The 57671-nt window shown below is 56.6% G+C and carries 50 protein-coding genes and 1 tRNA gene (1 of these 51 only partly in view); 34 read left to right on the top strand and 17 right to left on the bottom strand.

The window, feature by feature from the left end; translation table 11 throughout:
- Window positions 1-65 precede the first annotated feature (65 nt).
- The 8 genes from metK to ruvX all read left to right on the top strand — a co-directional run bounded on the left by metK (window position 66) and on the right by ruvX (window position 7305).
- Window positions 66-1220 carry a methionine adenosyltransferase gene (gene metK, locus MKZ79_RS10330; protein ID WP_336141782.1) on the top strand — a complete coding sequence of 385 codons (1155 nt, stop codon included), beginning with the start codon at window positions 66-68 and terminating at the stop codon, window positions 1218-1220.
- A 415-nt stretch (window positions 1221-1635) separates the two neighbouring features.
- Window positions 1636-3033, top strand: coding sequence for a sugar porter family MFS transporter (locus MKZ79_RS10325; protein ID WP_336141780.1), 1398 nt, complete (start codon window positions 1636-1638; stop codon window positions 3031-3033).
- Window positions 3034-3103: 70 nt separating this feature from the next.
- The gene (locus tag MKZ79_RS10320) at window positions 3104-3628 is read left to right on the top strand and encodes a SprT family zinc-dependent metalloprotease (protein ID WP_336141779.1); all 525 of its coding nucleotides are present in this window, start codon (window positions 3104-3106) and stop codon (window positions 3626-3628) included.
- 95 nt (window positions 3629-3723) lie between these two features.
- The gene (gene endA / locus MKZ79_RS10315) at window positions 3724-4431 is read left to right on the top strand and encodes a deoxyribonuclease I (protein ID WP_336141777.1); all 708 of its coding nucleotides are present in this window, start codon (window positions 3724-3726) and stop codon (window positions 4429-4431) included.
- Window positions 4432-4503: 72 nt separating this feature from the next.
- On the top strand, window positions 4504-5235 hold the full coding sequence (gene rsmE, locus MKZ79_RS10310; RefSeq protein WP_336141776.1) for a 16S rRNA (uracil(1498)-N(3))-methyltransferase: 732 nt from the start codon (window positions 4504-4506) through the stop codon (window positions 5233-5235).
- 52 nt (window positions 5236-5287) lie between these two features.
- A complete protein-coding gene (gene gshB / locus MKZ79_RS10305; RefSeq protein WP_336141773.1) occupies window positions 5288-6232 on the top strand; it encodes a glutathione synthase in 945 nt (314 codons plus the stop codon).
- A gap of 87 nt (window positions 6233-6319) precedes the next feature.
- Window positions 6320-6883, top strand: a complete 564-nt coding sequence (locus MKZ79_RS10300) for a YqgE/AlgH family protein (protein ID WP_336141771.1) — start codon at window positions 6320-6322, stop codon at window positions 6881-6883.
- The gene (gene ruvX, locus MKZ79_RS10295) at window positions 6883-7305 is read left to right on the top strand and encodes a Holliday junction resolvase RuvX (protein ID WP_336141769.1); all 423 of its coding nucleotides are present in this window, start codon (window positions 6883-6885) and stop codon (window positions 7303-7305) included. Before MKZ79_RS10300 ends, ruvX begins: the two co-directional genes overlap by 1 nt.
- Window positions 7306-7429: 124 nt before the next feature.
- On the opposite strand, the gene MKZ79_RS10290 is transcribed toward ruvX, so the two are convergent.
- Window positions 7430-8425: a type IV pilus twitching motility protein PilT gene (locus MKZ79_RS10290; protein ID WP_336141768.1), complete on the bottom strand. Its 996-nt coding sequence runs from the start codon at window positions 8423-8425 to the stop codon at window positions 7430-7432.
- A 15-nt stretch (window positions 8426-8440) separates the two neighbouring features.
- Here MKZ79_RS10290 and MKZ79_RS10285 point away from each other — a divergent pair, with 15 nt between their 5' ends.
- From MKZ79_RS10285 to hemW, 4 genes are read left to right on the top strand one after another with little or no spacing between them, the layout of a single operon-like run.
- Window positions 8441-9139: a YggS family pyridoxal phosphate-dependent enzyme gene (locus MKZ79_RS10285; RefSeq protein ID WP_336141764.1), complete on the top strand. Its 699-nt coding sequence runs from the start codon at window positions 8441-8443 to the stop codon at window positions 9137-9139.
- Window positions 9140-9154: 15 nt separating this feature from the next.
- A complete protein-coding gene (locus MKZ79_RS10280) occupies window positions 9155-9706 on the top strand; it encodes a YggT family protein (protein ID WP_336141756.1) in 552 nt (183 codons plus the stop codon).
- 30 nt (window positions 9707-9736) lie between these two features.
- Entirely contained in the window at window positions 9737-10330 is a 594-nt protein-coding gene (locus MKZ79_RS10275; protein WP_336141754.1) for an XTP/dITP diphosphatase, read from the top strand.
- Window positions 10323-11462 (top strand): radical SAM family heme chaperone HemW, encoded by a 1140-nt coding sequence (gene hemW, locus MKZ79_RS10270; RefSeq protein WP_336141752.1) that lies wholly within the window; start codon window positions 10323-10325, stop codon window positions 11460-11462. Before MKZ79_RS10275 ends, hemW begins: the two co-directional genes overlap by 8 nt.
- A gap of 39 nt (window positions 11463-11501) precedes the next feature.
- Here the strand turns inward: hemW and MKZ79_RS10265 are convergent, their stop codons facing one another.
- The 3 genes from MKZ79_RS10265 to trmB all read right to left on the bottom strand — a co-directional run bounded on the left by MKZ79_RS10265 (window position 11502) and on the right by trmB (window position 13332).
- The gene (locus tag MKZ79_RS10265) at window positions 11502-12209 is read right to left on the bottom strand and encodes a DUF2884 domain-containing protein (protein ID WP_336141750.1); all 708 of its coding nucleotides are present in this window, start codon (window positions 12207-12209) and stop codon (window positions 11502-11504) included.
- A 77-nt stretch (window positions 12210-12286) separates the two neighbouring features.
- Window positions 12287-12613: a YggL family protein gene (locus MKZ79_RS10260; protein ID WP_336141748.1), complete on the bottom strand. Its 327-nt coding sequence runs from the start codon at window positions 12611-12613 to the stop codon at window positions 12287-12289.
- Complete coding sequence (trmB, locus tag MKZ79_RS10255; RefSeq protein WP_336141746.1) at window positions 12613-13332, bottom strand: tRNA (guanosine(46)-N7)-methyltransferase TrmB; 720 nt, start codon at window positions 13330-13332, stop codon at window positions 12613-12615. Before trmB ends, MKZ79_RS10260 begins: the two co-directional genes overlap by 1 nt.
- Before the next feature lie 152 nt (window positions 13333-13484).
- Here trmB and mutY point away from each other — a divergent pair, with 152 nt between their 5' ends.
- The 3 genes from mutY to mltC are packed head-to-tail and all read left to right on the top strand — an operon-like array spanning window position 13485 to window position 15962.
- Entirely contained in the window at window positions 13485-14561 is a 1077-nt protein-coding gene (mutY, locus tag MKZ79_RS10250; RefSeq protein ID WP_336141745.1) for an A/G-specific adenine glycosylase, read from the top strand.
- Window positions 14561-14833 carry an oxidative damage protection protein gene (locus MKZ79_RS10245; protein WP_336141743.1) on the top strand — a complete coding sequence of 91 codons (273 nt, stop codon included), beginning with the start codon at window positions 14561-14563 and terminating at the stop codon, window positions 14831-14833. Before mutY ends, MKZ79_RS10245 begins: the two co-directional genes overlap by 1 nt.
- A gap of 52 nt (window positions 14834-14885) precedes the next feature.
- Window positions 14886-15962, top strand: coding sequence for a membrane-bound lytic murein transglycosylase MltC (gene mltC / locus MKZ79_RS10240; protein WP_336141741.1), 1077 nt, complete (start codon window positions 14886-14888; stop codon window positions 15960-15962).
- 50 nt (window positions 15963-16012) lie between these two features.
- Here mltC and MKZ79_RS10235 read toward each other — a convergent pair whose 3' ends face one another.
- Together MKZ79_RS10235 and MKZ79_RS10230 are read right to left on the bottom strand one after the other, a co-directional pair.
- Window positions 16013-16840, bottom strand: a complete 828-nt coding sequence (locus MKZ79_RS10235) for a phosphoenolpyruvate hydrolase family protein (RefSeq protein WP_336141740.1) — start codon at window positions 16838-16840, stop codon at window positions 16013-16015.
- A 1-nt stretch (window position 16841) separates the two neighbouring features.
- On the bottom strand, window positions 16842-18062 hold the full coding sequence (locus MKZ79_RS10230; protein ID WP_336141737.1) for a Tm-1-like ATP-binding domain-containing protein: 1221 nt from the start codon (window positions 18060-18062) through the stop codon (window positions 16842-16844).
- Between the two features lie 269 nt (window positions 18063-18331).
- Between MKZ79_RS10230 and MKZ79_RS10225 the strand changes: the two genes are divergently transcribed.
- A complete protein-coding gene (locus MKZ79_RS10225) occupies window positions 18332-18967 on the top strand; it encodes a TetR/AcrR family transcriptional regulator (protein ID WP_336141736.1) in 636 nt (211 codons plus the stop codon).
- 121 nt (window positions 18968-19088) lie between these two features.
- Here MKZ79_RS10225 and MKZ79_RS10220 read toward each other — a convergent pair whose 3' ends face one another.
- Window positions 19089-21242 (bottom strand): ornithine decarboxylase, encoded by a 2154-nt coding sequence (locus tag MKZ79_RS10220; protein ID WP_336141735.1) that lies wholly within the window; start codon window positions 21240-21242, stop codon window positions 19089-19091.
- 801 nt (window positions 21243-22043) lie between these two features.
- On the opposite strand from MKZ79_RS10220, the gene MKZ79_RS10215 reads away from it, so the two are divergent.
- Window positions 22044-22119 (top strand) — tRNA-Phe (locus MKZ79_RS10215).
- A gap of 376 nt (window positions 22120-22495) precedes the next feature.
- Here the strand turns inward: MKZ79_RS10215 and MKZ79_RS10210 are convergent.
- A complete protein-coding gene (locus MKZ79_RS10210; RefSeq protein ID WP_336141733.1) occupies window positions 22496-23734 on the bottom strand; it encodes an alpha/beta hydrolase-fold protein in 1239 nt (412 codons plus the stop codon).
- Between the two features lie 791 nt (window positions 23735-24525).
- On the opposite strand from MKZ79_RS10210, the gene MKZ79_RS10205 reads away from it, so the two are divergent.
- Both MKZ79_RS10205 and iroC read left to right on the top strand, forming a co-directional pair.
- Window positions 24526-25653 (top strand): glycosyltransferase, encoded by a 1128-nt coding sequence (locus MKZ79_RS10205; protein WP_336141731.1) that lies wholly within the window; start codon window positions 24526-24528, stop codon window positions 25651-25653.
- An 86-nt stretch (window positions 25654-25739) separates the two neighbouring features.
- Window positions 25740-29399 (top strand): salmochelin/enterobactin export ABC transporter IroC, encoded by a 3660-nt coding sequence (iroC, locus tag MKZ79_RS10200; RefSeq protein ID WP_336141729.1) that lies wholly within the window; start codon window positions 25740-25742, stop codon window positions 29397-29399.
- 60 nt (window positions 29400-29459) lie between these two features.
- On the opposite strand, the gene MKZ79_RS10195 is transcribed toward iroC, so the two are convergent.
- Entirely contained in the window at window positions 29460-30350 is an 891-nt protein-coding gene (locus MKZ79_RS10195) for an alpha/beta hydrolase (RefSeq protein ID WP_336141723.1), read from the bottom strand.
- A 143-nt stretch (window positions 30351-30493) separates the two neighbouring features.
- Window positions 30494-32779, bottom strand: a complete 2286-nt coding sequence (locus tag MKZ79_RS10190) for a TonB-dependent siderophore receptor (RefSeq protein WP_336141722.1) — start codon at window positions 32777-32779, stop codon at window positions 30494-30496.
- Window positions 32780-33526: 747 nt separating this feature from the next.
- Between MKZ79_RS10190 and MKZ79_RS10185 the strand changes: the two genes are divergently transcribed.
- From MKZ79_RS10185 to queF, 3 genes are read left to right on the top strand one after another with little or no spacing between them, the layout of a single operon-like run.
- Window positions 33527-34138 carry a helix-turn-helix domain-containing protein gene (locus MKZ79_RS10185; RefSeq protein WP_336141721.1) on the top strand — a complete coding sequence of 204 codons (612 nt, stop codon included), beginning with the start codon at window positions 33527-33529 and terminating at the stop codon, window positions 34136-34138.
- 19 nt (window positions 34139-34157) lie between these two features.
- The gene (locus MKZ79_RS10180) at window positions 34158-35045 is read left to right on the top strand and encodes a queuosine precursor transporter (protein ID WP_336141719.1); all 888 of its coding nucleotides are present in this window, start codon (window positions 34158-34160) and stop codon (window positions 35043-35045) included.
- Window positions 35042-35866, top strand: coding sequence for an NADPH-dependent 7-cyano-7-deazaguanine reductase QueF (gene queF / locus MKZ79_RS10175; RefSeq protein ID WP_336141717.1), 825 nt, complete (start codon window positions 35042-35044; stop codon window positions 35864-35866). Before MKZ79_RS10180 ends, queF begins: the two co-directional genes overlap by 4 nt.
- Before the next feature lie 48 nt (window positions 35867-35914).
- Here queF and MKZ79_RS10170 read toward each other — a convergent pair whose 3' ends face one another.
- The 4 genes from MKZ79_RS10170 to puuD all read right to left on the bottom strand — a co-directional run bounded on the left by MKZ79_RS10170 (window position 35915) and on the right by puuD (window position 40153).
- A complete protein-coding gene (locus MKZ79_RS10170) occupies window positions 35915-37195 on the bottom strand; it encodes an NAD(P)/FAD-dependent oxidoreductase (RefSeq protein ID WP_336141716.1) in 1281 nt (426 codons plus the stop codon).
- A gap of 2 nt (window positions 37196-37197) precedes the next feature.
- Window positions 37198-38688, bottom strand: a complete 1491-nt coding sequence (gene puuC, locus MKZ79_RS10165; RefSeq protein WP_336141715.1) for an aldehyde dehydrogenase PuuC — start codon at window positions 38686-38688, stop codon at window positions 37198-37200.
- Window positions 38689-38807: 119 nt separating this feature from the next.
- Entirely contained in the window at window positions 38808-39365 is a 558-nt protein-coding gene (gene puuR, locus MKZ79_RS10160) for an HTH-type transcriptional regulator PuuR (protein ID WP_336141713.1), read from the bottom strand.
- A 23-nt stretch (window positions 39366-39388) separates the two neighbouring features.
- Window positions 39389-40153 (bottom strand): gamma-glutamyl-gamma-aminobutyrate hydrolase, encoded by a 765-nt coding sequence (puuD, locus tag MKZ79_RS10155; protein WP_336141711.1) that lies wholly within the window; start codon window positions 40151-40153, stop codon window positions 39389-39391.
- Window positions 40154-40371: 218 nt separating this feature from the next.
- Here puuD and MKZ79_RS10150 point away from each other — a divergent pair, with 218 nt between their 5' ends.
- Together MKZ79_RS10150 and MKZ79_RS10145 are read left to right on the top strand one after the other, a co-directional pair.
- Window positions 40372-41790, top strand: a complete 1419-nt coding sequence (locus MKZ79_RS10150; RefSeq protein WP_336141709.1) for a glutamine synthetase family protein — start codon at window positions 40372-40374, stop codon at window positions 41788-41790.
- 223 nt (window positions 41791-42013) lie between these two features.
- Complete coding sequence (locus MKZ79_RS10145; RefSeq protein ID WP_336141706.1) at window positions 42014-43390, top strand: APC family permease; 1377 nt, start codon at window positions 42014-42016, stop codon at window positions 43388-43390.
- Window positions 43391-43435: 45 nt separating this feature from the next.
- Here the strand turns inward: MKZ79_RS10145 and MKZ79_RS10140 are convergent, their stop codons facing one another.
- Entirely contained in the window at window positions 43436-44695 is a 1260-nt protein-coding gene (locus MKZ79_RS10140; RefSeq protein ID WP_336141705.1) for a 4-aminobutyrate--2-oxoglutarate transaminase, read from the bottom strand.
- A gap of 107 nt (window positions 44696-44802) precedes the next feature.
- On the opposite strand from MKZ79_RS10140, the gene pdxR reads away from it, so the two are divergent.
- Window positions 44803-46284, top strand: coding sequence for a MocR-like pyridoxine biosynthesis transcription factor PdxR (pdxR, locus tag MKZ79_RS10135; RefSeq protein ID WP_336141702.1), 1482 nt, complete (start codon window positions 44803-44805; stop codon window positions 46282-46284).
- A gap of 253 nt (window positions 46285-46537) precedes the next feature.
- The gene (locus MKZ79_RS10130) at window positions 46538-46819 is read left to right on the top strand and encodes a hypothetical protein (RefSeq protein WP_336141700.1); all 282 of its coding nucleotides are present in this window, start codon (window positions 46538-46540) and stop codon (window positions 46817-46819) included.
- Window positions 46820-46922: 103 nt separating this feature from the next.
- Here MKZ79_RS10130 and MKZ79_RS10125 read toward each other — a convergent pair whose 3' ends face one another.
- Complete coding sequence (locus MKZ79_RS10125; protein ID WP_336141698.1) at window positions 46923-47981, bottom strand: Gfo/Idh/MocA family protein; 1059 nt, start codon at window positions 47979-47981, stop codon at window positions 46923-46925.
- A 245-nt stretch (window positions 47982-48226) separates the two neighbouring features.
- Here MKZ79_RS10125 and MKZ79_RS10120 point away from each other — a divergent pair, with 245 nt between their 5' ends.
- Complete coding sequence (locus MKZ79_RS10120; RefSeq protein ID WP_336141696.1) at window positions 48227-48559, top strand: hypothetical protein; 333 nt, start codon at window positions 48227-48229, stop codon at window positions 48557-48559.
- A gap of 487 nt (window positions 48560-49046) precedes the next feature.
- Window positions 49047-49298, top strand: coding sequence for a hypothetical protein (locus MKZ79_RS10115; protein ID WP_336141692.1), 252 nt, complete (start codon window positions 49047-49049; stop codon window positions 49296-49298).
- On the opposite strand, the gene MKZ79_RS10110 is transcribed toward MKZ79_RS10115, so the two are convergent.
- Window positions 49259-50224 (bottom strand): LysR family transcriptional regulator, encoded by a 966-nt coding sequence (locus tag MKZ79_RS10110; RefSeq protein ID WP_336141690.1) that lies wholly within the window; start codon window positions 50222-50224, stop codon window positions 49259-49261. The genes MKZ79_RS10115 and MKZ79_RS10110 overlap by 40 nt on opposite strands.
- An 83-nt stretch (window positions 50225-50307) precedes the next feature.
- Between MKZ79_RS10110 and MKZ79_RS10105 the strand changes: the two genes are divergently transcribed.
- The 6 genes from MKZ79_RS10105 to MKZ79_RS10080 all read left to right on the top strand — a co-directional run.
- Complete coding sequence (locus tag MKZ79_RS10105; protein ID WP_336141687.1) at window positions 50308-51384, top strand: tartrate dehydrogenase; 1077 nt, start codon at window positions 50308-50310, stop codon at window positions 51382-51384.
- Window positions 51385-52112: 728 nt separating this feature from the next.
- Window positions 52113-52565 (top strand): winged helix-turn-helix domain-containing protein, encoded by a 453-nt coding sequence (locus tag MKZ79_RS10100; RefSeq protein WP_336141685.1) that lies wholly within the window; start codon window positions 52113-52115, stop codon window positions 52563-52565.
- 94 nt (window positions 52566-52659) lie between these two features.
- Window positions 52660-53208, top strand: a complete 549-nt coding sequence (locus MKZ79_RS10095) for a fimbrial protein (RefSeq protein ID WP_336141683.1) — start codon at window positions 52660-52662, stop codon at window positions 53206-53208.
- Window positions 53209-53261: 53 nt separating this feature from the next.
- The gene (locus MKZ79_RS10090; protein WP_336141681.1) at window positions 53262-53963 is read left to right on the top strand and encodes a fimbrial biogenesis chaperone; all 702 of its coding nucleotides are present in this window, start codon (window positions 53262-53264) and stop codon (window positions 53961-53963) included.
- 64 nt (window positions 53964-54027) lie between these two features.
- On the top strand, window positions 54028-56661 hold the full coding sequence (locus MKZ79_RS10085; RefSeq protein ID WP_336141679.1) for a fimbria/pilus outer membrane usher protein: 2634 nt from the start codon (window positions 54028-54030) through the stop codon (window positions 56659-56661).
- A 14-nt stretch (window positions 56662-56675) separates the two neighbouring features.
- Window positions 56676-57671: the 5' portion of a fimbrial protein gene (locus tag MKZ79_RS10080; RefSeq protein ID WP_336141677.1), read on the top strand. It continues 156 nt past the right edge of the window; 996 of the gene's 1152 nt are visible here — the first part of the coding sequence; the start codon lies at window positions 56676-56678; the stop codon falls past the right edge of the window.

Raw genomic sequence — 57671 nt, 5'->3', positions numbered from 1 at the left:
GAAAAACCGTTTCTTTTTAGCGCTATGCAGTCGGTCCCAACCCGTTTCAGTAAGGTAAAGAATAAATGGCTAAACACCTTTTCACCTCCGAGTCCGTTTCAGAAGGACATCCCGATAAAATCGCCGATCAGATCTCTGATGCCGTGCTGGACGCCATCCTTGAGCAGGATCCCAAAGCTCGCGTCGCTTGTGAAACCTATGTGAAAACCGGCATGGTGCTGGTTGGTGGCGAAATTACCACCAGCGCCTGGGTGGATATCGAAGAGATTACTCGTAACACCGTGCGTGAAATCGGCTATGTTCATTCCGATATGGGCTTTGACGCCAATTCGTGCGCCGTGCTGAACGCCATCGGCAAGCAGTCGCCGGATATCAATCAGGGTGTGGATCGCGCCGATCCGCTGGAACAGGGCGCGGGCGACCAGGGCCTGATGTTCGGCTACGCCACCAACGAAACCGACGTGCTGATGCCTGCGCCGGTGACCTACGCGCACCGTCTGGTGCAGCGCCAGTCTGAAGTACGTAAAAACGGCACGCTGCCGTGGCTGCGTCCGGACGCGAAAAGCCAGATTACCTTCCAGTACGACGCGGGCAAAATCGTCGGCATCGATGCGGTAGTCCTTTCTACCCAGCACTCGGAAGAGATCGGCCAGAAAGATCTGCAGGAAGCGGTGATGGAAGAGATCATTAAGCCGGTTCTGCCAGCCGAGTGGATCAACGCCGGCACCAAATATCATATCAACCCGACCGGCCGTTTCGTTATCGGCGGCCCGATGGGCGACTGTGGCCTGACCGGCCGTAAGATTATCGTCGATACCTACGGCGGCATGGCTCGTCACGGCGGCGGCGCATTCTCCGGCAAAGACCCATCTAAGGTTGACCGTTCCGCGGCCTACGCAGCGCGTTATGTTGCGAAAAACATCGTGGCCGCAGGCCTGGCTGACCGCTGTGAAATCCAGGTTTCCTACGCTATCGGCGTGGCGGAGCCAACGTCAATCATGGTGGAAACCTTCGGTACAGAGAAAATCTCTACCGAGCAGCTGACCCTGCTGGTGCGCGAGTTCTTCGATCTGCGCCCTTACGGCCTGATCCAGATGCTGGATCTGCTGCACCCTATCTACCGCGAAACCGCGGCTTACGGTCACTTTGGCCGCGAGCATTTCCCGTGGGAAAAAACCGACAAGGCCGCACAGCTGCGCGAAGCGGCTGGCCTGAAGTAAGGTTTCACCTATTGCAGCAAGGGCACCCAACGGGTGCCCTTTTTGCTGTCCGCTGACTGGCGGATTGGTAAACTCCGTGTAAACTTTTCCTGGCTCCGGCAGCAATGGGTGTTAACGGTTACATCCGGAAACATCGCGCAGCAGCTGATATTTAAGAATTTCCAGCCTTAACAAAGCTGGCGGAAATGCGCTATTTTCAGCGCTGTCCGATAGTGGGCCAGCAGGGAACCAGGAGAAGCTATTTAGTGCTATGCCTGAACGGTTATAAAGCGTAAGCGCGTGTGAAAACCTCTGTTTTCAGAAAGATCTGGTGTGTAACCGATTACACCACTGTGATCTGTCGCACAGTCTTTCGCGCCTGGTTTTTTTAACATTTATAAAAACAATATGCAGTACCACCAATATGGAGGCTTAAATGCCTGATAATAAGAAACAGAGCAGAACATCCAACAAGGCGATGACCTTGTTCGTTTGTTTACTCGCCGCGCTCGCCGGCCTGCTTTTCGGGCTGGATATCGGCGTAATCGCCGGCGCTTTACCTTTTATTGCTAAAGACTTTAACGTCACCGCTCATCAGCAGGAGTGGATCGTCAGCTCCATGATGTTCGGCGCGGCGGTCGGCGCGGTCGGCAGCGGCTGGATGTCTTCTCATCTGGGTCGTAAAAAGAGCCTGATGATCGGCGCCGTCCTGTTTGTGATCGGCTCGCTGTGGTCGGCGATGTCCGGAAGCGCGGATATGCTGATTGTTGCTCGCGTACTGCTGGGCCTGGCCGTTGGCGTCGCTTCCTATACCGCTCCGCTCTATCTTTCCGAAATTGCACCGGAAAAAATTCGCGGCAGCATGATCTCCCTGTACCAGCTGATGATTACTATCGGTATCCTGGGCGCCTATCTTTCCGATACCGCTTTCAGCTATACCGGCGAATGGCGCTGGATGCTGGGCATTATCACTATTCCGGCCGCGCTGCTGCTGGTTGGTGTCTGTTTCCTGCCGAACAGCCCGCGCTGGCTGGCCGCTAAAGGTAACTTCCGCGACGCCCAGCGCGTGCTGGATCGCCTGCGCGACACCAGCGAACAGGCGAAACGCGAGCTGGATGAAATCCGCGAAAGCCTGAAGATCAAGCAGTCGGGCTGGAACCTGTTCCAGAACAACAGCAACTTCCGTCGCGCGGTCTGGCTGGGTATTCTGCTGCAGGTGATGCAGCAGTTCACCGGCATGAACGTCATCATGTACTACGCGCCGAAAATCTTTGAAATCGCGGGCTTTACTAACACCACCGAGCAGATGTGGGGCACCGTTATCGTTGGCTTAATCAACGTGCTGGCGACCTTTATCGCTATCGGTCTGGTGGACCGCTGGGGCCGCAAGCCGACGCTGAAACTGGGCTTTATGGTGATGGCGGTAGGCATGGGCGTACTGGGTACGATGCTGCATATGGGCATTCACTCTTCCGGCGCGCAGTACTTCGCTATCGCCATGCTGCTGATGTTTATCATCGGTTTCGCCATGAGCGCCGGCCCGCTGATTTGGGTACTCTGCTCTGAAATTCAGCCGCTGAAAGGCCGCGATTTCGGCATCACCGTCTCGACCGCGACCAACTGGATTGCCAACATGATTGTTGGGGCGACCTTCCTGACCATGCTGAACACGCTGGGCAACGCCAATACTTTCTGGGTCTACGCCGGTCTGAACGTGGTCTTTATCATTCTGACCATTATGCTGATTCCGGAAACCAAAAACGTTTCTCTGGAACATATCGAACGCAACCTGTTGAGCGGCAAAAAGCTGCGCGATATCGGTCAGCGCGATTGATCCTTGCTGGCCGGGGCAACCCGGCCAGCTTCATTGAATTCCCCCGCCGCACATCGTATTCTTTTGCTCCATGAAATCCCTTCGACTCCCTATTGCTCTCCAGCAGGCCGTTATGCGCTCGCTACGCGAGAAATTGCAGCAGGCTAACCAGCGCCTGGCGCGCAGCTATCCGGAACCCAAACTGGTTTATCAACAGCGCGGCACGGCGGCAGGCACGGCGTGGCTGGAAAGCTGGGAAATCCGCCTCAATCCTGTGCTGCTGCTGGAGAATCAACAGGCTTTTATCAACGAGGTCGTGCCGCACGAGCTGGCTCACTTGCTGGTGTGGAAGCACTTTGGCCGCGTCGCGCCGCACGGTAAAGAGTGGAAATGGATGATGGAAAGCGTGCTGGAGGTGCCGGCTCGACGCACCCATCAGTTTGCCGTGGAATCAGTGCGCAGTCGCTCTTTCCCCTATCGCTGCGCCTGTCAGCAGCATCAGTTGACCGTGCGTCGCCATAATCGGGTGACGCGTGGCGAAAGCGAATATCGCTGCGTCCATTGCGGCGAACGGCTGCTGCCGGGCCTGTTTTTATCCGCTGAAAAATCTGCCTGACGTCAAAAAAAGCGCCAATAAGGCACGCGACGGTTTCCGGTTATCCGGCGCTTCTGCTACTCTCGCCGCTCCTTTGATTGACAGAAAACCGGAATATGTTACGCAAAATTATCGGCTGCTTTTCGCTGCTTCTCCCAGCCTTTTTCGCTCATGGGCTAAGCCCGGATAATTATCATCAAAACAATTTCAGCCAGGCGAAGGCCTACGCCGCGCAGATCAACGCCGATGCGCCAGGCTCTTTCTACTGCGGCTGCAAGATTAACTGGCAGGGCAAAAAGGGCGTGCCGGATCTTGCTTCCTGCGGCTACCAGGTGCGTAAAAACGCCAATCGCGCCAACCGCATTGAGTGGGAACACGTAGTGCCCGCCTGGACTTTTGGCCATCAGCGCCAGTGCTGGCAGGAAGGCGGCAGAAAGCAGTGCGCGAAGGACGCAGGCTATCGCCGCATTGAGTCCGACCTGCACAATCTGCAGCCCGCCATCGGCGAAGTGAACGGCGACCGCGGCAACTTTATGTACAGCCAGTGGAACGGCAGCGAGCGGCAGTATGGCCAGTGCGAAATGAAAATCGACTTTAAAAACAAACAGGCCGAACCGCCAGCCCGCGCGCGCGGCGCCATCGCCCGTACCTGGTTCTATATGCGCGACCAGTATCAGATCGCGATGTCGAAACAGCAGACGCAGCTGATGACGGTCTGGGACAAGCAGTATCCGGTTACCGCCTGGGAGTGTGAACGCGATAATCGCATCGCCAGGGTTCAGGGCAACCACAATCCTTATGTACAGCGCGCTTGCCAGCGGTAAAACCCCTGGCCTAAACTGGACGGCATGTTTTGGCCGCGCCCGCCGCGGCCCGTTACTTTTATCAGGATCCCCATGCGTATACCCCGCATTTATCATGCCGAGCCTCTGGTCGTCGGCAGCGAAATTCTCCTCGACGAAGAAGCGGCAAATCACGTAGGACGCGTGCTGCGCATGAGCGCCGGTCAGCGCCTGGAATTGTTCGATGGTACTAATCTGACATTTAGCGCCGAAATCGTGCAGGCGGATAAGAAAAATGTGCGCGTCGCGGTGCAGGAAAGTCGCGAAGATTGCCGTGAATCCCCGCTTTACCTGCATTTAGGCCAGGTAATGTCGCGCGGCGAGAAGATGGAGTTCACCATCCAGAAAGCGGTGGAACTGGGCGTAAACAGCATTACCCCCTTGTTTTCTGAGCGCTGTGGCGTAAAGCTTGATGCGCAGAGGCTGGCGAAAAAAATTCAGCAGTGGCAGAAAATCGCCATTGCCGCCTGCAAACAGTGCGGTCGTAATCGCGTGCCGGAAGTGCGCGAGGCGATGACGCTGGAGGCCTGGTGCGCCGAAGAAGATAACGCTCTGAAGCTTAACCTGCACCCCAGAGCCAGCCAGAGCATCAATACGCTGCCGCAGCCCGTCGAGCGGGTGCGCCTGCTGATCGGGCCGGAAGGCGGCCTGAGCGCGGATGAGATCGCCATGACGGCGCGCCACGACTTTACGGATATTCTTTTAGGGCCTCGCGTGCTGCGCACCGAGACCACAGCGCTGACCGCGATTACCGCCCTTCAGGTGCGGTTCGGCGATTTAGGCTGACAACAAGCGCTGACGAAAAACGGCAGGCAAGAAAGCTCAACTGGAGAGACTAATGATTAAGCTTGGCATTGTGATGGACCCGATTAGCGCCATCAACATTAAAAAAGACAGCAGCTTCGCGATGCTGCTGGAAGCACAGCGCCGCGGTTATGAAATTCACTATATGGAGATGAAAGATCTCTACCTGCGCGCTGGCGAAGCGCGCGCGGCGACCCGCCTGCTGAGCGTTGAGCAGAACTATGACAAATGGTATGAGTTCGGCAGCGAGCAGGATATCGCGCTGGCCGATCTGAACGTGGTGCTGATGCGTAAGGATCCACCGTTCGATACCGAATTTATCTACGCCACCTATATCCTTGAGCGTGCGGAAGAGAAAGGCACGCTGATCGTCAATAAGCCGCAGAGCCTGCGCGACTGCAACGAGAAGCTCTATACCGCCTGGTTCGCCGACCTGACGCCGGATACGCTGGTAACCCGCAGCGCGCAGCAGATCCGCGACTTCTGGCAGGAGCACGGCGATATCATTCTGAAACCGCTGGATGGCATGGGCGGCGCTTCCATTTTCCGCGTGAAGCAGGAAGATCCGAACCTGTCGGTGATTATCGAAACGCTGACCGAGCACGGCAGCTTCTACTGCATGGCGCAGAACTATCTGCCAGCGATTAAAGAAGGCGATAAGCGCGTGCTGGTTGTCGATGGCGAACCTGTGCCTTACTGCCTGGCGCGTATTCCAAAATCGGGCGAAACGCGCGGCAACCTGGCGGCCGGCGGTCGCGGCGAAGCTCGTCCGCTCTCGGAAAGCGACTGGGAAATCGCCCGCCGCGTCGGCCCTACGCTGAAGGAGAAAGGCCTGATTTTTGTCGGCCTGGATATCATTGGCGACAAGCTCACCGAAATCAACGTCACCAGCCCAACCTGCATACGTGAGATCGAAGCCGCATTCCCGATCTCAATTACTGGTATGCTTATGGATGCGATTGAAAAACGACTGGCCTGATAAAAAAAGGATTGACGGGCCTTCGTGCTAACCCTGTTAACGGCCCGCGCCTGCTGCGGGTCGTTAACCCGACTACAGAATCCTGATATGAATTTACAGCATCATTTTTTGATTGCCATGCCCACGCTGCTGGATCCTTTGTTTAAACGTTCGGTTGTCTATATTTGCGAACATAATGACGAAGGCGCCATGGGCATTATCGTTAATAAACCGATGGAAAATCTTACCGTCGACGGCATCCTTAAGAAGTTAAAAATTATGCCGACCCCGCGCGAACCCGAAACCAAACTCGACAAGCCGGTCTTTGCCGGCGGCCCGCTGGCCGAAGACCGCGGTTTTATTCTGCACTCCGCTCAGCATACCTATGCTTCCAGTATCCGGGTTTCCGACAACACGGTGATCACCACCTCGCGCGACGTGCTGGAGTCGCTTGGCACGCCGGAACAGCCGGAAAGCGTGCTGGTCGCCTTAGGCTACTGCGCCTGGGAAAAAGATCAGCTGGAAAACGAGCTATTGGAAAACGCCTGGCTGACCACGCCAGCCAACAGCAATATCCTGTTTAAAACGCCGATAGCGGACCGCTGGCGCGAAGCGGCGAAAAGCATCGGCGTCGATATCCATAATATCACCAGCGACGTTGGGCACGCCTGATGAGCCATCAGACTCTGCTGTCCTTCGACTTCGGCACCAAAAGCATCGGCGTGGCTATCGGTCAGCAGCTCACCGGCACCGCTCGCCCGCTGGCGGCGCTGAAAGCGCAGGACGGCACGCCCGACTGGAGCAAAATCGAAACGCTGCTGAAAGAGTGGCAGCCGGATTACGTGGTGGTCGGCCTGCCGCTGAATATGGACGGCAGCGAACAGCCGCTGACCGCCAGAGCGCGGAAGTTCGCTAATCGCCTGCATGGGCGTTTCGGCATCAAGGTCGAGCTGCACGACGAGCGCCTCAGCACGGTGGAAGCCAGGGCCGATCTCTTTTCACGCGGCGGCTTTCGCGCGCTGAACAAGGGCAGCGTCGACTCGCTGTCGGCGGTGATTATCCTCGAAAGCTGGTTTGAAAACGCCTGGAGCTAGTTAATCCGCGCATTGTTGGGCGGCTACTGTCCGCTGACTTTTTTCGTAACCTCTGCCTCTTTTCCCTGTCGCTTTGATAACCCGGACGCGTCGCACAGCCAGAGCGGCCAGGGGCGCGCCGCCTTCATGCCACCATTCCCGCTTTTTGCCGCGCCTGCAGGCTTTGGGCAAAAGTCTGCATCCCCAGCTGCGCGCCGGTTTGCAGCATTCCCGGCAGCTGATGAGTTTTGCCTTCGCGGATCAGGCTGGCGATAGCGGGCGTGTTGATCAGCACCTCAAACAGCGCCACCCTGCCCTTTGCCGCGCCCGGCACCAGCTTTTGCGCGATCACCGCTTTAAGGCTGCCTGCCAGCTGGCTGCGGATCAGGTTTTTCTCCGCGCCGGGAAAAACATCCACCAGCCTGTCGACCGCCTGAGCCGCACCGCGCGTATGCAGCGTGGCCAGCACCAGATGGCCGGTTTCCGCCGCCGTCAGCGCCAGCTGGATAGTTTCGCCGTCGCGCAGCTCGCCCAGCAGGATCACGTCAGGATCTTCCCGCAGCGCCGCCCGTAGCCCGGCGCTGAAAGAGGCGCAGTGCTGACCGATCTCCCGTTGCTGAATAAGCGAGCGCTCGCTCTGATGAATAAATTCCACCGGATCCTCCAGCGTCAGAATATGCCGGTTCTGCTGCTGATTGATGGCGCCGATCAGCGCGGCCAGCGTGGTCGATTTGCCGCTGCCGGTCGCGCCCGTCACCAGCAACAGGCCATCTTCAAGCTTCAGCAGCTCCTCCGCCACCGGCGGCAAACCAAGCTCCGCGAGAGCGGGACAACGGCTGGCGATAAATCGCAGCGCCAGCGATACGCCCTTTCGCTGTCGGAACAGGTTTGCCCGCAGCCGCGCGCCGTCGGCCAGCGTCAGCGCAAAGTCGAGCTGGCCCGCCTGCGCAAACTCGCGCTGTTGTCCGGCGTCCAGCCATCTTCGGCTGAGATGTTGCAGCAGCTCGTCGCTTACCGGCAGGTCGCCCGGCATCGCCTCTAACCTGCCCGCCCGTCGCCAGAACGGAGAATGACCACTACAGAGGTGCAGATCCCCGGCGTTATGCTTTACACTAAGCGCCACTAATTCCTCAATATCCATATTAACTCCCTGACTATGACCTCGATTCAGCACAACTTACAGCAAGTCCGCGAGCGAATCTCAGCGGCAGCCGCGCGATGCGGCCGCGCTCCAGAGGAAATTACGTTGCTTGCAGTCAGCAAAACAAAACCTGCGAGCGCGGTCGAAGAAGCGGCGGCGGCGGGCCAGCTCGCCTTCGGCGAAAACTACGTGCAGGAAGGCGTCGATAAGATCCAGACGCTGAACAATTCCGCGCTGGCGTGGCACTTTATCGGCCCGCTGCAATCCAACAAAAGCCGACTGGTGGCGGAGAACTTCGGCTGGTGCCATACCGTGGATCGCCTGAAAATCGCCGTGAGGCTGAACGAGCAGCGTCCGGCCGCTCTGCCGCCGCTAAACGTGCTGATCCAAATAAATATCAGTGACGAGCAGAGTAAATCTGGCATCATGCTGGCTGCGCTGCCGGATCTGGCGAAAGAGATAACGCAGCTGCCGCGCCTGACCCTGCGCGGCCTGATGGCGATCCCTGCGCCGGAAGCGGACTATCAGCGTCAGCTGGCGGTATGTCGCCAGATGGCGGCGGCTTTCGGCGAGCTGAAAAAAAATTACGCTTCGGTCGACACGCTCTCGCTGGGCATGAGCGACGATATGGAAGCGGCTATTGAGGCAGGTACGACCATGGTGCGTATTGGCACCGCCATATTTGGCGCACGCGATTACGGCGCCACTAACTAACCTTTGAGGGACTCCATGCTGACGTTGACTTTTCTGGTCTCGACGATAATTAATCTCTACGTGAAAGTGCTGCTGCTGCGCATCTGGATGCAGTGGGCAAGATGCGATTTCTACAATCCGTTCTCCCAGTTTATCGTGAAGATCACCCAGCCGGTGATCCGGCCGCTGCGCCGGGTTATTCCCTCTGTCGGGCCGCTGGATACCGCCTCTTTGCTGCTGGCCTACGTGCTGAGCGTGCTGCTGTACGCGGCGCTCTTCGCGCTACAGACCGGCATGGTTGTTTTCGATCCGGTATTCCTCTACCTCGGTCTCGTATCGCTGGTGAAAGCCGCTGGCGTGCTGGTGTTCTGGGTGATTATCATCCGCTCGCTGATGAGCTGGATCAGTCAGGGCCGCAACCCGGTGGATTACGTGCTGATCCAGCTGACCGAACCGCTGATGGCGCCGATACGTCGCCTTATCCCGGCGATGGGCGGCATTGATTTCTCGGCGATGGCCGTGATCCTGATTCTCTATATGCTGAACTATCTGGGAATGGACTTTATTCCTGGCTGGGCGCAGCTTTAATTTGTACGGCAGTTAATTTCTGGACCTGATATGCAAAAAGTAGTGCTCGCCACCGGCAACGCCGGAAAAGTTCGTGAACTGGCCGATAAGCTGGCCGCCTTTGGCCTGGATATCGTGGCGCAGAGCGAATACGGCGTGGAGTCGGCTGAAGAGACCGGCCTGACCTTTATCGAGAACGCCATCCTGAAAGCGCGCCACGCGGCGGCGATTACCGGCTTACCGGCGATTGCCGATGATTCCGGGCTGGCGGTCGACGCGCTGCAAGGCGCGCCGGGCATCTATTCCGCGCGCTACGCCGGCGCGGACGCCAGCGATAGCCAGAATACCGACAAGCTGCTCGCCGCGCTGGCGGACGTGCCTGACGGCCAGCGCCAGGCGCAATTTCACTGCGTGCTGGTCTATTTGCGCCACGCGGAGGATCCGACGCCGCTGGTGTTTCACGGCAGCTGGCAGGGCGAAATCGCCCGCGCGGTCAGCGGCGAAGGCGGCTTCGGCTACGATCCGGTGTTCTATGTGCCGGCGCTGGGGAAAACCGCGGCGGAGCTGAGCAAAGAAGAGAAGCGCGCGGTTTCCCATCGCGGCAAGGCACTGGCGCTGCTGCTGGAAGCGATGCGTAATGCATAATCTGCCGCCGCTCAGCCTCTATATCCATATTCCGTGGTGCGTGCAGAAATGTCCCTACTGTGATTTCAACTCGCACGCGCTGAAGGGCGAAGTGCCGCACGAGGAGTACGTGCGCCATCTGCTGGCGGATCTGGATGCCGATCTGCCGCTGGCGGCCGGTCGCGAAGTCGGCACTATCTTTATCGGCGGCGGCACGCCAAGCCTGTTAAGCAGCGAAGCGATGCAGATGCTGATGGACGGCGTGCGGGCGCGGCTGCCGCTGTCGCCAACGGCGGAAATCACTATGGAGGCGAATCCGGGCACCGTCGAAGCCGCTCGCTTCAGCGGCTATCAGCGGGCCGGGATTAACCGCATCTCAATCGGCGTGCAAAGTTTCAGCCAGCAGAAGCTGACGCGTCTGGGGCGCATTCACGGCCCGGAAGAGGCGAAACGCGCGGCACGGCTGGCTCAGGGTCTTGGCCTGCGCAGCTTTAACCTGGATTTGATGCACGGCCTGCCCGATCAGTCATTGGCGGAGGCGCTGGACGATCTGCGCCAGGCTATCGAGCTGGATCCGCCGCATCTTTCCTGGTATCAGCTGACCATCGAGCCCAACACGCTGTTTGCTTCAAGGCCGCCGACGCTGCCGGACGACGACGCGCTGTGGGATATCTTTGAGCAGGGCCACCAGCTGCTGACGGCGGCAGGTTACGAGCAGTATGAAACCTCCGCCTACGCCAAACCGGGCTACCGCTGCGAGCATAACCTGAACTACTGGCGTTTCGGCGACTATCTGGGGATTGGCTGCGGCGCGCACGGCAAGCTGACGCAGGCGGATGGACGCATCATCCGCACCACTAAAACTCGCCACCCGCGCGGTTTTATGAGCGGTAGCTATCTGGATCGCCAGCATGAGGTAGCGGACAAAGAGAAGCCGTTTGAGTTCTTTATGAACCGCTTCCGGCTACTGGAAGCCGCGCCGCGTGAGGAGTTCGCTCGCTTTACCGGACTGGATGAAAGCGCCATCCGTCCGCAAATTGACGAGGCGTTAGCGCAAGGCTATCTGACGGAAACGCCTGCCAGCTGGCAGGTCACGCATAAGGGCAAGCTGTTTCTGAATTCGCTGCTGGAGCTTTTTCTGGCGGACGACTAAAACCGCTGGCTGCTGTCGCGGCAGCCAGCTTTCTCCATGCTACTGCAGTTCGGCCAGCAGCGCCTTACGCTGTCCTTCCAGGCTGGTCACGCGGTTACAGACTTCATGACCGAAGTTCTGGAAATCCGCTTCCTGCTTGCTCCACTCCGCCTGCACGGCCTGCTGCAGCCCGCCCAGATTGCCCATCACCGCCTGCAGCGGATTGTCGCTGTTTACCTTGCTGCCCATCTCGTTCAGGCTGTCCTGAATCACACCGCCCATCGCGCTTTGTACGATCTTCTCGCCGTCCTGTCGTACCTGTTCAATGGCCTGATGATGAAAAGTCAGTCCGTCGCTGCGGTGTTCGATAATGCGGTTCATCTGCTGTTTCAGCTGCTCGTCCAGCTTCGTCAGGCGGCCGCGAACTTTGCTGTCGGCGCCAAGCTTGTTGACGATAACGCCATCCAGCGCCACGCGGCTTTTCTCCAGACGCTGGCGCGCGCCCTGGTCGACCCAGGGCAGATCCCGACGCAGCGCGGCCTGGTAGTCGATGGCTTTCTGCCGGGCAGCGTTATCGACCGTGACGGCCTGGCCGTTGCGCTGCACTTCACCCGTCGGCGTAATGGTCAGATTGCCGCTGGCTCCCACCACCTTCACGTTCTGCCCGGAGATAACGATATCGTCCTGAGGGTTTACGCTGCATTGATAATCGGCCTGCGCCTGTCCCGCCGCCAGTAACAGCGCGGCCATTGCGATCGCTTTACGCATTTGCTCTTCTCCTGATAAACAAAAGGCCACGCATGCGTGGCCCCGACGGACGTGCCGACCGTGCGGCAGTCAGAGGATTAGTCCCACCAGACGTCGAAAAGTTCGGTCACCTGGATATTATTCAGCTGACGATCTTCCAGCCACTTGCGCACCAGCTCGCGATGCTCATCGGTGCATTTGCCGATTTTCTGCAGGCAGATTAGCCCTTCCCACTGCAGGAAGCCGCTACCGTCAAACGCCAGGCCGTTGGGATCGATCGCTTCGTTAATAAAAGCGTCCAGAGTGGTATCGATGGTGTCGCCGCTGGTGCCTTCCGGAAAGCTGAACGCCACGGAAAACCCTAACTCCTGAAACTCGTCGATATGCATTTTTTTACGCAAGCGACGACTGCGCTGAGTAGCCATTATTTAATCCTCTCAAACATCAAATCCCATACACCGTGGCCAAGACGCTGGCCGCGCTGTTCGAATTTCGTTAACGGCCGCGAATCGGGACGCGGCACATAGTCGTTGGTCGCCGACTGATTTCTGTAGCCTGCGATACTGCTCATGACTTCCAGCATATGTTCCGCATAGGCTTCCCAGTCGGTGGCCATATGAAACACGCCGCCAAGCTTCAGCTTGCGCAGCACCAGCTCGGCAAAAGGCGTCTGCACGATGCGGCGCTTGTTGTGGCGCGCTTTATGCCAGGGATCCGGGAAAAAGAGCTGCACCATGCGCAGCGAATTATCCGGGATCATTTTATCCAGCACGTCCACCGCATCGTGACACATCACGCGCAGATTCTCTACGCCCGCCTCGTCGGCCGCGCTCAGGCAGGCGCCGACGCCCGGCGAATGGACTTCGATGCCCAGAAAGTTTTGCTGCGGATTGGCCGCCGCCATCGCCACCAGCGAGGCGCCCATGCCAAAGCCGATTTCCAGCACCACCGGCGCTTCGCGGCCGAAAAGTTCCGCCAGGTCAACGGGTTCCGGCTGATACTCCACACCTTTTACAGGCCAGAAGTGGTCCAGCGCGTGCTGCTGGCCTTTGGTCAGGCGACCCTGACGGCGAACGAAGCTGCGAATACGGCGCAGCGGGCGGCCGTTTTCGTCAAACTCCGGTGTAATCACATCATTCTTCATGTTTCTGCCTGCTGGTCTGCAATCTCTGGAAAACGGGCATTATGCAAAGTTACAGCGGTTAAGCAAGCCCCGGAAACTTCCGGTTTACAGCATAACGGGTCTGTGCTGGAATCCCAGCCTGATTTTTAATTTACCCGGGAAACCTCGCAAAGATGATGCAAGCGCCGCAGTTCTCACGGCAGGTACTGGACTGGTATCAGCGCTTTGGCCGCAAAACCCTGCCCTGGCAGCAGGAGAAAACGCCTTATAAAGTCTGGCTCTCCGAAGTGATGCTGCAACAGACGCAGGTCGCTACCGTGATCCCCTATTTCAATCGTTTTATGGCGCGCTTTCCCACCGTTGGCGATCTGGCTGCGGCAAAGCTGGACGAGGTGCTGCATCTGTGGACCGGACTTGGCTACTACGCCCGCGCCCGCAATCTGCATAAGGCGGCGGTGCGGGTGGTGGAAAAACATGGCGGGAAATTCCCGGAGACCTTTGAAGAAGTCGCCGCTTTGCCAGGCGTCGGCCGCTCAACGGCGGGCGCTATCCTTTCTTTATCGTTGGGTCAGCACTTCCCGATTCTGGACGGCAACGTCAAGCGAGTGCTGGCACGTTGCTACGCCGTTAAGGGCTGGCCGGGTAAGAAAGAGGTGGAAAAGCGTCTGTGGCAGATCAGCGAAGAAGTTACGCCTGCTGAAGGCGTCAGCCAGTTTAACCAGGCGATGATGGATCTGGGCGCGATGGTCTGCACCCGTTCCAAACCCAAATGCGAGATCTGTCCGCTCAATCAGGGCTGTATCGCTTACGCACAGGGCGATCAGACCAGCTATCCCGGCAAAAAGCCGAAGCAGACGCTGCCGGAGCGCACCGGTTATCTGCTGATGATGCAGCGGGACGATAAGGTTTGGCTGGAGCAGCGGCCGCCGGTCGGCCTGTGGGGCGGTCTGTTCTGCTTCCCCCAGTTCGCCAGTGAAGAGGAGCTGCGTGAGTGGCTGCGCCTTCGCCATATCGACAGCGCGTCGCTGAGCCAGACTATCGCTTTTCGCCACACCTTCAGCCATTTCCACCTGGATATCGTGCCAATGTGGCTGAAACTGCCTGCCGCAGGCGCAGTCATGGATGAAGCCGCGGGTCTCTGGTATAACTTAGCGCAGCCGCCGTCCGTGGGACTGGCTGCGCCGGTGGAACGCCTGCTGGCACAGCTGCGTCACCCGCAGGGCATTTGCGCAACAGAAGAGGAAGAGTAATGAGCAGAACCATTTTTTGTACGTTCCTGCAGCGCGACGCTGAAGGACAGGATTTTCAGCTCTATCCGGGCGAACTGGGCAAGCGCATCTACAATGAGATCTCCAAAGAGGCCTGGTCGCAGTGGATGAGCAAGCAGACCATGCTGATCAACGAGAAGAAGCTGAGCATGATGAATCCGGAAGATCGCAAACAGCTTGAACAGGAGATGGTGAAGTTCCTGTTTGAAGGACAGGATGTCCATATTGAAGGTTATACCCCGCCAGCAGAATAAACATTGGGCCTCGCTATGGAGGCCCCCTCAATATTGGGCGTAGCACGACATAATGAAGAAACTGATAGGCTTGCTGGTTATCGCGCCGTTGTTGATCTCCTGTTCCAGCAATAAGAAGCCGGTTTTCCACGAAGAATGGGTCAAGGACACCAACGGATTCGACATTCTGATGGGGCAGTTTGCCCATAACATCGAAAATATTTGGGGCATTAACGAGGTACTGATCGCCGGCCCTAAAGACTATGTAAAATATAGCGATCAGTATTACACGCGCAGTCATATCAACTTTGACGCCGGTAGCATCACTATTGAAACCATCGCCGGCACCGATCCGATAGCCAGCCTGCGTCAGGCGATCATCACCACGCTGCTGATCGGCGAAGATCCGGGCAATGTCGATCTCTATTCCGACGCTAACGATATTCAGCTGGGCCAGGAGCCGCTGCTCTACGGCCAGGTGCTGGATAACACCGGTCAGCCGATTCGCTGGCAGGGACGCGCCGCCAGCTTCGCCGACTACCTGATTCAGAATAAGCTGCAGCGCCGCAACGCCGGTCTGCATATTATCTGGTCGGTCACCATTCCGATGGTGCCTAACCATCTGGATAAGCGTGCGCATAAATATTTGCCGATAGTACGCAAGGCGGCAGAAAAATATGGCGTGGATCAGTCGCTGATCCTGGCGATCATGCAGATTGAGTCGAGCTTTAACCCCTACGCGGTCAGCCATGCCGACGCGCTGGGCCTGATGCAGGTCGTCCAGCACACCGCCGGTGTGGATGTGTTCCGTATGAAAGGGAAATGGGGCAAGCCGAGCCGCAGCTATCTGCTCGATCCGGAAAACAATATCGACGCGGGAACCGCCTATCTTTCGCTGCTGCAGGACAGCTACCTTTCCGGCATCGCCAACCCGGTTTCACGCCGCTACGCGGTGATCACCGCCTATAACGGCGGCGCGGGCAGCGTGCTGCGGGTTTTCTCCAGCGACAAGAACCGGGCGTTCAGCGCCATCAACAGCCTGTCGCCTGCCGAGGTCTACCAGACGTTGACCACCAGCCATCCTTCCGCCGAGTCGCGCCGCTATCTCTACAAGGTGAACAGCGCGCAGAAGAGCTACCACCGCTATTAAGGCAGAAAAAAGGCGGATTCACTCTCCGCCTTTTTCTTCCGCTCGCGCGCTTAGCGGCTGATATTTTTAAACTGCTTAGTGGTTTCGGTCAGCGCGGTTTCGGTCGGCAAACGCTCCATCGAGCTGGCGCCGTAGAAGCCGTCGCACTGCGGACAGTTTGCCAGAATATAGCTCGCGTCCTGCGGCGTGGCGATCGGGCCGCCGTGGCACAGTACGATCACGTCCTGACGCACTTTTTTCGCGGCCTGCGCCCACTCGTTGATTAAGGGGACGCAGTCCGCCAGCTTAAACGCCGTTTCCGCGCCGATATTGCCGCCGGTAGTCAGGCCCATATGCGCTACGATCACGTCCGCGCCCGCCTGGGTCATCGCTACGGCGTTTTCCGCGCTAAAGACATAAGGCGTGGTCAGCATCTCTTTCTGCGCGGCAAGTCGGATCATCTCCACTTCCAGTTCGTAGCCCATGCCGGTTTCTTCCAGATTGGCGCGGAAGTTGCCGTCGATCAGCCCAACCGTAGGGAAGTTCTGCACGCCCGAAAAGCCCATGGCCTTGAGATCGTCGAGAAACTTATCGAAATGACAGAAAGGATCGGTGCCGTTGACGCCCGCCAGCACGGGCGTGTTTTTCACCACCGGCAGCACTTCTTTTGCCATATCCACCACGATCTCGTTGGCGTTGCCATAGGCCAGCAGCCCGGCCAGCGAGCCGCGTCCCGCCATACGATAGCGGCCTGAGTTGTAGATAACGATCAGATCGATGCCGCCAGCCTCTTCGCATTTAGCGGAAAGTCCCGTACCGGCGCCGCCGCCGATAATCGGCTCGCCTCGCGCAATCATGGCGTTGAATTTAGTTAATATCTCCTGACGGGTGAAAGCCATTTTAATATCCCCCATTGGCCAGCTGACGGAACTCGTTGACCGCGGCGCGGGCAAACTGAGGATCGTTGATATTAAACGGCAGGCGGCGAATAACGCGGCGGCTGGTCTGCTGCAGATTCGCTTCCAGCGTGCTGGTAAAGGCTTCGCGGGCTTCCGGCGACCAGAAGGCCTGGCCTGGCGCGTCCAGCGCGGAGAAGCCGCCGTCCGGGATCAGGAAGGTGATATAGCCTTCGCAGCGATTCAGCTTTTCCGCTATCCACTTCGCCATCGCCACGTTTTCTTCCGGCGTGGTGCGCATCAGCGTGACCTGCGCATTATGGTGGTAGAAAAGCCGATCGGCATATTTTGCCGGCACCGTTGAAGGATGGCCGAAATTGACCATATCCAGCGCGCCGCAGGAGATTACGCAGGGAATGCCGCTGTTGGCCACGGCGTCAAAGCGCGTTTCATCACAGGCCAGTACGCCGCCGAACAGATAGTCGCAGACTTCGGTGGTGGTTAAATCGAGCAGCCCGCTCAGCATACCGCTGTCGACCAGCTTCTCCATCGCCCTGCCGCCGCTGCCGGTGGCGTGAAACACCAGGCAGTCGTAACGCTCTTCCAGCATGGCGCTGACCGTCTGAATACAGGGCGTGGTGACGCCAAACATGGTCAGACCCAGCGCGGGCTTGTCGTTATGGTCTTCCGTAACAGGAAAGAGTACCGCGCCCGCCATCTGGTGCGCCGCATTGCCTAATACCCGGCGCGAAATGCGGTTGAGGCCCGAAACATCGGTGACCGAGTAGATCATGCTGATATCGCTGGCGCCTACGTAGCCGGAGATGTCGCCGGAAGCCATCGTCGACACCATCACTTTCGGCACGCCGATCGGCAACGCCTGCATCGCCGGCGTAATCAACGCCGTACCACAGGAGCCGCCCAACCCGATCACGCCAAGCAGATCCCGACGTTGGCTAAGGAATATCTTAAATGCCAGCGCCATGGCATCGATGGCCCTGCCGCGATCGCCGCAGAACACCGCTTCACGCCCTTGCGGATGGAAATCGGCTATCAGCGCCGGCGGGAAATCGGCCTCGGAAGGCGTGTTAACTGATTGAGTTGACAGGTCAACTGTTACCACTTCAGCGCCGGCTCTTTGCAGGCAGTCGCTGACGTAAAACAGTTCCCTTCCTTTAGTATCTGCCGTTGCGACGGCGTAAATATAGCCACTATGATTAGTCATGGTCGTAACAACACCCTGTTATTAGACAGAATAAAGACTTGATAAAAAAGCAATAAAACAGTAAATAAAGACTGAGAGTTTTAACTTTCAGTCTGATGAGATAACAGTATCACTATCATCAATGATAAATCAATTGAATGGAATAGGTGTCTCACACGGATGTTGGCTATGCTTAATAACGAAACCTGTCCTGTAGACGCCGGCGCTCCTGACCGCTGCCGTCTTCAATCGCTTGAATATCAGGCAGATTTAACAAAATAGAGGTTAATGTGGAGCAAAGGGATTCCGCTGGGGTTGTAAAGCTGACCGCCACACGCGCAAGAACTCGTCGTTTACTGATTGAAACCGCCATGCGGCTTTTTGACAGCGGCGCGTTTCCATCCATCACCGAAGTCGCACAGGAAGCTCAGCTTTCTCGCGCAACGGCCTACCGCTATTTTCCCACGCAAAGCGCGCTGGTTTCCGCCATCGTGACGGAGACGCTCAGCCCGATCAAAAGCTGGCGCCCTACCCGCGAAGAAGCCAGCGATCGTATTGAAGAGCTGCTGACGTTCGCTTTTCCACGCATGTTGGAACATGAGGGAACGCTGCGGGCGGCGCTGCATCTTTCGCTGACGCAATGGGCGCAGTCACGCGCCAACGATAAAGCGGATAAAGAGAAGCTGGTGAGGGGAAATCGTAAAGCGCTGTTGCAGCACGTGCTGGAGCCGTTGAATGACGAGCTGCCGCCGGAGATCGTCGAGCGGGTGATCAAATCCCTGTCGCTGGTTTACGGCTCGGAGATATTTCTGGTTATGAAGGATATCTGGGGCTGTGACAACGACCAGCTACAGGATATCGGCAAGTGGATCGCCAAAGCGATTATGCGCCAGGCGCGGGAAGACGCCGCGCTGCAGGTTAACTGAGCAAAGATGGCGCGGCTGTAAAAATGGGACGGTCTTTCCGCCCCATTGTTTTCGCTTATCCCTACTAAAGACGCCGGTACTTCATACGCAATCCCGGCGCGAAGACCGGGAGATCGGCCGCTTAGCCAGCCTGTTGATTAAGCATATAGCCCATCAGCCGTTTTACGCCCTGCGCGTCCGTTTCGACATAAACGCCCTGCAGCTCCGGCGAAAAGCCCGGTAAACCGTTCAGCCCTTTCTCCAGCGCCAGGAAATAGCGCTGCACCGCGCCGCCCCAGATTTCGCCCGGCACCACGCAGAGCACGCCTGGCGGATAAGGCAGCGCACCCTCCGCCGCAATACGCCCTTCCGCCTCAGCGATCGGCACCAGCTCAACGTTGCCCCGGATAAACTCTCTGTTCGCATCCTGCGGGTTCATTGCCACTTTCGGCAGGCTTTCCTGACGGAACATCGCTTTTTGCAGATCTTTCACGTCATGATCGACATAGAGCTGGTGCATCTCCAGACAGAGACGACGCAGCGTATAGCCTTCGTAACGCGCGGCGTTTTTACGGTAGATAGTGGGCAGCACGTCGCGCAGCAGCGCATCTTCCTGAATGTGGCGCTCGAACTGCGCCAGCTTCGCCACCAGATGCGCCATTTTCTCCACGCTTTCCGCCGGCGTCAGCAGAAAAAGGATCGAGTTCAGATCGCATTTTTCCGGCACCACGCCGTTTTCGCGCAGGTAGTTGGCGAGGATGGTCGCCGGAATGCCGAAGTCGGCATATTCGCCGCTGGCGGCGTCGATGCCCGGCGTGGTCAGCAGCAGCTTGCAGGGATCGATCAAATACTGATCTTTTTCATAACCGGCGAAGCCATGCCAGGCGGCGCGCGGCGCAAAGCTGAAGTAGCGGCTGTCGGCGGCGATCTCGCCGGTCGGCGCCTCCTGCCATAATCTGCCGTCCACTTCATCCGGGATAAAAGGTTTAATCATTTCGCACTTCGCCAGGATCGCCTTGCGCGCGTCGATGCCCAGCATCACGCATTCGTGCCACAGGCGACGTCCGGCTTCGCCCTGGTGCATTTTGGCGTTAACGTCCAGCGCGGCGAACAGCGGATAGAACGGGCTGGTCGAGGCGTGCAGCATAAAAGCGTTGTTAAGCCGCTTGTGGCTGCAAAAACGCTGCTGACCACGAATATGATTATCTTTTTTATGGATCTGCGAGGTCTGCGAAAAACCGGCCTGCTGCTTGTGTACCGACTGGGTAACGAAAATGCCCGGATCGTTTTCGTTCAGCTCCAGCAGCAGCGGCGAGCAGGCTTCCATCACCGGAATAAACTGCTCGTAGCCTACCCAGGCGGAGTCGAACAGGATGTAGTCGCAAAGATGCCCGATGCTGTCGATCACCTTGCGCGCGTTATAGACCGTGCCGTCATAGGTGCCGAGCTGGATAATCGCCAGACGGAAAGGCCGCGGCTGGCTGGCGCGATCCGGCGCAACCGCGGCGATCTGCTCGCGTAGCCAGCCTTCGTCGAAGCAGTGCGCGTCGATGCCGCCGATAAAACCAAAGGGATTGCGCGCCGTTTCCAGATAAACCGGCGTTGCGCCCGCCTGGATCAGCGCGCCGTGATGGTTGGATTTATGGTTGTTACGATCGAACAGCACCAGATCGCCCCGCGTCAGCAAGGCATTGGTCACGACTTTATTGGCGCTGGAGGTGCCGTTAAGCACAAAGTAGGTTTTGTCCGCGTTGAATACCTTTGCCGCAAATTTCTGCGCGTGCTTGGCCGATCCTTCGTGGATCAGCAGATCGCCCAGCTTAACGTCGGCATTGCACATATCGGCGCGGAAGATGTTCTCGCCAAAGAAGTCGTAGAACTGGCGCCCGGCCGGATGTTTTTTAAAAAACGCCCCACCCTGATGTCCCGGACAGGCAAAGGTGCTGTTATCCATCGCCACGTACTTGGTCAGCGTATTGAAAAACGGCGGCAGTAGCCCGGCCTGATAGTCCGCAGCAGCGGCTTCCAGCCTGGCGGCGTCATCGTCCGCGCCCGTCAGCAAACCGGTGACTTCCGGCAGATCTTCTGCCTGCGCTAAGTCGTCCAGCGAAATAAACACCGGCAGGTTAAAACCGGTATGGCGCAGCAGCGCCAGCATACCGCTGCGCGAGTCGGCGACGGAGAGCACGATCGCCGCCACATCGGTAAAGTCGGTTTTTTCCAGCGTGACCACTTCGCGGCCGGTCTGAAGGTGGATGGCCACGGTAGTGCTGGCGGCAATTTTTAATGGTGTCATTACGCAAATCCCTGGGCAAGGATAAGGGTGCCGGAGGCACGGCAACGGGAAAAGGCTCGGCCTTTGCCCGACGAAAACATCTGGGAGATCGGCAGTGAAATAACCAGCTTCGACCAACAGACATCAGTAAAATCAGCGCGCGGCTGCTTTTACTCATGGCTCAGGGTGAAGCGAAGCCTCACCGCACGGTAAAGGGCGTGAAGAACAGGACAATCTGGGCGGATCGGCGGCGCGGCAGCGAAGAAGCATGAAGGTGCGGCAGAGCTGGCATAGTGGCGGCCTCGCGGGTCGGGAAACGGCGCAATAATCGCATCTTTTATTTTGATGTTCAAGGCGGCGGTTACGCCAGCCTGCCAGCAGAGCATTTTATAAATTTCTTTATATTCAAACTGATAAAGAGAATAAAGCGGATAGTTAGCAAATATTTTTGGTGCTTATGCAGTTATAATGCAAACCTATTCAATCATTTAGCGTGATTCTTTAGATGACTGAGCGACTATTTTCAGCGGGATACTCTGCCCTGCTCCAGCCGTTAGCTCTTTCAGCAAGCTTAAAAGCTACCGGAAACGGGCACGGCCGAATTTGCATTCACAATTTAATATGATGTAACTAATACTCAATTTGCGCCTGTGCCGCAGGTGCAAAGTGGTGTTCTTCCTTCGCCGTAAGCATTAAGAGGTATTTTACCTGCGCGAAAACGGCGTAAATCCCGCCACTTTGATGGAAAAGAGTGCAAACGGATCGTTTTTCTGCATAAAGCCGTTGACGCTTTTCCGCGACTCCTGTTTAATGCGCCTCGTTGCCCGGATAGCTCAGTCGGTAGAGCAGGGGATTGAAAATCCCCGTGTCCTTGGTTCGATTCCGAGTCCGGGCACCACTATTCAAAGTACGCTGGTTAGAGGTTACCCTTTAACGGGCGGAAAAGAGAGAGGCCGTTCATACAGAACCTTCTCCAGTGTGTAGCGTAATGTTGCCCTGGTTGATATTCAGAAATAGCCTCTTAAAAAGGGAATCTGTTCACGCAGATTCCCTTTTTTTCGTTCAACTTTCTTCCTTCGAACAGGCTGCTGCTGTTCGTACAGTGCGACAATCCCCGTTCCAGCATTTTTTCATAACGTTCCTTTTTAGCTCTACCGGTGCCCTGCTCGTCCTGACGCTGGTAATCCTTATGCCGCTATAAAGCGATAAATCATACCGCCACAACCCTCACTGAGCGGCAGAAAACCGCCGCCTGTTGCGGCGATTATGCCTCCTCAGCCTTGCTGAGCCGCGCCGCCCTCCAGTCCGTCAATCAGCGCGCCGCGCCACCAGGCGTAATCGTGGCCGCCGGTATAAACCCTTAGCGTGCTTTCCACACCCGCGGCAATAAGCCGTTGGTGCAGTTGATGGACATGCGGCACCATCGTCCCTTCCAACGCTCCAATACAGAGCCGAATCTTTACCCTGATCGGCAGCGCGGCAAGCACGTGCTCGCTTACCCACGAAACGTCGGTATCTTTGAACATCGCAGGCCGTCGGCTGTTATCCGGCATCCACCACATCGAAGGCGAGCTGCTGATTACCGCGCCAAAAGTCTCCGGCGCATGGACAGCGGCCATCAATGCGGTAATGCCGCCAAGACTCTGTCCGCACAGCACGGTGCGCGCGCGCCCTGCCCATACGCGTTCAGGATGATCCGCACGAGCCTGCGGTACCAGACGCTCCGCTACGTCCGTAATCAATTCGCGGTTTCCGGCAAGAATGGCGGCGCGATCCGCCTCATCCAGATTGTCGATCCCCAACACCGCCAAAGGCGCGATGCGGCCGCTGGCGATAGCCGCATCGAGGGCGGCCAGTACGCCGACATGATCAAACCAGCTTTCGGCATCGGGCAATACCAGCAAACCCAATGGCGTGGCGTTATCCGTATCGGGAAGCCAGAGGCGAACCCGTCGCGATTTTCCGGCGACGACAGGACAGGAAACCGTAAGCGTGCCGCGCGGCGCTCCGGTAACGGCCCACTCTTTTTGCGCCGGAGCCTGATCAAGCGCCAGCACCGACTCCCTGTTTCCGCGCACGCGGATACCGGGCGTGCTGTTCAGCGGATCTGCCTGGCCGGGAAACGGCGGGCGGCGTGTGCCGAGCTGCGAAAGCCGCTCAGTCGGGGTTTCCGGCGGGATTTCGGTAAATGTATAGGAACCGCAGTAAGCGGCAGGCAGCCTCAGGGTCAGTATCCAGATATCGCTTGCCGGGATGCGCTCCAGCATTCCTTGCCCGACGCGCTCTTTGTCGGTCACGCGATTAAGGCTGAGGTAAACGCCCTGAAGCGGTTTTTCCGCGCGCCACAGAAAGGTGACGTCGCGCTCGTCACGGCCTGCGGCAGATTGAACTACCAACGGCAGACCGATCGTCGCAGCCTCGTGCCAAAACTGCGCGATATCCGCTACGCTGCGCATGGCTAACTGAGCGAGCAGGCGTTCTGTTTTACAAGTAGTCAGCGCGATATTCCTCATTGCCGCTATTCCGTGAAATAAATAAGGTTATTTATATTTAGCTATTCAATAATATAGCCTGCGAATTGCAGTGTCACGATAAAAAAGCCATATTGGTAACGTAAAAAACAGACTAGCATCTCAAACAAATAGTTATCCTGACAGTAAGGATTAATATAAGAAATCACAAATAAATACACCGCGAAACTAAGCGGATAATTACTCTACCTGTCCTTCCTTACCGCATGGTTAATTACTTATATTTTTATTTTGTTTTGTAAATAGTGAATTTACATTCCGTTTTAAACTGTGCTAGCGTAATTAACAGAGCCCGGCAACAGGGGGCTCCAGGCAAATAGCTTTCTCAGCCCACGTCGGCAGAGTAGCTTTTCCATTATCTTATGCTGAGATAAATTGATGCTGAGATACTTTTATACGCAACTCTCTCTCCGTCAGGCTTGTCCTGCGGCGTCCGATGCCTTAACGACAAGATTTTTCTATCAGCGCAGACGTAGCGACTCGTCTGTTTACCCACAGTTTCCCTGGTATTATATGGCGAACGGCAATCTGTTTTTTATCGCTATTACGTAATAACACGCTTTGCGCGGTTATTATTTTATTGAGATTAGAGTCTGGATTTGACGCTGGCGTTACCTGACGAGCCGCGTTATTTACGGTGACTGAGTATTATCCCTTTTATTTAAAAGGACTCAGTTCTGGTTAGCTGTATATTAACCTGACAATTAATCCATGATTAGATCGACAGATCGCATTAACGGATTATGCCTGTCAGGCAGGAGATGGATTTTTCTATGCGTATTCTCTTTGTTGGCCCGCCCTTATATGGGCTGTTATATCCGGTATTTTCTCTCGCTCAGGCGTTTCGCGTAAACGGGCATGAAGTCTTAATTGCAAGCTCGGGAAAATTTGCGCAGAAAGCGGCGGAAGCGGGCCTGGTGGCCTTTGACGCCGCGCCCGGTTTTGATTCAGAAGCCGACTATCGGCGGCGGGAAGATCGCCGTAAAAAAAGCAATGCGGGCACCAAAATGGGCAACTTCTCTTTCTTCAGCGAAGAGATGGCCGATCGCCTGGTCGAGTTCACGGCCGAGTGGAAGCCCGACCTGATCGTCTATCCGCCGCTTGGCGTTGTCGGCCCTTTGCTGGGCGCCAGGTTCAATATTCCGGTGGTAATGCAGTCGGTAGGCTTCGCCCACAAACCCTGGCATATCAAAGGCGTGACGCGCTCGCTGGCCGATGCCTATCGTCGCCACGGCGTCGAAGCGCCGCCGCGCGATCTGGCCTGGATTGACGTGACGCCGCCGAGCATGAGCATGCTGGAAAACGACGGCGAACCGGTGATCCCAATGCAATACGTGCCCTATAACGGCGGCGCGGTCTGGGAAGCGTGGTGGGAAAGAAAGCCGGATCGTAAGCGCCTGCTGGTGAGCCTGGGCACCGTCAAGCCGATGGTGGACGGCCTGGATCTTATCTCCTGGGTGATGGACTCCGCCAATGAGGTGGAGGCGGAAATCATTCTGCACCTGTCGGCAAACGCGCGCGCCGGACTGCGCAAGCTGCCGCCGAACGTGCGCCTTGTCGACTGGATGCCGATGGGGCTGTTCCTTAACGGCGCCGACGGCTTTATTCATCACGGCGGCGCGGGCAACACGCTTACCGCTCTGCACGCCGGTATCCCGCAAATCGTCTTCGGCGAAGGCGCGGATCGGCCCGTTAATGCCAAAGCGGTAGTGGATCGAGGCTGCGGCATTATTCCCGGCGAAAACGGCCTCTCCGCAACGCTGATCAACACCTTTTTGAGCAATGATGCGCTGCGCGTCGCCTCAGCGCAGGTTGCGGCGGAGATGGCCGCGCAGGCTACCCCTTCCGAGGTGGCGGCGCAGCTTATCGCCAGCCTGAAAGGTGGCTTAAAAGCGGCCTGAAACGATAGCGCGCCGGCGGCCTCGTCGTCCCGGCGCAACTTTTAGCGGGTTAATGCATAGCCCTTACAGCAGATAACGGAGGCTTGATGCCCACTGCTCCTTCTTCAAAGCCAGCTTCATGGCTTGTGCGCCTGGCCGGCGTTTGCTGGGAACGAAAGAAACTCAGCCTGGTGGTTATTTTCGCCTCGGTTTCAACCATTCTTCTTGCCGCCCTGACGCCTCTGTTAACGCGGCAGGCGGTCAACGACGCGCTGGCGGGCGATACCGCACGACTGCCCTGGCTGGCGGCCGGGCTGCTTTTTATCGCACTGTTCGATTTTATCGGCAACTATGTGCGGCGCGGCTATGCCGGTGAGCTGTCGCTCTGGGTGCAACACACGTTGCGAGGCCGGGTTTTCGACAGTATTCAGAAGCTGGACGGTTCCGGACAGGATGCGCTGCGTACCGGTCAGGTGATTTCGCGCACGAATAGCGATCTGCAACAGATGCATATCATGCTGCAAATGTCCCCTGTTCCGTTGGCCGTGCTGACCTACTACGTCGCCGGTTTGAGCGTGATGCTGTGGATGTCTCCGGCGATGACGCTGATTGTGGTCGCCGTGCTGGCCGGTCTGGCGATTACTGCGCTGCGCGCGCGTCGTCGCGTGTTTGCTCAAACCGGCCTGGCTTCCGACCGCCTTGCCACGATGACGGAACATATGCGCGAAGTGCTGACGCAGATCGCCGTGGTTAAATCCTGCGTGGCCGAGCTGCGCGAAATGAAGTGGCTGGATCGCGAGTCGCGATATATGGTGCGCGTGCGTATCGGCGCGGCTATCTCCCAGGCGATGCCGGGCGCGACCATGCTGGCGCTGCCGGTGCTTGGCCAGATTGTGCTGCTGGGCTTCGGCGGCTGGTCGGTCATGGCCGGGCGCATCGACCTCGGCACCTTTGTGGCCTTCGCCAGTTTTCTCGCTATGCTGACCGGCCCTACCCGCGTGTTCGCCTCGTTTCTGGTGATCGCCCAGCGTACCCAGGCCTCCGTCGAGCGCGTGTTTACGCTTATTGATACCCAACCGCAAATGCAGGACGGCGCGGAATCCGTAGAGGGCAAAGTCGTCGGCCTGACGCTGGAAAAGGTCGGCTTTAACTACGACAGCGGCGCAAGCGTGCTGCAAGACGTGTCGTTTTCCGTGAGCGCCGGAGAAACCGTCGCCATCGTCGGCGGTTCGGGATCGGGTAAATCGACGCTGCTGATGCTGCTTTCCCGCTTTTACGACGCCACTGCCGGGCAGCTGTGGCTTCAGACCGATCGCGGCCGCCAGAATATTGCCGATCTGCGGCTGGACGAACTGCGTCGCGCGGTTGGCGTGGTATTTGAGGACACCTTTCTTTTCGCCGGTACGGTCGCCGAGAATATTGCCTATGGCCATCCTGGCGCGACCGAAGCGGCAATCCGTCGCGCGGCCGACGCGGCTGGCGCTACAGGGTTTATCCAGGCGCTGCCGCAGGGCTTCAACAGCAAACTGGCCGAACGCGCGGCCAATCTCTCCGGCGGCCAAAGACAGCGTCTGGCGCTGGCCCGCGCGCTGCTGACCGCGCCAGATATTCTGATACTGGACGACACCACCTCCGCCGTGGATGCGGGCACCGAAGCGGAGATTAATACCGCGTTGGGTCGCTATGCCGACGACGATCGTATGCTGCTGGTGATAGCGCGCCGCCGTTCAACGCTGAAGTTAGCCAGCAAAATCGTGGTGCTGGAACAGGGACGCGTCGTTGATATCGGCACTCAGGCCGAGCTTGAGGCGCGTTCGCCAGCCTTCCGCGCGCTAATGTCCGGCACGGGCGATCTGTTGGAAGATGCCGCGACTCCGGACGCGCAGCTCTGGCCCGAGCCTGCCGCAGCCGCAGCGGACACGGCAGACCCCGGCAACGGTTTCCGCGAGCGTATGAGCCGTGTACCGGAGCGCGCTATTGAGCTGGCGCACACCGATAAAGCGCGACGCATCACCTCGCTGGTTTCCCCCGTCGCCTGGCTGTTCGTCGCCGCTGCCGTTCTGATCGCCGTGGACTCTGCGGCCAGCGTCGGGGTGCTGATGCTGCTGAAGCGCGGCATCGATTCCGGCGTGGCGATGAGCGATTTAAGCACGGTCGGCATTTGCGCGCTGGGCGCGCTGCTGCTGGCGGCTATCAGCTGGTGCTGCTACTCCCTGCAAACTATCGTCTCCGCGCGCGCGGCGGAATCGGTACAGCATACGGTGCGGCTGCGCAGCTTCGGCCAGCTGCTGCGACTGGGCCTGCCTTACCATGAGCAGCACACCGATACTCGCCTTACCCGCATGACCGTAGACGTCGATGCGCTGGCGCGCTTTTTACAGAACGGTCTCGCCAGCACCGCCACCAGCCTGATTACCATGGCGGCAATCGCAATAGCGATGTTCTGGCTCGATCCCGTGCTTGCCCTGGCGGCGCTGGGCGCAATTCCGGTAGTGATAGCGGCAACGCTGATTTATCGCCGCTTAAGCTCGCCAGCCTATGCGCAGGCTCGTCAGGAGATCGGCAAGGTCAACAGCACGCTTCAGGAAAAAGTTTCGGGTTTACGCGTGGTGCAGTCGCACGGCCAGCAGGATGCGGAAGCGGCCAAACTGCGCACGCTGTCGGATCGCTTCCGCGCTACCCGCGTGCGAGCGCAGAAGTATCTTGCCGTCTATTTCCCTTTCCTGACCTTCTGTACGGAAGCCTCTTACGCCATCGTGCTGCTGGTTGGCGCATCACGCGTCGCCGAAGGAGAGATGACGGCTGGCGTGCTTGCCGCCTTCTTCCTGCTGCTGGGCCAGTTCTACGGGCCGGTGCAGCAGCTCTCGGGCATTGTCGACGCCTGGCAGCAGGCCTCCGCCAGCGGCAAACAGATTGACGAGCTGCTGGCTGCCGAAGGCGTTGAACCGTTGCGGCCCGCGCAGTCCGCGACGCCGACGCCGCTGAAAGGCGCGCTGAAGCTGGAGGCGGTGACTTTCCGCTATCCTGACAGCAGCAAGGCGGCGCTGGATAAACTGAGTCTCGCTATTCCGGAAGGCAGCGTGGTGGCCGTGGTCGGCTCCAGCGGCGCGGGCAAATCGACGCTGATCAAGCTGATTGCCGGTCTTTATTCGCCAACGAGCGGCGATATCCGCGTCGGCGAGCGCGCTATCGGCGAAATGCCGCTGGCCGACTACCGCGCGCAGGTTGGACTGGTAGAGCAGGACGTCGCGCTGTTCAGCGGCGATATTGCCGAAAACATCCGCTATGCGCGTCCCGGCAGCAGCGACAAGCAAGTCGAGAACGCGGCGCGCCAGGCCGGTCTGCTCGGCACGGTACGCGCGCTGCCGCAGGGATTCCGTACGCCGGTCAGCAACGGCGGCGCGGGCCTGTCGGCCGGGCAGCGCCAGCTTATCGCGCTGGCCCGGGCGCAGCTCGCCGGAGCGCATGTGCTGCTGCTCGACGAGGCCACGGCGCGTCTGGATCGCGCGGCCGAGGAGAAGCTCATGACTTCACTGGCCGAAAGCGCGCGCGTGATGGGGCGAACGGCGCTGGTGGTGGCTCACCGTCTTACCACTGCCTGCCGTTGCGATGCGATAGCCGTGATGGAACGGGGTCGCATAGCTGAATATGGCACTCACGCGGAGCTGCTTGCGGCGAAGGGAATTTATGCGCGGCTATGGCGCGACAGCGCTGGGATTGAGCAAGCGTCGCAGGTTGAAGAGGCGCTGGAAGAGGCAACGCCGTAGCGGAAAAAGGTTATTTGGGCGCGCGCGGTTTTGCTGCGCGCGCCGTTTTCACTGCCGCCTTCAGTCAGAGTGATAGCACGCTTCACGCTCTTCACCCTGCTGCGCCAGGTGCAGCAAAGCCTGCTGAAAACCTGCGTTAAACGTCTGGCCATGTGAGAGTTGGGGATCTGACCAGTAAGCAGCGGTCAGCCCCTGCTTTTGTAGCGAAGCCAGCACGGCGCGCACTTTGTTCTGGATGTCCGGCGCGGGCGCCTGCGGATTTTTGCCCGGCAGCCCGTCGCCTTCGATCACATAGAGCCGTTTAGCGCAGAAATGTTGTTTATCAGTTTGCTCCAGTTTTGTCAGCACGCCTTCATACTGCCGGTTCAGCGTCGGGCTGGTGGAATAACAGGAGTGAAAAAGCGATGAGGAGAAGCAGGCGTTCAGCACAAAAATACCCCCTAACGAATGTCCCCAAAGGCCGCGCTCGTCGGCGTTTATCCTCAGGCCTTTTTCAGCCAGCGGCGCGATTGTTTCCTCCAGCAGGCGACGGAAAGCCGCGTCGCCACCGCCTTTTCTGCCTCTGAAAGGCCCGCTCCCCTCATTATCCGCGACCGGCGGCGTATAGTCGTAGCTTCTGGCGAGCAGATCGAAAGGTTTGTCAGTCTGGTAGCCCACAGCAATAATCACCGGCGGATTCTGCGCCGACAGCTTCTGCAGCAGCGAGTCTGAAAGCCTGTCCATCACGGCGTTGCCGTCCAGCAGATACATTACGGGAAAACCGCCAGGCGGCGGGCTTTTGTCCGGCACGCCCGTCCAGATTTTGTAGTGTCTTTTGCCATCGGCGGAATCCAGCGTGCGGACGCTGAAATGATAAAAGGCCGAGCCTTTATCCGCGATGTTCGGCCCCAGCGGCGTCATATCGGGCCGGGCCTGCGCACTGGTAGCGATGAAAGAACATAAAAAAAACACGAGCGCTCCTGAAGCCGCCCTCGTTTTTTTGCTGCCAAATACCTTGTAATTCATTGAGTTGCTCTCAAAAAATGCAAAGGAAGAAGGCCGTCGCGCGGCCCGATTACTGCCCGGCAGGCGACAGGCTGCCCGCCGGGTTCATTTCAGAAATGCAGGCCCAACTGCATATAGTAAGTGCGGCCCGGTTCGTTGTAGGTGTTAGCGCCCGCGCCCCACAGATACGCGCCAGTGGTAGCGTTGCCGGTGCTCTGGGCGTTGCCCTCGCGGAAATGGCGCTTGTCAAACAGGTTGTCGATACCGGCCGTCACGTCCAGGTTTTTGGTCGCGCTCCAGGTCGCGCTGACACCCACCAGCGCGTAAGGTTTAACCTGACGCGTTTCGCTGCCGGAAGTCGCCTCGCCCTTATAGTTATATTTTTTCGGTTTCTGGCGGCCGTACCAGGTTAGCGTTCCCTGTACGGAAAGATCGTTGGTAGCCTGCCAGTCCAGCGTCGAGTTAATAGTGTATTTCGGGATAATCGAGAGATAGTCGCCGGTGGTTTTATTCTGATTATCGATGATGTACGTGAAGTTGTTTTTCATCGTCACCACCGCGCTAAGCGGGAAGTTGAGCGTGCCTTCCAGCCCCTGCACCACCGCCTTCGGCACGTTTTCCCACTTGTAGACATCCGAAGTGCCGTTAGAGTATTCCGCCGCGTAGCCGCCTTCGATTTTGTCGTGATAGTCGTTGCGATACCAGGTCAACCCGGCCTGCACGTCATCATGGTTATATTCAATGCCGATCTCTTTATTGACGCTGGTTTCCGCCTTGAGATCGCGGTTACCCTGCAGATAGCAGTAGCCGGCGCTGTCATAACAACCCTGGCCCTTACTGAACAGCAGGTAGTTGGGGTTGGTCTGATAAAGGTTTGGCGCTTTCCAGGCGCGGGCGATACCCAGCTTCAGGGTAAAGTCGCTGCCCAGCTCCTGCGACAGGTTCAGCGCCGGACTCCAGTTACTGCCGGTAATGCTCTGATGGTTGAAGCGAATGCCCGGCGTCAGGCGCGTGGTTTCCGTCAGCTCAATATTGTCTTCCATATAGAGGCCGTAAATATCGGCCGAGCTGTTGATATCGCGTCCGCTGCTGGCAATTCCTTCCACTGCGCCGCCTGCCGAGGTGGATTCGGTGTTGGAAGCGGGATCCTTCATTGCCTGATGATTCAGCTCCGCGCCCAGCGTCACCGTCTGGCTCACCCACTGTTCAAAGGGAATATTGACCTCGGAATGCAGATTGGTGTCGTAGAGCGTAATGGTGGAAAAGCCTTCATTGGACGGGCTAAAAATGCCCGCAATGCCGCCGGATAATCCTTCGTTAAGTCGGGTGTTGCGCGTTTTTTCAAACTGGACGTAGTTGCTGGTAGTGACGCCGTTATCCCAGGCGCCGGTGTATTTCAGGCTGAGCGACTGGCGATAAAGCACGTTGGTTTCTTTGCCATAATATTTTTTCACCAGCGCGTTGCTGTTGGTGTTCTGCGTATCGCCAGCGTAGAGATTACCCTGACGACTGAAACCGCCGTCCAGCTCCAGCGCCTGACGCGGCAAAAATTCCCAGCGCAGCGCGGAATGAATATCTTTATTGATAAAGCCTTCACGGCCGGAAGGATACGAGCCGGCGTAAGAGCCGATGCGCGGCGTAGTGTGGCTTTCATTGATGTCCTGCGCGTCGGCCTGGGTTTTGTTCCAGTTGCCGTAGAGCCGCAGCGTCACGTTATCCGCCAGCGCGCCGCTCAGGTTGGCGTTGTAGCGTTGGGTAGCGCCTTCGGATTTATGCTCCGGCATATTGAAGTAGGTGTTGAGCGCGCCATGCCACTCATCCGTGGTCGGCTTGGTGATGATATTGACCACGCCGCCCATCGCGCCGTTGCCGTAAAGGGCGGCGGCCGGGCCGCGGATCACTTCGATGCGGTCGATCATTTCCGGCGGCACCCAGTTAGTGTCGCCGCGCGTGTCGCGCTCGTCGCTCCAGCCGAAGCGTACCGAGTTGCGGCTGCTGACCGGCATACCGTCGATGAGAATTAGCGTGTTCTCCGGCCCCATGCCGCGAATGTCGATCTGGCGATTATTGCCGCGCTGGCCGCTGTTGGAGTTGCCGGTCAGATTGACGCCCGGCATGGTGCGAATAATTTCCGCCACGTCGCGCTGGATGGGATGTTTTTTTATCGCTTCACTGTCGATAGTCGAAACGCCAGGCGCCTGTAGCGTTTGTTCGCGGGCGGTGACCGTCATGGTGGTTTCGGCACTGTTCTGGGTTTGCTGAACGGCCAGCGTTTTCGGCTGCTCTTTCATCGGCGCAGGTTTGACGGTAGCGGCGTCGTCGGCCTGCGCCGCATACGTAACCAGCCCGCAGGCAATCATTGAAGTCAGAAGCGATAATGTAGACGTAACTTTCATAATGGAATTAGCCACCTGCCCTGTAAAGCCAAAAAACGGAAAGGCGCACTATAATGAGAATGATTATTAATTACAATTGAGAATTTTCTCACCTGAAAATGATTGGCCCTGAATGCTTTGCCTGCTGAAGGCGCTATTTCAGTTGCGCCTACGCACGCTGGTTTTTATAAGAAGCGTAATCTCAGGAGAATAAACGGGCTTACAGACAATCATTTTCCTGAAGCGGGGAAAATTAATTTTTTATATAAGAATCCCCAGAATCATGGGGGAATTTACGGACAGGCATAACGACCAGGCGCACTGGCGACGCCCGGCGAGAAATGACGGATTATTTATTTTTTTCTTCAGCAAAAGGCGCCGCTAAAGAGGATTAACGCGTGACAAACCTGCTGCGCCAAATATCGGATTTGGCTGCGGCAGATTTGTCTGACGGCGTGAAGACAAGAGAGATTCCCTGGCGTTAGCAAAAATACTGGAGATTTTATTATTTTGTGCTGCTTTATGCAGTTAACTTAATCTTACCACCCTACTGAAGTCAACAAAAAAAGAGACAAAAACAGCCTGAAAATGGCTACTGTTTTGCTGTGTAAACTTCAATTCATTGATTTTAATCATAAATTATAAGGAAACATATGCAAAAAAACAGACAAAATCCAAACTGTTTTGTCTACTCGTTTTTCAACAACGGTTGTATAACATTAAATTAACTTATAAGATGCCGCGCATAATCGCATTGGGACGCCCGCCATGAAAACGACGCCACTTCGCAGAAAAGACAATATAATCAATAATATAGATTATATTATAAAAAGCCGCGGCGAAACCAAGGTTTCCTTCGCCAGCCGTACCGGCGTGACTCGCGCAACGCTGTATAAAATTCTGGATGGCAAAGTCAATAATGTGCAGCGCTCTACCGTTACGCGAATAGCGGACTTTTTTGGTGTTTCCTGCGAGATTATTGAAAATCACGATCTGCAATCTTTCGAGCTGATTGAAAATACGCTCTCGCCCGACGGTGATAAAAATCCCGCCGCGCTGCCGATTATTCCCCAGTCGGCTTTTATCCGCAGCCAGGATAAAAGGATCGGCCAACTGGTAACCTGCTATCCCGTAACCTGGTTTTTCGGCGATGTCGCCAATGCTGTCGCGCTTCAGGTGGACGCGCCGTTAAACAACCTCTTTTTTCCTGGCGATATTCTTATTATCAAGCGTCACACGCCGCCGAAAGAGAAACAGCTTGCCCTTTTTTATACCCCGGACAGCAGGCTTTTTATCGGGCAAGGCGAGTCAGGTCTTGCCTCTGCCGCGGAACAGGGCGCCTTGCTGGCAGGCGCCGTTATCGAAGAAAGAATTCAATAAACCCCGAGGACTGTTCTGCATGGAACCAAACAAGAAATATAAGCTGCTGGGCTTTACTCGCTCGGACGCCATTGCGGCTAACGTGATGGTGCTGGCGACCGGCAAGCATATCAGCATCGGTCTGGCCGAGCTGGAAAGCAGCGAGATAGCGGACGATTTGAACCGACATGAGCTAAAGGCGCTTTATCGCCGCCTGTATGGCGACAGCGACACGGTAACCTCTTACGATCTTGGCGACCGGCATGAACGTTCCTGGTACGCCTATCTGATTATCAGCCTCGCCCTGACGGTGATTTATACCCTGAGCACCGTTAGCGGCGTAAAACCGGTGCTGATCCCCGTGGTCAATTTTGTGGTGCCGCCCGCCATTTTTTTCTATCCGCTGTCGTTTATCCTGGTAGATATCGTCAACGAGTTTTACGGGCTGAGAATGGCGCGAAGAACGATATTTATTTCGTTTATCGCCAACACGCTGTTTGTGGCGGGCCTGTGGCTGACCAGCCTGCTGCCCGGCCTGAAAGAGTGGGAACTGAATATTTCTTACGCGACTTTTGTCGACAGCATTGTCTCCGTGCTGTTCGCCTCTTCCGTCGCCTATCTGGTTTCCGAGAACGTTAACTCGCTGATCCTTTGTAAAATCAAAGAGCTGACCAACTCCCGCTTTTTGTTTATTCGCGTGCTGAGCAGCAACGTTATCGCTTCCGCTATCGATAGCGCCATTTTCTGTACGCTGGCGTTTCACAACGTGCTCAGCATGGCGACGATTAAAACTATGATCATCTCGCAGTTTATTATCAAACTTGGCTACGCGCTGCTAGGCGTCGGCCCTATTTACGCTACCCGCGAGCTGTTCAGACGCTATATCAATAAAGAAAAACAGACGCCATGCGCAGAGGAATTCGTATGAAAACAGAAGAGATTACGCTGCTGGGGAAAAGCACCGGCTACGTTCAACACTATGCGCCAGCATTACTGGAAGCTTTGCCGCGCTCGCGCGGCCGCGATGAGATCGGCCTGGCGGCGGCGCTGCCCTTTTCCGGCTTCGATCTGTGGACCGGTTTCGAACTCTCCTGGCTGAACGCCAAAGGCAAGCCTATCGTCGCCATCGCGGAATTTATTATTCCGGCCACCAGCGAGCATCTGATCGAGTCGAAGTCTTTCAAGCTTTACCTTAACAGCTTCAACCAGACCAGCTTCGCCGCGCCGGAAGCCGTTGCGGCCACGCTGGAGAAAGATCTTTCGCAGGCGGCAAACGGCAAGGTGGAGGTAAAGCTCTATACCGATTTAGCGGGTTATCCCGCTTTCGCCGCCGCGCTGCCGGGCGACTGTATCGATCATCTTGATATCAGCGTTGAGGATTATGATTTTAATCCGGCCCATCTTCAGGATGCAGCCCACGGCGAAAACGTAGCAGAGACGCTCTCTTCTAACCTGTTGAAGTCTAACTGCCTGGTGACCAATCAGCCCGACTGGGGCAGCGTGGTGATTCGCTATGAAGGGAAGCAGATCGAGCGGGAAAAACTGCTGCGCTATCTTATTTCATTCAGGATGCATAACGAGTTTCATGAGCAGTGTATCGAGCGGATTTTCAACGATATCAAACACTACTGCCGTCCGGAAAAGCTGAGCGTGTTTGGCCGCTATACCCGCCGGGGCGGGCTGGATATCAACCCGTTCCGCAGCGATTTTGAAACCACGCCGTCTACCGGCCGCCTTGTGCGCCAGTAATCTTTGCGCAGGGAACGCGACGCTTTGCGTTCCCCGCTATCCTGAAAACTATACCCCAAGCCTGTCGCGGATGCTGTACCAGGCCGCGCCCATCGCCGTCAGCGGAATACGCATATTACGGCCGCCGGGAAAAGGATAGTGCGGCAGCTTAGCGAAAGCGTCAAAACGCTCGGCGTCGCCGCGCAGCACTTCCGAAATCAGCCGTCCGGCCAGATGCGTGCAGGTGACGCCGTGGCCGCTGTCGCCCTGCATATAGTAGATATTGTTTTGCAGGCGGCCGAACTGCGGCATACGCGACAGCGTCAGCAGGAAGTTGCCCGTCCAGCGATAGTCGATTTTCACGCCCTGCAGCTGCGGAAAGGTTTTCAGCAGCTTCGGCATAATCAGCCGATCGATATCATCCGGATCGCGCGCGCCGTAAACGACGCCGCCGCCGTACAGCAACCGGTTGTCGGCGGTCAGCCGAAAGTAGTCCAGCAGATAGTTACAGTCTTCCACGCAGTAATTGGAGGGGATCAGCGAAGCGGCCATCTCCGCGCTTAGCGGCTCGGTGGTCAGCACCTGAGTGCCGCAAGGCATGCTGCGCTTCGCCAGCGTCGGCTCCAGCTTGTTGCCGAGATAGGCGTTGCCCGCGACGATCACGTAGCGCGCGCTGACCTGCCCTTTCGCCGTTTTGACTATGGCCGGATTGCCATGCTGGATCTCTACCACCGGCGACTGCTCGAAAATCTGCCCGCCGTTCAGCACTACCGCCTGCGCTTCGCCAATCGCCAGGTTCAGCGGATGCAGATGGCCGCCGCGCTTGTCCAGCAGCGCGCCGACATAGCGATCGCTGTCGACCTCGCGGCGGATCTGGTCAGCATCCAGCAGCTCCAGCTGGTCGTTGCCGTAGCGCTCCCAGTTCTGTTTCTGCTCTTCCAGCGTGGCGAACTGGCGGGCGTTCAGCGCCACAAACAGGCCGCCGGGCCGATAGTCGCAGGCGATGTTGTAGCGTTTAATGCGTTCGCGAATGATGTCGCCGCCCTCAAACATCATGCTGCCCAGCATGCGCGCAGCCTCGGCGCCGTAGCTACGTTCGATCACGTCGACATCGCGGCTGTAGGAGTTGACCACCTGGCCGCCGTTGCGGCCGCTGGCGCCGAAGCCGACTTTCGCTGCTTCCAGCACCACAACCTTATAACCGTTTTCCGCCAGATGCAGCGCCGAAGAGAGGCCGGTATAGCCCGCGCCGATAATGCAGACGTCGCAGGAGAGCGACTCTTCCAGCGCCGGAAACGGCGTGTAGGCGTTGGCGCTGGCGGCATAGTAGCTTTGCGTATGTTCAGTCATGATTACGACTCCAGGGAGATCCAGGTGGTTTTCAGTTCAGTGAATTTTTCCAGCGCGTGCAGCGATTTGTCGCGGCCGTTGCCGCTCTGCTTATAGCCGCCGAACGGCACGGTCATATCGCCGTCGTTATAGTTGTTCACAAAGACGGAACCGGCCTTCAGGCGACGGCTCATGCGGTGCGCGCGCGACAGGTTTTGCGTCCAGACCGCCGCGCCCAGGCCGTAATCGCTGTGGTTGGCCAGCGCCAGCGCTTCCTCTTCGTCTTTAAAACGGCTGACCACCAGCACCGGGCCGAATATCTCTTCCAGAAAGAGCGGATCGCGCGCGTCGACATCGGTAAAAATCGTCGGCCCAACGGCGGCCGGATGCGGGCTGAGGCGGCCATCCAGCACCAGCAGATTGCCGCGCGCTTCGCCCTTGCGAATAAACTCCCGCACTTTCTCCGCGTGATCGTTATCAATTAGCGTGCCCTGCGTGGTGTTGGGATCGAGCGGCTCGCCGGGCTGCCATTTACGCGCTTCCGCCTTCAGCAGGTTAACGAAAACGTCGGCAATGCTCTGTTCCACCAGCAGGCGGCTTCCCGCTATGCAAACTTCGCCCTGGTTATAGAAGATCCCGGCGGCGGTCGCCGCTGCCGCTTTGCGCAGATCGGGGCAGTCGGCGAAGACGATATTGGCGCTTTTACCGCCCGCTTCCAGCCAGACCCGCTTCATATTGGATTCGCCCGCGTCCTTTAACAGCTGCTTCGCAGTGCGGGTCGAGCCGGTAAAAGTCATGACGTCGACATCCGGATGCCGCGCCAGCGCCTGACCCGCTTCGTCGCCAAAGCCGGGAACGACGTTCAGCACGCCGTCCGGCAGTCCGGCCTGCCGCGCCAGCCCGGCGAAGCGCAGCGCGGTCAGCGAAGATTTTTCGGAAGGTTTCAGCACCACGCTGTTGCCCGCAGCCAGCGCCGGGCCAAGCTTCCAGCAGGCCAGCAGCAGCGGGAAGTTCCACGGCACCACGGCGGCGATCACGCCGATCGGCTCGCGGGTGATCAGCGCCAGCTCGCTGCCGCCGGTAGGCGCGACCTCGCCATAGACTTTATCGATCGCTTCGGCATACCAGCGAATAGCGCGCCAGGCGCCGGGAATATCGTCGCGCAGGCTGTGGCGAATGGGCTTGCCGGTATCCAGCGTCTCCAGCAGCGCCAGCTCTTCGTGATGTTGTTCCAGCAGATCCGCCAGCCGCAGCAGCACCGTTTTGCGCACGGACGGCGCGGCCAGTGACCAGTCGCCACGCTCAAAGACTTCACGGGCGGCGCTGACCGCTCGATCCACATCCGCTTTATCGCCGCGCGCCACCGTCGCCAGCGGCTGCTGCGTCGCCGGGTTTTCGCTGACGAACAGAGCCTCGCCGACCGCTGCCTGATACTCGCCGCGAATAAACAGCCGGCTTTCGGGCTGGCAGGTGCGAGCCAGCGCCTGCCAGTAATTCAGATCGTGAAAATCCATGACCACTCCTTTTTTGCATGAGAACAGACAAATGTTTCCCGGCCTGACGAAAAGACGGGCGCAGGTTCCCGGGAGCGGCTCCCGGGAGGGACGTTAACAGGCGGAGCGGCGGCGAAGCGTCAGAAAGTGGTAGGCGTATGGGCGCTGATAATGCGGCAAACTTTTGCCGAGGTGTTGCTGAAGCTGTGCGGAATACCGGTGTTAATGGCGTAGCTCTGCTGCGCCACGAGATGATAGCTCTGACCATTGAATTTCAGCACGACTTCCCCTTCCAGCAAGGTGCCTATCTCTTCCCCCTGATGCTTGATCCGCTCTCCTGTAGTGGTGCCGGGCTGATAAGTTTCTATCATCATCGCCAGCGTGCGGGTCGGCGCGCCGTTGTGGATCAGCTTCATGGAGACGCCCTGACTGCCAATCTCAATCAGCTCGTCGGGGTTGATCACCACCTGAGGCTCATCCGGGATCTCCGGCTCCGCGAAAAATTCGGACAGCGACAGCCCGTAAACTTTCAACAGCTTTTGCAGCGTACTGATCGCCGGGCTGACCTTGTCCTGCTCAATGGTGCTGATGGCGCTGTGTGTTAATCCAGACAGTTCGGCAACCCGGCGCTGCGACAGGCCCAGTTGCTGGCGGATCCCGGCTAAACGCTTGCCTGGTGCCAGGCCGTCATTGTTCATAAACGCATTTCCTTCAATGTGGGTCAGAGCTGCTGCTTTTCAGCGTGGTGCTGCTGACAGGCCGTAATAAATCCCTCGAGCAGGATGCGCGACAGCGCATACTCGCTGCTTTTCCATTCCGGGTGCCACTGCACGCCCAGCGCGTAAGGGTGATCGTGCACGCTGACGGCTTCCACCAGCCCATCCTGCGAACACGCCTCCACGCGCAGCCGCGGGCCCAGGGTTTTCGCGCCCTGCCCGTGTAACGAGTTTACCCAGAATGTTTTACTTTCGGGTATCAATTGCGAAATTAATCCCGCCGGCTGAATTTTGATTTCGTGCGAAGGCGCATACTGCTGATCGAGCGGCAGATCCGGATCTTCGCGATGCTCAAGAAACTGCGGATAGTCGCAAAGCCGGCGATAAAGCGTGCCGCCGGTCGCCACCACCAGCTCCTGCAGTCCGCGGCAGATGGCAAAAATGGGGATGCGCCTTTCGAGCGCCTGCGTGATTAGCGCGATGCTCAGAAGATCTCGCCCGGGATCGGCGTCAGGCTCATCGCCGTTTTCACCATAATGGTGCGGCTGCATATTACTGGGGCTGCCGGGCAGCACTATGCCGTCCAGCAAAGGCACCACGCTTGCCAGCAAATCGGGCTGCGCCAGCGCGTGCGGCAGGGCAATCGGCACGCCGCCCGCCTCCAACACCGCGTTCAGGTACTTATTTTGCAAGGTATGACTCTGCTGGCCTTTGACGGGGTTGCTGCACATCACCACCCCAACGATTGGCCTGTAAAATATATCGACCATGCTTAACCTCTTGTTCCGGACTAAATTTTTTACAAAGGCGCCTGAAATTACCTGAAACGTTCAATATTTCCACTGCATGTTATTTTGATAACCCTTTTTTAAATCAAATGCAACATTTGAAAAACATTTTGTTTCCGTATAGATTCATTTTGTGTGCATTATATTTAACATCGTGAACACGATGCCGTTATCCCACACAAAGCCAACAGTGGTGAATCATGGAAACTAATCTCGTAGCAGTTGAAAATTTTGTACAGCCGGTTGAAGAGAGACGGAGCAGCGCCTTCGCCCGAGAGGTGGAAGCCTATCTGAGCCGTTATCCCGCCACGCAGTATGTCGATGTGATGCTGACCGATCTGAACGGCTGCTTCCGCGGAAAACGCATCCCGGTTGCGGCGCTGCGCAAGCTGGAAAAAGGCTGCTATTTTCCCGCCTCCGTTTTCGCTATGGATATCCTCGGCAACGTGGTGGAGGAAGCGGGCCTGGGCCAGGCTTCCGGCGAACCAGACCGCGTCTGCCTCCCCATCGCCGGAACGTTGACGCCTTCCGCCGCCGATCCGGAAGCTATCGCCCAGCTGCTGCTGACGATGCTGGATGAAGATGGCGCTCCCTTTGACGTTGAACCGCGAAACGTGCTGAATCGTTTATGGCAGCAGCTGCGGCAGCGCGGCCTGCATCCCGTGGTAGCGGTAGAGCTGGAGTTCTATTTACTGGATCGGCAGCGCGACGCCGAAGGCTATCTGCAGCCGCCCTGCGCGCCCGGCACTCAGGATCGCAATATGCAAAGCCAGGTTTACTCGGTGGATAACCTCAACCACTTTGCCGATGTGTTAAGCGATATCGACGACCTTGCGCGCCAGCAGAAGATCCCGGCTGACGGTGCGCTGGCGGAGGCATCGCCGGGCCAGTTCGAGGTGAACCTGCATCATACCCGCGACGCGCTGCAGGCGTGCGATCATGCGCTGGCGCTGAAGCGGCTGGTGCGGCTGGTGGCGGAAAAACATCATATGCACGCTACCTTTATGGCCAAACCTTATGAAGAGTACGCCGGCAGCGGAATGCATATTCATATCAGTATGCTGAACGACAAAGGCGAGAACGTGCTGGCCGAGCGTAACGGCGAGGATTCCGCCATTTTGAAACGCTCGCTGGCCGGGATGATAGAGATGATGCCCGCCTCGATGGCGCTGCTGGCGCCCAATATCAACTCCTATCGCCGCTTCCAGGCCGGCATGTATGTGCCGACGCAGGCTTCCTGGGGCCACAATAACCGCACCGTTGCCCTGCGCATTCCCTGCGGCGATCGCGATAATCACCGCGTGGAGTACCGGGTTGCGGGCGCGGACGCCAATCCCTATCTGGTTATGGCCGCGATTTTCGCCGGTATTCTGCACGGTCTGGATAACGAGCTGCCGCTGCCGCCGAAAGTCGAGGGCAACGGTCTGGAGCAGGATGGCCTGCCGTTCCCGATCCGCCAGAGCGATGCGCTGTGGGAGTTCGCCCAGCACGAAGCGCTGTGTCGCCAGCTTGGCGAACGATTCAGCCACGTCTGGCACGCCTGCAAGAGCAACGAACTGACCCAGTTTGAGCGCCTGATCACAGATACAGAAATTGAGTGGATGCTGAAAAACGCCTGACGTTCCTGTACGCGTCCCGGCGGGAGTCGGGACATCCTTCTGCCGGTATACCCGGCTCGTCCCCCCTGTCGCCGAAGGGAGAAAAAGCGGCGGCGGAACGACATCGTTTATGAGGCCCGGAGATGGTGCACCTCTTACCTGCTTTGTACGTAATAAATCCGCCTGCCGCCGCCGTTACGGCGGCGTTTCCCGCCCATATCACACAGCCGCAAGGGGGTTGTTGATGGCTTACGTCTCTGAGGAAAACCCGACCAGACCCGGACTGAAAAAATCCCTGAAGCTCTGGCAGATAGTGATGATGGGTCTGGCCTACCTGACGCCGATGACGGTGTTCGATACCTTCGGCATCGTTTCCGGCATCAGCCACGGCCACGTTCCCGCCTCTTATCTGCTGGCGCTCGCCGGCGTACTGTTTACCGCCATCAGCTACGGCAAGCTGGTGCGGCAGTTTCCCGAAGCCGGCTCCGCTTATACCTACGCGCAGAAGGCGATTAGTCCTCACGTTGGCTTCCTGGTCGGCTGGTCTTCGCTGCTGGATTATCTGTTCCTGCCGATGATCAACGTGCTGCTGGCGAAAATCTATCTTTCGGTACTCTTCCCGGAAGTGCCGCCCTGGATCTGGGTCGTGGGATTTGTGGCGATCATGACCGCCGCCAATCTGAAAAGCGTCAGTCTGGTGGCGAACTTCAATACGCTGTTTGTGCTGGTGCAGGTCGCGATTATCAGCGTGTTTATTTTTCTGGTAATCCACGGGCTTTATCGCGGCGAAGGCGTCGGTACGGTCTGGTCGCTGCAGCCTTTTGTCAGCCAGAATGCGCACCTGATCCCCATTATCACCGGCGCGACCATCGTCTGCTTCTCGTTTCTCGGCTTTGACGCCGTGACCACGCTCTCTGAGGAGACGCATAACGCCGGAAAAACCATCCCGCGCGCTATCTTTTTGACGGCGCTCTACGGCGGGCTGATTTTTATCGCCGCCTCCTTCTTTATGCAGCTTTTTTTCCCGGATATCAGCCGCTTTAAAAATCCCGACGCCGCGCTGCCGGAGATCGCGCTCTATGTCGGCGGCAAGCTGTTCCAGTCAATTTTTCTTTGCACCACCTTTATTAACACGCTCGCCTCCGGCCTGGCTTCCCACGCCAGCGTTTCCCGTTTGCTCTATGTCATGGGCCGCGACAATGTCTTTCCGGAAAAGGTGTTCGGCTATGTGCATCCGAAGTGGCGTACGCCGGCGCTGAACGTGATTATGGTCGGCGTCGTGGCGCTTTCCGCCATGTATTTCGATCTGGTGACGGCCACGGCGCTGATTAATTTTGGCGCGCTGGTCGCCTTCACTTTCGTGAATATCGCCGTGTTTAACCACTTTTACCGCCGCGAAGGCCGCAATAAATCCTGGAAAGAGAAGCTGCACTATCTGCTGCTGCCGCTGGTGGGCGCCGCTACGGTCGCGGTGCTGTGGGTTAATCTGGAGGCGACGTCGCTGACGATGGGGCTGATTTGGGCGGGGCTTGGCGTGATCTATCTGGCCTGGCTGACCCGCCGCTTTCGCCAGCCGCCGCCGCAGTTCGATAAGCTGCGCGCGGAGCTGGGCGGTAAGTAGCGGGAAAAATCATCCCCGGCAGGCAGAAGCTTGCCGGGGAAGGTTTTACGCTTTCAGAATCGAGGTCAGAATATTCAGCGAGCGGCTGAACTGATCGTCCGGGATGGTCAGCGGATAGAGGAAGCGGATAACGTTGCCGTGCACGCCGCAGGTCAGCAGGATCAGGTTTTGCGCCAGCGCGCGCTGCTGAATATCGCGGGCGATAGCGCCATCCGGCGCGCCGGTATCCGGATTGTTAAACTCCGCTGCGATCATCGAGCCGCGTCCACGCACCTGCGCGATAGCCGGATTGTTGGTGCTCAGCAGCGCTTCGCTGAGCGCCGCACCCAGCTGATCGGCGCGCTGGCACAGCTGCTCTTCTTCAATGATATCCAGCACCGCATGAGCCGCCGCGACCGCAACCGGGTTACCGGCGTAGGTGCCGCCAAGCCCGCCAGGCGCCGGCGCGTCCATCACTTCAGCGCGGCCAACCACGCCGGAAATGGGAAAACCTCCGCCCAGGCTTTTCGCCATCGTGAGCAGATCCGGCTTCGCGTCCGGATAGTATTCGCTGGCGAAAACTTTGCCGGTACGTGCAAAACCGGTCTGGATCTCGTCCGCCACCAGCAGAATGCCGTGCTGGTCGCACAGGCGGCGCAGCGCGCTGACGAACGCCGACGGCGCGACGTTAAAGCCGCCTTCGCCCTGAATCGGTTCATAAATAATGGCGGCCACATCCTGCGGCGCGATATCGCAGTGGAAGATATCGTCCAGGCTTTTTAGCGAATCCTCGACGCTGACGCCGTGCAGCTCGTTGGGATAGCGGGCATGGAACACCGAGCCGGGAAAAGGCCCAAAGCCGGTTTTATAAGGCGCCACTTTGCCGGTCAGCGCCATGGTCATCATGGTGCGGCCGTGAAACGCGCCGGTAAAGGTAATGATGCCGGGACGACCGGTAGCGGCGCGAGCGATTTTCACCGCGTTTTCGACAGCTTCTGCGCCCGTGGTGAAAAAGGTGGTTTTCGCTTTTCCCGCTACCGGCGCCAGTTCGTTCAGACGCTCCGCCAGCGAAAGATAATTCTCGTAGGGAATAACCTGGAAAGCGGTATGGGTGAAACGCTCCAGCTGCTTATGCACGGCGGCGATGACTTTTGGATGGCGATGGCCGGTGTTGAGCACGGCGATCCCCGCCGCGAAGTCGATATATTCACGCCCTTCGGTGTCGATAAGCGTCGCGTTCTCGGCTTTATCCACCAGGAAATCACACATGACGCCCACACCGCGTGGTGTGGCGTCCAGACGGCGCTGACGGAGAGTATCGTTCATGTTTTGCACCTCGTTATAGGAAAGCGTTCTGCCTGAATTACTTTGATTTTTAGCGCTGATGAGGTGCTATTATCCAGAGCCAGTTTTGACTATTTTAGGGAGCCACTTTGCGCACACTCGTCGGCGATCTGCTCGCCTGCCATCTCGGACAGGCGACGTCGGGCACGCTGGGCAAGCGTCTTTATGACGCCCTGCAGCAATCTATCCAGGCGGGCATGGTCGCGCCCGGCACTCGCCTGCCCGCCTCAAGGGATCTGGCGAAAGAGCTGGGCGTGTCGCGCAATACGGTGATGGCCGCTTACGAGCAGCTGCAGTCGGAAGGCTATCTCTCTACCCGCGCGGGCAGCGGCACCTTCGTCAGCGCCGTGCTGCCGGAGAGCGATCTCTCCGCCATCGCGCCGCCCGTTGCTGAAGGTCGTTCAACCGATGGCATCACGCTTTCCCGACGAGGCGAGCAGCTGCTGAACCGCGCGGGCGCCAGTCAGCGCCAGTGGGGCGCATTTATGCCCGGCGTGCCGGACGTACGGCATTTCCCGCAAAAAACCTGGCGTAAAATTTCGCGGCGTTTAAACCTGCGGCTGCCGGTGGAAACGCTGAGCTATTCGCAGCACGGCGGCTACGCGCCGCTCCAGCAGGCGCTGGCGGACTATTTGCGCGTGGCGCGATCGGTTAAATGCACGCCCGAGCAAATCCTGATTACTTCCGGCACCCATCAGTCGCTGGATCTGCTGGCGAAAATGCTCTGCAATCCTGGCGATCGGGTCTGGGTAGAGGAGCCTGGCTATTGGGGCCATCGCAGCGTGCTGGAGATCAACGGCCTGGAAACGGTGCCCGTGACGGTGGATGATGAAGGCCTGACGCTGCCTGCGGAAGAGGCGCACGTCTCGCCGCCGCGGCTGATCTGCGTCACGCCTTCCCACCAATATCCGACCGGTGCGGTCATGGGCCTGGCGCGTCGTAAGGCGCTGCTCGATCGGGCGCAGGCCTGGGGCAGCCTGATTGTCGAAGATGACTACGACAGCGAGTTCCGCTTTGGTGAAAATCCCGTGCCGGCGCTGCAGGGGCTGGCGCAGGCCGGCAACGTCATCTATTTAGGCACCTTCAGCAAAACGCTCTATCCGGGGCTGCGCACCAGCTATATGGTGCTGCCAGATTCGCTGACGGCGCGCCTGAAAATCGCCCATTCCGAACTCTATCGCGGCGGCTACGGCCTGACTCAGCTAACCCTGGCGGAATTTATCCGCGAGGGCCACTACGCGGCGCACGTTCGCCGTATGCGCCAGCTTTACAGCCAGCGACGTGAGGCGCTGGTCACGGCGATCCGCCAGCAGCTGGGCGAAGCGTTTATCGGTCAGGAGAGCCACGCCGGACTGCATCTGATCCTGGCGCTGCCGCAGGAGATCGACGACGTGGCCTTCAGCGCCGGGCTGGAGCAGGCAGGCGTCTGGACTCGCCCGCTTTCGGTTTACTATATGGGCGTAGCCAAAAGGCGCGGCCTGATCCTGGGCTACGCCTGCGTCGAGGCGGAAGCAATGGCGGAAACCTTCCGCCCCATCGCCCGCGCCCTGCTGCCGCTGCTGCAGCGCTAAGCCCGTTTTATTGCGGGCGGTCGCTTTACTATTTATTCCGGAATTTTTCAGGCGTTATTAATAATTAAAAATACCGAACATGAGTAACAATATTCATGTAAAGGCACTGCTTAAATAGCGCTATTCTTCTCATGCAGGAAAATAGACTTTTTGTGCTAATTTTTTGTAATTAGGATATTAGCCCGTTTACTCTGTGGCTATCAAAAAATAATATTTCCCTCGCTGTATTAACCTTATATACAAGGAGAAAGTAATGAGAGAAATCAGCCAACACGAAGTACAGAGGGTAAGCGGCGCCGGTCTGGCCGAAGTCATTACCGGTATCGGTTCAGCGATGGAAAACGTTTCAACTTCATTGCAGACTACCGTTGACTCTATTGCCAGCGCAACAGATGGCTGGACAATTATGGGCCTGACGCATAAGGCGCTGGCGCTGTCACGCACCTATGCGAAGCTTTCTTTCCTGTCCAGCTTCCTGAGCAGCCTGAATAGCGCAGCGACGGACACGACCTCCGATAGCTCATCTGCTGCCTAAAAGGGCAGATACCGGTTCTGTATAAGGCAGGTCTTCGCGATCTGCCTTTCTTTTGCGGTTAACTTTTCTGTCGTTCGCGCTGGTCGGTTTTCTTTAAGGCGATTTAACGCTTCCGGAATGCAGGATGGCCAGACTTCTCTTCGTTAAAGACAATGCCCAACTGTTGGCGTACCTCATCCATAGTGGCGAGCGTCAGCAGCGAGCTGGCCAACGGGCGAACCGAAGAATCGGTCATGCCCTGACCTATGCACCAGGCAAAATGATCGGCTTCATGATGAAGCTGGACGTAGCGATTGTTCGGTTCTTCCCAGCGCAGCGTTTTGTTTCCCTGGCTGGCGGTCAGCACAAAGCCGCCCGGCGCGTAGAATTGCCCGTCCAGCACGATAGTCGCCTCGCGGCCGGCAATAACCGCTCTGCCCGGCGTATTGCTGAACAGCGTGGTGTTCAGCACCGAATGCATGCCGTTTTCGTGCTGCAGCAGCATTGAGGCCTGCCCGTTAACGCCGCCTTCGGCAGGCTGGCCGCTGGCCTGAACGCGCGACGCCGCGCCGCCGATCATCATGCTGAAGGCGATAAGGTAGCTGCCTAAATCCAGCATCGGGCCGCCCGCCAGATCCGCGTTGAAAATGCGGTGATCGGGGGTAAAAAACTCGCCGTGATCGGCTATCAGCGTATGCAGATCGCCCAGCGCGCCGTCAGCGAGTAGCTGGCGCAGGACGCTATATTTCGGCGTGAAGTCGCACCACATCGCTTCCATACAGAGCACGCCCTGCCGCTGCGCTTCCGCCTGCAGCTGCGCGCCTTCACGCGCGTTGAGCGCCAGCGGCTTTTCAATCAGCACGTGCTTGCCTGCTTGCAGCGCCTTCAGGCCGTCGGGAAAATGGTGGTTGTGCGGCGTAGCGATATAGATCGCATCCACATCACGGGCCGCGTACAGCTCATCCGCGCAGGTAAAAACCTGAGGGATAGCCCATTTATCGGCAAAAGCGCGCGTTTTTTCGCCGTTGCGTCCGGCAACGGCGGCCAGCTTCTGCCTGCCGTTCTCCCGCAGCGCTTTGGCGAAATGCGCGGCGATCCAGCCGGGGCCAAGAATGCCCCAGCGTAAAGCGGGAACGGTTTCGGGATTGGGAAGTTTAGGTACGGGTAAAGAAGAGGGAAACATACCGGCTCCTTGTATTTTGCGGACTGCCGTCCGGGGAAAAGAGGTCTGTGCCGGCTGTTTCGCCGGTCTTATCAACACTATATGCCCGGAAACCCTGGAGGGTACCCGACGCTTTGATGGAAAACCCTCAGCCCTTTTTCTTCTACCAACGTGCAACAGCATCCGCGTTAACCTGGCGAAAAACCCTTTGGCACGCTAAGCTCGCCGCCACACTCCAATGTTAAAATATCTGTATGAAACGTAAAATGATTGCTCTTGCGGCGCTGCTGGCCGCCGCCGCAGGCGGGCTTTATCTGACTTCCGGCAGCCATCAGCAGGATCCGCACTACTATGCCGCCGCCTGCGTGGTGATCAATGATATGCACGCCGCTGCCTCAGAAGCGGACTTCACTGATAAACTGCGCGAAGTTATCATCAATGAAAACTCTTCTTACGCGTTCGATAAAGTCTCTTTCGACGCCGTATCGGCACGCGGCGCCTTCCAGCGCTACAAACGGCTAAACGCTCAGGATAAAACCCGCGCCGGCCAGGGAATGGACGCCTGTCTGGATCTTATGCTGCCCAAAACCACCCGCTAGCGAGCGCGGCCTGGCGCTGACAGGCCGTTTTTCTCCCCGACAACGGTTTACCATTTCTGTAGCATTTTCCACTCTGCAGCGACGGCAGAGAGATATCCTCCGTCAAGGATAGCTCTCCGTTCGGCTGCGGCGATCTACCTAAGCCTGGCGCTAAATGAGACTGGATATTATTTATTTCCACACTGAGCAGACCAGTTTCCCGGCTATTTCCCGTGGCAAAAGCGCTATTTTTAAGGCCACGGAAAAGCGAATTCTTCTTTGATAAAAGTAAAAAATAACAAACAACAATAGCGCCTGAGGCGAAATTAATAAGAACAAGCCTTCCTGAAACAGAATGATTTTTGTTATTAATAAATTATCCTTAACAAGCTTTTATGGTATTTGTCTGTAAATTACACTGCCGTCTCATTACTGATTTAAACTAAGGTAATAAAAGCTATCATGGATCTAACAAAGTTGTCTGCTTAGGAAGGAAGAGATAGATAGTATGCAAGCTGAATATTATTACGTGACTCAACAACCTGAACCGACCGATTTTCATTTGCTGCACAGGCGCGGATGCCAGAAAATGCCACAAAAAGATAAGTTGGCTTTTATCGGCAGTTTTTATGCGCCGATGCAGGCGTTAACCATTGCCCGGGTTCGCTTTGGCAGCCAGGTTAAAGCATGCTATTTCTGCTGTCAGGTGCGCCATGAGCGTCAGGGCCGCTCCCCTTCGCCCGTCACCTGCCGCCCCTGAGGCATAGCGACGGTATATTCACTCAGGCGGGCAAGCAAATAGTCCACAAAGCACTTGATTCTTTTCGGCGTCCGCCTGCTTTGACTGTAAACCGCGTAAATGTCCGCTGAAGGGAGCTGCCAGCAGGAGAGCACCTGAACCAGCCTGCCGCTAAGGATCGCTTCGCGGGCATCCCACCAGGATCGCAACACCAGACCATGACCATCCAGCGCCAGCCGCATGGCCACTTCGCCATCATTAGTGGTCAGACTCCCCTGTACCTTTTGCCGAATCTCTTTTCCCGCCTGGCTAAAACGCCAGATGGTAAAATCAGCCTCGTGCTGCCGCAGCACGATGCAATTATGCTGCGCCAAATCTTCGATGCGCTGCGGCGTGCCGTGGCGCGCCAGATAGTCCGGCGAAGCGCACACCACCCGATGGTTAGCAGCAATACGCCGCGCCACCAGCCGGGAATCCGGTACGTCGCCGATCCGAATATCCACATCAATACCTGCATTCAAAAAATTGAGCGGCTGACTGGAGAGCTGTAAATTCAGCGTCAGCGCGGGGTGTTGGGCGGCAAACTGCGAAACCAGCGGCGCGACGTAGCGACGTCCGAAACCGAATGAGGCGTTGATATTCAGGCTGCCCTGTAGCGTAGCGCTTTCATGGCTGACCTCTTCTTCCAGCAGCGCCAGCTGGCTAAGAATAGGCCTGGCGCCTTCAGCGTAGAGAACGCCTTCAGGCGTGAGTTCCAGCCGTCGGGTAGTACGCCTTACCAGCTGCACGCCAAGTTTTTCCTCCAGCAACGCCAGCCTTTTGCTGACCGCAGGGAGGCTCAGCCCCAGCTCACGAGCCACTTCGGTCAGGCTGGAAAGCGCGGCGACGCGCATAAAAAAGCGCAGATCTTCGCTGGTTGTCGCCAGTTCTCTACTTCTGGTTAACATTGCATTGAATTCCAGGCTAATTATTTAACCATAATGCTGCAATAGACTCGGCGCGGAAAGCTAACTTTTTCAGGAGAAGCAGCATGGCCGTAGCGAACTATCGGATCGCCGTTATCCCCGGCGATGGAATTGGCAAAGAAGTGATGCCGGAAGGCGTAAAGGTTATCAGCGCCGCTGCCGAAAAATTCGGCATCGCGCTTGAGTGGAGCTGGTTTGATTTCGCCAGTGCCGACTACTACCAGCAGCACGGCAAAATGCTGCCGGATGAGTGGTTCAGCCTGCTTGAGCCTTTCGACGCCATCTATTTCGGCGCGGTCGGCTGGCCCGATATCGTACCGGATCATATTTCGCTGTGGGGATCGCTGCTGCAGTTTCGCCGACAGTTCGATCAATACGTCAATCTGCGCCCGGTCAGGCTGTTGCCGGGCGTAAAATCGCCTCTCGCCGACCGCAAGCCTGGCGATATCGACTTTTACGTGGTGCGCGAAAACACCGAAGGCGAGTACTCCAGCGTAGGCGGCACCCTGTTTCCCGATACGGAAAGAGAGATTGTGATTCAGGAAACGGTAATGACCCGAACAGGCGTTGACCGCATCCTCAAATACGCTTTCGATCTGGCGCAAAAACGTCCCGCCAGGCATTTGACTTCCGCCACCAAGTCTAACGGCATCGCGATCACCATGCCGTGGTGGGACAGTCGCGTGGAAGCCATGCATAGCCGCTATCCCGAGCTAACCGTGGATAAATACCATATCGATATTTTAACGGCGCACTTTGTCCTGCACCCCGACAGGTTCGACGTGGTGGTCGCCAGCAATCTTTTTGGCGACATCCTCTCCGATCTGGGGCCGGCCTGTACCGGCACTATCGGTATCGCGCCTTCCGCTAATATCAATCCGGAAAGGAATTTCCCCAGCCTGTTTGAGCCGGTACACGGCTCCGCGCCGGATATCGCCGGCAAAGGCATAGCCAATCCGGTTGGGCAAATCTGGTGCGGCGCCATGATGCTGGAACACCTGGGCCATAGCGAAGCGGCCAACGCCGTGCTGGCGGCCATTGAACAGGTGCTGGGAAACGGTGACAAGGCGCTGCTGACGCCGGATATGGGCGGCGCGGGCCAGACGGTCGATACAGGCAACGCTATCGCCGCCGCGCTGTAAGGCGGTAATAAAGAAAAGATCGCTTGCCAGTAACCCCCAGCGAGGGGAAACAGGATACGGAGAACTCGCGCCTGGCCATGGATGGCGGATTTTACCTGTGGTGGCAGGTCATCCCGGGCGGGCGTTTTTCTCTCCATTTCCCCTTTATTTCTCCTCTTTGTCTGATAATTGCAAATATTAGCGGCAGAGAGTTTGTAAACATAAAAAATTATGAGAGTATTCTTATTAAAAACTGGATTTAATTATGTCGCATGGATTTCCCGCCATTATTTATCATCTGAGAATATTCCTGGCTAGTAATTACCGATTTAACTTACTCGATTTAACAATCATCTTAAACACGCCTTTTTTTACGATAAAATTTGGCGATAACTTATACAAATTACTAAAGAAAGAGGTTAAGGAGCAGTGAAACAACTTATTCATCGTTAAGAAATAGCTGCAACATTGTTAATAAAATAGTCAGTAAAACAAAATCACCCAGTATTTGATGCTAAAAAGACATCTAAAAATAGATTTTATGTTTGATGATTAATATTTATCGCAAACAGCAAAACAATCCTCATTAAAGCAACTCACCAGAATAAAATAATAAGAAACAAAAAAAACCTCAGGCTTAACAACTATATTTGTGTGTAATCATAAAATTTTTCAAAAGCAAAAATTGAGTATTGAGAGGCGTTTAGCTCAGCGGGTACTATAGCCCTATTCGGGTAAGGAGCTCCCGTTTGGCGCGCTTCAGAAGCCGCCTGGAGATTCGCATGGAGGCAAAAATGGACTGGAAAAGTGCAAAAATCTACGGTTACATGATCGAACCCGATATCCAGGTAAACATCGCCCAGAACCGGGTGATTAATATTACCCAGCTCTCAAATGAAAAGAGCCGAAGCGTAATAAAACTCAGAAAAACCATGATGCGTCTTTTTCTTTATCTTCTGGAGCATGCTGACAGCAACGTTATTGCCAATGAAGAGATATTAACGAATGTATGGGACAAATATGGCCTCAGCTCTTCGTCGCAGCGGCTGTGGCAGGTTATGCATTGTCTGAGAAATAAGCTTTCCATGCTGGGTATTTCCGACGACTTTATTACTCGAACCGAAAAGGATCACGTAAGGGGCTTTTGCATTAATAAAGAACGCGTTAAGCCCATTTACTATTTTGACGCCAAGAATTTGTAGTAAAACGCTCTACAAATACCGTCGCAGACGGAAAAAATAATCTCCCTTTACAAGGGCGGATTAGTTTTAACTTTTTTTAATATAAGGATATATCATGAAAAAATTATTGATTGTGGCCGCTATGGCGACTGCTTTTGCTGGGGTCAATGCTCAGGCGGCATCAGGCGGTACGATTACATTTAACGGTGATCTGAATGCCAATACCTGTGATGTCGTAGTAGCCGATCAGGCTGCGGACGCTACAGTCACCCTACCTTCTGTTGGTACCTCCTCTCTGACAACGGCAGGACAAGTTGCTGGTGAAACGAAATTTGAAATGGCGTTAACCAATTGTACCGGTTCTCTGACTACAGTATCTGCGTTTTTTGAAAACGGCGATACTGTTGATAGCAATGGTCGTCTGCTTAACAAAGCGACCGCTGGAGCAGAAAATGTAGTACTGCAGCTCATTGATTATACTGATAATGAAGATTCAGGGAAAATTATTAATATCGGTTCCCAGGATCAGATCACCACCGCTAATTATGCCACTATTGCCAGCGGCAAAGCGGGATTGTCTTATGCCGTCCGCTATTATGCCAATGGTGAAACAACAGCTGGTACTGTGACCAGCTTCGTTAACTATAACCTGCAGTACAAATAATATCGCCAGGCAGGGGGACGATAGTCTCCCTGTTTTTCTCAGAGAAGACAGGCATGAATAAATCTTTATTTTTAAGCATCAAAACTTTTGGTTTCGTTCTGCTGGCGACGCTATGCAGCGTTGCCTCTGCAAGCGTGGTTATTACCGGCACGCGGGTTATTTATCCTTCCGATGCCAGGGAAGTCAGCGTAAAATTAAATAACACAGGCAAAAGACCCGTTTTAATCCAGAGCTGGATTGATGACGGCGACGCGAAGGCCAAACCGGAAACGCTTCACGTACCTTTCGTACTTACACCACCCATTAATCGCGTAGAGCCGGAAAAAGGACAAACGTTGCGTATCAGCTATAACGGCCAACCTCTGCCTGCCGACCGGGAATCAGTATACTGGCTGAACGTGCTGGAGATCCCGGCGAAAAACCCACTGCTTAAAGATGAAAATTATTTACAGATGGCTTTTCGCTCGCGCATAAAACTTTTTTTCAGACCGGTCGTGTTGAAGGGCAAAGCTAATGAGGCAGCAAAAGCGCTGGTCTGGCATACGCAGGGTCAGCAGCTCACCGCTAAAAATCCTACACCCTATTATATTTCGCTGGTCGGCATTGCGGTTAACGGAAAACAAGTTGAAGCCGATATGATTGCCCCTTTTGCAAAAGCATCATTCACTCTTGCCGGTAAGGCAGGCGAAAAAATTACCGTAACCTATGTCAATGATTATGGCGCAGTTGTTAGTTTTGATACACAGATAAAATAATCATATAGCTTTTGTCACGGCAAGTTGGTGACTGTTAACACGGTTTTTTATAAAAAGGATTTTTATGGAAAACACTTTTATACAGGGAACAAGGTGGAAAAAATTATTTTTTATTTTCCCTTTTATTTCTTCCGCCCATGCGTTAAATACCACGCCTTCTCTTCCAAATGAGACGGCGCAAAACGTTGAGTTTGACTCAACTTTTTTGAACGTTGGCGATAAAAGTACTATTGACCTTAGCCGTTTCGCAAACGGCGCTTCCGCGTTACCGGGAACTTATCTTACCGCAGTCTATGTGAATAACGATCACCTGGGAAATTATCAAATCCAGTTTAAAACTAACGGTGATAACATCGTTTTACCCTGTATTTCTGACGATATTGTAAAAAATATCCCTTTTAACGACAGTAAACTTCCTGCAGATTTTTTGAAACAGGAAAAAAAACAGCCGGGCTGTATTAATCTTACGGCAAAAGTTGAGGGCACTCACGTTGCCTATGACAGCAACGAACAGCGCCTCGATATCGCCATGCCGCAAATATATCTGCTGCGCAACGCGCGTGGACAAATAAGTAAAGATCGCTGGGACAGCGGTATCCCAGCGGCGCTGCTGAGCTATAACGCCAGCGCCTACAGCAGCGAGAGCGGAGGCAGTAGCTACAACTCTCTCTACGCCAATCTCAGCGCCGGACTCAATATTGCCGGCTGGTATCTGCGCCATAACGGCAGCTGGAACTGGGTTGAAGAGGGTGAAAAGAAATACAGCGCTATCAATACTTATATGCAACACAGTATTCCGGCGCTGAACAGCCGGATGCTGCTTGGTCAGGCGAATACTTCTGGACAGCTGTTTGATACGCTGCCTTTTACCGGCGCGCAGCTGGCCAGCGATGAAGCTATGCTGCCAGGTTCGCTGCGCGGCTATGCGCCGGAGATCCGCGGCGTTGCTCGTACCAATGCACGGGTGACTGTTCGTCAGTCAAATCAGGTAATTTATGAAACCACAGTGCCGCCTGGCGAGTTTCTGATTAGCGATCTCTATCCAACTGGTTACGGCGGTAATCTGGTCGTGACCATACGCGAATCCGACGGCAGCGAACGTCACTTCGAGGTCCCTTACTCTTCCGTCGCACAGCTGCTCAGGCCGGGCAACAGCCGCTATTCTCTGACTGCCGGCAGGCTACGCAACAGTTCGCTTGCGGAGGAGCCCATGTTTTATCAGGGCACGCTACAGTACGGCCTGAGCAATATGCTGACCGCCTACGGCGGTTTTCAGGCCAGCCCGAACTATTACGCGTTGCAGTCAGGGCTCGCGCTGGGCACCGAGCTCGGCGCTTTTGCGCTGGACGTCACGCACGCCCGCGCCAGCCTGGAAAACCACGGCAACACTACTTACGACAGCGCCATGAGCGGTCAGAGCTTTCAGCTCAGCTATAACCACACCGTCAGTGAGACCAGCAGCCAGGTTTCGCTGGCGGCCTATCGTTTCTCCACCAGCGGCTATATGGATTTGATGACGGCGATGCAGACGCGGGAAGCGCTTGCCGAAGGCGAGTTATCAATGGAGTCGCTCTGGCGCGCTAAAAACCGTTTTGTGGTTACGGTCAGCCAGGGATTGCCTGACAGCTGGGGACGCCTTTACGTCAGCAGTTCGCTGCAGGATTACTGGAACCGGAGCGGCAGCAGCAAGCAGTATCAGCTCGGCTACAGCAGCCACTATAAAAGCTTATCCTGGGGTGTCAGCATCAACCGAACTTACTCCCTGAACGGCACCACGGAGAATAATTACCAGCTGAACTTTAGCCTGCCGCTGGATAACAGGATGACGGGAAAGACTTCTCAGCTGCGTATGGATCTGGCCCGCAACAGCAGTGGCCGCACCTCGGAACAGGCGTCGCTAAGCGGCTCGGCGGGCAAGTTTAACCAGTTCAGCTACGGCATTACCGCGACGAATGCCAATCAGGGCGTGGGGAGCAGCGGCTCTCTCAACGGTTCCTGGACCAGTCCTGTCACCTCCCTTAGCGCCTCCTGGAGTAAGGGATCGGGTCATCAAAGTTTTTCCGCTGGCCTGAACGGTACCGTGCTCGGCCATGCAGGCGGCGTCACGCTGTCGCCTTACACCTCCGATACCTTTGCGCTGGTCGAAGCGGAAGGCGCCCAGGGCGCCAAAGTTTCGAGCTATGCCGGCGTTTACGTCGACTGGAACGGCTACGCCGCCGTGCCTTATCTGAACGCCTGGCAGCTGAACGAAATCTCGCTGGATCCCAACGGCATTTCCGCCGACGTGGAGCTGGAAAATACCACGCAGAAAGTCGCTCCCTGGGCAGGCGCCATCGTGAAGCTGAAATATAACACCCGGCACGGCAGAGCACTGCTGATCACCGCCACCTATGAAGGCGAACCGGTGGCTTTCGGCGCAGAGGTGCTGGACAGCAAAGGCACCCATGTCGGTATGGTGGGCCAGGGCGGCGAAATTTACGCCCGCGTTCAGGAAGAGAGCGATCGACTACGGGTGAAATGGGGAGATAGCCCGGATATGCAGTGCAGCCTGAATTACGCGGTTCCGCCGCAGACCAGTTCTGAACAGGGCGTAATTCAGCGCATTGAGGGCCTCTGCGAGGCGGATACAGTTCGCATTACACAGCCAGGGCAAGAGAGGGCGGAAACGCCGCATGATGCCAGTCACAGCCACAGTTAACACGGATGTCATAAATGAAAATTTTAAACCTGATTAAACAGCGCGGCTATGCCGCTACGTTATTGACCTTAATGGCCGGCACTTTTTTCTGGAGCCAGCAGAGCTTTGCCTTTAGCTGTAAACTGATGCCAAACCTGGGCGTCATGAATTTCACTATGCCGTTGCAGGGCGGCAACATTACCGTAGGGCCTGACGTCAGCAACGGCACCATCATCTATCGTCAATATTTTAAGCCTTCTCGCGAGACGCAAATTTCCTGCGAAGACAATACGATCTCTTATCAACCGACTATCAGCTGGTATTACAGCAATAACCCTAATCCCGTTTCCAACTGGTCGGACGGTACATTTTCCGTAGGAAAAGTCTATGAAACAGGCATCCCTGGAGTAGGTATTGCCATTTACACCTATGATAAACCGGCTCGTTACACGGTCCCTTTCGACTATCAGGCCTGGCAGAAGGAGTACAGCACTTCCGGCACTTTATGGCGGGCGCAAGGCGGTTTTGAATTTGATGTCGTCTTAATCAAGACCGGCACTATTAGTCCGGGCACCCTCAGCGGCGCGCAGCTGCCTACGGTGAAATATGACTTTAAGGCGCAAAGCATTACGCCAATAAACCTGGGTAGCCTGAGCTTTTCCGGCGCGCTTAATATCGTGTCGCAAACCTGCCAGACGCCGGATGTTATCGTGCCGATGGGAAGCTATGACGTCGGCCGCTATTTTACCGGCACGGGTAAAACCACCGAATGGAAAGACGCCACTATCAAACTGATCAACTGTCCACGCTTCTATGGCACGCTGAACGACAGTCGTAATACCTGGACGTCCAACGACGGCAGCAGCGCTCTCGGCACCTTTACCAACAATGTCTTAAACCTGGTGCTGTCACCGAACACCTCAATTATCGACAGTGCGAACGGTATCCTTGGGCTGAAAACAGGCAGCGACAGCGCCACAGGCATCGGCATTCAGATGGCTTATGGCACCACTTCCGATACTTCGCCTCCC

Origin of the sequence: Erwinia sp. CGal63, assembly GCF_037026505.1 — a bacterium.
Lineage (GTDB): Bacteria > Pseudomonadota > Gammaproteobacteria > Enterobacterales > Enterobacteriaceae > Erwinia.
The sequence above is the reverse complement of the archived record's forward strand: the minus strand, read 5'-3'. Positions and strand labels throughout refer to the sequence as shown.

Bases quoted from the DNA above. Each gene is read 5' to 3' on its own strand.
- metK (WP_336141782.1), top strand. From the start codon at position 66: ATGGCTAAACACCTTTTCACCTCCGAGTCCGTTTCAGAAGGACATCCC.
- MKZ79_RS10325 (WP_336141780.1), top strand. From the start codon at position 1,636: ATGCCTGATAATAAGAAACAGAGCAGAACATCCAACAAGGCGATGACC.
- MKZ79_RS10320 (WP_336141779.1), top strand. From the start codon at position 3,104: ATGAAATCCCTTCGACTCCCTATTGCTCTCCAGCAGGCCGTTATGCGC.
- endA (WP_336141777.1), top strand. From the start codon at position 3,724: ATGTTACGCAAAATTATCGGCTGCTTTTCGCTGCTTCTCCCAGCCTTT.
- rsmE (WP_336141776.1), top strand. From the start codon at position 4,504: ATGCGTATACCCCGCATTTATCATGCCGAGCCTCTGGTCGTCGGCAGC.
- gshB (WP_336141773.1), top strand. From the start codon at position 5,288: ATGATTAAGCTTGGCATTGTGATGGACCCGATTAGCGCCATCAACATT.
- MKZ79_RS10300 (WP_336141771.1), top strand. From the start codon at position 6,320: ATGAATTTACAGCATCATTTTTTGATTGCCATGCCCACGCTGCTGGAT.
- ruvX (WP_336141769.1), top strand. From the start codon at position 6,883: ATGAGCCATCAGACTCTGCTGTCCTTCGACTTCGGCACCAAAAGCATC.
- MKZ79_RS10290 (WP_336141768.1), bottom strand. From the start codon at position 8,425: ATGGATATTGAGGAATTAGTGGCGCTTAGTGTAAAGCATAACGCCGGG.
- MKZ79_RS10285 (WP_336141764.1), top strand. From the start codon at position 8,441: ATGACCTCGATTCAGCACAACTTACAGCAAGTCCGCGAGCGAATCTCA.
- MKZ79_RS10280 (WP_336141756.1), top strand. From the start codon at position 9,155: ATGCTGACGTTGACTTTTCTGGTCTCGACGATAATTAATCTCTACGTG.
- MKZ79_RS10275 (WP_336141754.1), top strand. From the start codon at position 9,737: ATGCAAAAAGTAGTGCTCGCCACCGGCAACGCCGGAAAAGTTCGTGAA.
- hemW (WP_336141752.1), top strand. From the start codon at position 10,323: ATGCATAATCTGCCGCCGCTCAGCCTCTATATCCATATTCCGTGGTGC.
- MKZ79_RS10265 (WP_336141750.1), bottom strand. From the start codon at position 12,209: ATGCGTAAAGCGATCGCAATGGCCGCGCTGTTACTGGCGGCGGGACAG.
- MKZ79_RS10260 (WP_336141748.1), bottom strand. From the start codon at position 12,613: ATGGCTACTCAGCGCAGTCGTCGCTTGCGTAAAAAAATGCATATCGAC.
- trmB (WP_336141746.1), bottom strand. From the start codon at position 13,332: ATGAAGAATGATGTGATTACACCGGAGTTTGACGAAAACGGCCGCCCG.
- mutY (WP_336141745.1), top strand. From the start codon at position 13,485: ATGATGCAAGCGCCGCAGTTCTCACGGCAGGTACTGGACTGGTATCAG.
- MKZ79_RS10245 (WP_336141743.1), top strand. From the start codon at position 14,561: ATGAGCAGAACCATTTTTTGTACGTTCCTGCAGCGCGACGCTGAAGGA.
- mltC (WP_336141741.1), top strand. From the start codon at position 14,886: ATGAAGAAACTGATAGGCTTGCTGGTTATCGCGCCGTTGTTGATCTCC.
- MKZ79_RS10235 (WP_336141740.1), bottom strand. From the start codon at position 16,840: ATGGCTTTCACCCGTCAGGAGATATTAACTAAATTCAACGCCATGATT.
- MKZ79_RS10230 (WP_336141737.1), bottom strand. From the start codon at position 18,062: ATGACTAATCATAGTGGCTATATTTACGCCGTCGCAACGGCAGATACT.
- MKZ79_RS10220 (WP_336141735.1), bottom strand. From the start codon at position 21,242: ATGACACCATTAAAAATTGCCGCCAGCACTACCGTGGCCATCCACCTT.
- MKZ79_RS10210 (WP_336141733.1), bottom strand. From the start codon at position 23,734: ATGAGGAATATCGCGCTGACTACTTGTAAAACAGAACGCCTGCTCGCT.
- MKZ79_RS10205 (WP_336141731.1), top strand. From the start codon at position 24,526: ATGCGTATTCTCTTTGTTGGCCCGCCCTTATATGGGCTGTTATATCCG.
- iroC (WP_336141729.1), top strand. From the start codon at position 25,740: ATGCCCACTGCTCCTTCTTCAAAGCCAGCTTCATGGCTTGTGCGCCTG.
- MKZ79_RS10190 (WP_336141722.1), bottom strand. From the start codon at position 32,779: ATGAAAGTTACGTCTACATTATCGCTTCTGACTTCAATGATTGCCTGC.
- MKZ79_RS10185 (WP_336141721.1), top strand. From the start codon at position 33,527: ATGAAAACGACGCCACTTCGCAGAAAAGACAATATAATCAATAATATA.
- MKZ79_RS10180 (WP_336141719.1), top strand. From the start codon at position 34,158: ATGGAACCAAACAAGAAATATAAGCTGCTGGGCTTTACTCGCTCGGAC.
- queF (WP_336141717.1), top strand. From the start codon at position 35,042: ATGAAAACAGAAGAGATTACGCTGCTGGGGAAAAGCACCGGCTACGTT.
- MKZ79_RS10170 (WP_336141716.1), bottom strand. From the start codon at position 37,195: ATGACTGAACATACGCAAAGCTACTATGCCGCCAGCGCCAACGCCTAC.
- puuC (WP_336141715.1), bottom strand. From the start codon at position 38,688: ATGGATTTTCACGATCTGAATTACTGGCAGGCGCTGGCTCGCACCTGC.
- puuR (WP_336141713.1), bottom strand. From the start codon at position 39,365: ATGAACAATGACGGCCTGGCACCAGGCAAGCGTTTAGCCGGGATCCGC.
- puuD (WP_336141711.1), bottom strand. From the start codon at position 40,153: ATGGTCGATATATTTTACAGGCCAATCGTTGGGGTGGTGATGTGCAGC.
- MKZ79_RS10150 (WP_336141709.1), top strand. From the start codon at position 40,372: ATGGAAACTAATCTCGTAGCAGTTGAAAATTTTGTACAGCCGGTTGAA.
- MKZ79_RS10145 (WP_336141706.1), top strand. From the start codon at position 42,014: ATGGCTTACGTCTCTGAGGAAAACCCGACCAGACCCGGACTGAAAAAA.
- MKZ79_RS10140 (WP_336141705.1), bottom strand. From the start codon at position 44,695: ATGAACGATACTCTCCGTCAGCGCCGTCTGGACGCCACACCACGCGGT.
- MKZ79_RS10130 (WP_336141700.1), top strand. From the start codon at position 46,538: ATGAGAGAAATCAGCCAACACGAAGTACAGAGGGTAAGCGGCGCCGGT.
- MKZ79_RS10125 (WP_336141698.1), bottom strand. From the start codon at position 47,981: ATGTTTCCCTCTTCTTTACCCGTACCTAAACTTCCCAATCCCGAAACC.
- MKZ79_RS10120 (WP_336141696.1), top strand. From the start codon at position 48,227: ATGATTGCTCTTGCGGCGCTGCTGGCCGCCGCCGCAGGCGGGCTTTAT.
- MKZ79_RS10115 (WP_336141692.1), top strand. From the start codon at position 49,047: ATGCAAGCTGAATATTATTACGTGACTCAACAACCTGAACCGACCGAT.
- MKZ79_RS10110 (WP_336141690.1), bottom strand. From the start codon at position 50,224: ATGTTAACCAGAAGTAGAGAACTGGCGACAACCAGCGAAGATCTGCGC.
- MKZ79_RS10105 (WP_336141687.1), top strand. From the start codon at position 50,308: ATGGCCGTAGCGAACTATCGGATCGCCGTTATCCCCGGCGATGGAATT.
- MKZ79_RS10095 (WP_336141683.1), top strand. From the start codon at position 52,660: ATGAAAAAATTATTGATTGTGGCCGCTATGGCGACTGCTTTTGCTGGG.
- MKZ79_RS10090 (WP_336141681.1), top strand. From the start codon at position 53,262: ATGAATAAATCTTTATTTTTAAGCATCAAAACTTTTGGTTTCGTTCTG.
- MKZ79_RS10085 (WP_336141679.1), top strand. From the start codon at position 54,028: ATGGAAAACACTTTTATACAGGGAACAAGGTGGAAAAAATTATTTTTT.